Genomic DNA, 57,671 nt, shown 5'->3' on the forward strand with positions numbered 1-57,671 from the left:
CTCCGCATTTTTTACCCAGGGATCCTGATCTACCAGGGCTTCCAGTTGTGCGATATTAATTTCGCCGATCTTTTTGCCTACCGGGTTCAGGTTTTTATCTTTTGCAATCAGTGATTTGATGTCTTTGGGTTCGATGAAAAAGTTGTCATCTTTTCCTTCAAACTTTACCTGTATGCCTTTACATTTACCAGCATCTTTGTCTTGTATAGCAGCTACCAGCAATACTACAAAGCCTGTCAACGCCAGCCCCCAGAGGAAGAGTGTGCCCAGTCGTTTTAATATGGTGGTAGTTTTAGACAAATGTTTACTGTTTTATGTGGTACTGTTTTTTAGTATCCGGGCAATCGGTTCTTTTAACTGATCTATATCTCCGGCGCCGGCAGTGATTAATAGCGGGGATGGGTGCTTTTCCACATATTCCGCTACCGACTCTTTCGGCAATATCTTTACGGGTACTGTTATTTTCGATGCAATCATTTCGCTGGTCACCCCTTCAATAGGCAGTTCACGTGCCGGGTAGATGGGAAGTAGTATTACTTCATCTGCCAGGGAAAGACTTTCAGCGAAACCATCTGCCAGGTCACGGGTACGGGTAAATAAATGCGGTTGGAAAATAACGGTACATTTTTTACCCGGGAATAATGCTTTGGCGCTGGAAATCAATGCCCGCAGCTCTTCCGGATGGTGTGCATAATCATCGATATACACTTGCTCCGCTGTTTTTACCACATATTCAAACCTGCGTTTGATGCCTTTGAAGCTGGCCATAGCAGCCCGGATTTTACCGGCATCTATGCCCAGCAGGTGTGCTACAGTAATGGCGGCTACTGCGTTTTCCACATTATGCATGCCTCCAATGTGCAGCGAAATATTGTCAATCATCCAATCGCTCTGCATCACATCAAACTCATATCCGCCATTGTGCATGCGGATATTAGCGGCGTAAGCATTGGCTACATCGTTTTGTAAACTGTACAACAACTTGTTGGTAGCGTTGAGCTCATTATTCCGATGCAGGCCGAACCTAGCAATCAGCGTGCCATTGGGCTTAATATTGTGTGTATACTGGATAAATGCATCTTCCATAGCTGCCGGAGTACCGTAAATATCCAGGTGATCTGCATCCATGGCAGTCAATACGGCGATGTCCGGACTTAATTTCAGGAAAGAGCGGTCATACTCATCTGCTTCAATAACGGCTACCTGCTTGCTGCTACTCCAGAAATTTTTATCATAGTTTACGCTGATACCGCCCAAAAATGCATTACAACCGTAGCCGCTGTCAGTAAGCAGGTGAGCAATCATGGTAGAAACGGTGGTTTTACCGTGGGTACCTGCTACGGTAATGGCAAACAGGGAGCGGGTAATTTCCTGCAATACATCGCTACGTTTCACTACTTCATAACCATGTTCACGAAACCATTGTAGTTCAGTATGTGCAGCCGGAATAGCCGGTGTATATACTACCAGGTTGGCCTGTTTATCCGCCAGGTTGATATCGTCTGTATAATGGATTTGCATACCTTCTGCTTCCAGTTGCCTGGTAAGCGCCGTTGCAGTACGGTCATAACCGCTTACCTGCACGCCTTTTTCGTTAAAAAAGCGGGCAATGGCGCTCATGCCAATACCACCGATACCGATGAAATAAACCCTTTGTATGTTGTTCAAATCCATATATACTGCTAAATCTCTCTAAATAATTTCTAATACTTGTTTCGCAATCACCATATCTGCATTAGGATTTCCCAGTTTGCCGATATTGTTTTCCAGTTGCTCCATCAGTGCTCTGTTTTGCAGTAAACTGAATAATATACTTTCCAGTTGACTGGTTACATCGCTGTCCTTAATGATTAGCCCGGCATGTTTGTTAACCAGGTTCATGGCATTGGATGTTTGATGGTCTTCCGCTGCAAAGGGATAGGGCACGAAGATCACGGGTTTCTTCACTACACATAATTCTGCAATGGCCAATGCCCCTGCTCTTGATAGTACTACATCTGCTGCTTTATAGGCAAAGTCCATTACGTTGATGAAATCATATACTTTGATATGTGATCCATACGGTGCTGCCGCTGCTTTGGCAGTTTCATAATAAGGCTTCCCTGTTTGCCAGATGAGCTGTATATCTTTATCTGCAATGGTTTTCAGCAAAGGTTGTAATCCTTCATTAATGGATTTAGCCCCCAAGCTGCCACCTACTGCAAAGATGGTTTGTTTCAAAGGACTCAGGCCGAAATGCTGCAAGGCATCTTCCCGGGTTACGGCCGACTGGGAGATGTTGTTTCTTACCGGGTTGCCGGTGAGGACCAGTTTTTCTGCCGGGAAAAATTTATCCATACCATCGTATGCTACACAAATTTTCCTGGCTTTTTTGCCCAATATTTTGTTGGTTTTTCCGGCAAAGGAATTTTGTTCCTGGATCAGGGTGGGAATACCATCTTTCTGTGCCCTGTTGAGCATGGGGAAGCTGGCGTATCCACCCACGCCTACCACTACATCCGGCTGAAAGTTGCGGAGGATGGCTTTTGCACGGCGCAGGCTTTTCCATATTTTAAAAGGAAGTAGTATGTTTTTGAAGATATTACTGCGATTGAGCCCCGCGATTTCCAATCCTTCGATCGGATAACCTGCCTGCGGCACTTTTTCCATTTCCATTTTTCCGGCAGCACCTACAAATAAAATGTTGGTATCTGGTTGAATTTTTTTCAACGCATTCGCGATCGCTATCGCGGGGAAGATATGTCCCCCTGTACCGCCGCCTGCTATGATCACTTTGCGTTGCATGTGTTTTATTACTTACGATTGATATTGTTATAAATACGTATTAAGCTACCGCAGCGTTTTCTGCATTCGCCATAACTTTTTCCAAACGTTCTTTTTCTGCCTGTTTCCCTTCCATTTCTTCCACGTTCCTGGATACACTGAGGATAATACCGATGGCCATGCTGGTAAATAAAACCGAGGATCCCCCCATACTTACCAGCGGAAGGGTAACCCCTGTAACTGGGAAAAGGTGTACGTTTACCGCCATATTGGTCAACGCCTGTATCACCAGTGTTACACTGAGTCCTACTGCCAGGAATGCACCAAAGGCATACGGACATCTTTTATAGATCCTGATACTTCTCAACAGCAGTATCATGTAAGCTGCCAGGATCAGGAAGGCGCCAGCCATGCCATATTCTTCGATGATCGTTGCATAGATATAGTCAGAATAGGCATGTGGTAAAAAGTTACGCTGGGTACTATTACCTGGACCTTTACCTAAAATGCCTCCACCTGCAATGGCGATGTTGGCCTGTTGTACCTGGTAAGGAGCTTCTGTATGATCGCCATGTAAGAAGTTATCGATACGTTTTTCCCATGTTTTAGTACGCATTTCCACGCCGGTTACCTTTGCTATTCCAAAAAGCAATACGATGCCTATTGCTCCTGCCGCCACCATAGAGGCGAGGAATCTTACCGGGACCCGGCCGATGAAACAGAGCAACATACAGCTGGCGCCGAGTAAGAGCGCTGTACTCATATTGGCCGGCATAATCAGTGCGCAGATGATAGCCACCGGTGTAATGATGGGCAAAAAGCCTTTCTTAAAATCATTGATCAGGTTCTGACGCCTGGATAGCTGCCTGCTTACATACATGAAGATGGCTAGTTTTGCCACATCCGATGTTTGGAAGGTTAGGTTAATGATCGGTAAGCTGATCCATCTGCTGGCATCATTGAGGTGCCGCCCGAAGGCCAGTGTATAGATCAGCAGGGGGATGGAGATCAGGAAGCCTATCTGTGCCACGCGGGAATAAACGGTATAATTTACCCGGTGCGCAAAATAGATGATAGCCAATCCCATCACCAATACGATCAGTTGTTTCAGCAGATAATACTCAGTGTGGCCGCCTCTTTCGCGGTAGGCGAGCGATCCGGTAGCGCTATATACGGCCAACAGGCTCACCAGCGATAGAAAAATTACTATCGTCCAGATTACCTTATCGCCTTTTGTTCTATAGAGCGCTCCTGCCATTTTTCACTTTTATATATTATAATCCTTTTACCTCTTCTTTAAATTTCCGGCCTCTGTCTTCGTAATTCTTAAACAGGTCGAAGCTGGCGCAGGCGGGAGATAGTAATACGATATCTCCTTTAGCTGCCTGGTTAAAAGCTTCCCGGACGGCATCGTGCATGCTGGTAGTGTTGATCATTACCGGTGTATCGTTAGATAACGCCGCAAAGATGGGGGTATTGTCTACGCCCATACAGATGATGGCCTTTACTTTTTCTTTCACCAGGTCACGGATGGCGTCATAATCGTTGCCTTTATCTACACCGCCCATAATGAGCACGATGGGTTTGTCAAAGCTTTCCAGTGCAAACCATACAGAGTTAACATTGGTTGCTTTGCTATCGTTAATAAAATCTACTCCTCTCACGGTGGCTACATATTCCATGCGATGTTCGAGGCTTTCAAATGACGTGAGGCTCTCACGGATTTTTTCGTTCCTTATATCCATGGTTCTGCCTGCAATTGCTGCTGCCATTGAATTATATAGATTATGTTTTCCCTTTAGTGACAGGTCATACATAGACATGATAACCGGATCTCCGTTGACATCAACGTGCAACTGGTCGTTGGCAATAAAGCCGCCTTCTTTCAGTGGTTTCATGATGGTAAAAGGTATTGATGCTGAATAAATGGGTTGCTGCGCTAAATGTCGCATGATCTCAGGATCGTCCATGCAGTAGATGAAGTAGTCTTCCGCTGTTTGGTTCATGGCAATTCTGAATTTGGAGGCTACGTAATTTTCCATTTTGTAGTCGTAGCGATCCAGGTGATCAGGCGTAATGTTCAACAGAATGGCCACATTGGGTTTGAAGTCCTTAATGTCATCCAGCTGGAAGCTGCTGATTTCAATCACATAATACTCCGCGGGTGCGGTTGCCACCTGCCTGGCATAGCTGATACCAATGTTACCTACCATAGCCACATCCAGTCCTGCGTTTTTAAAGATGTGGTAGGTGAGGGCTGTAGTGGTGCTCTTGCCGTTGCTACCAGTGATGGCAATAATCTTTTTACCTGTCGAGAAACGGTAGGCCAGCTCTATTTCAGAGATAACAGGTATGCCTTTCTCGCGTACCTTTTTCATCAGTTCCGATTTTTCAGGAATACCAGGACTTTTCACGATTTCATTTGCGTCCAGTATAATATCCCAGGAATGATGTCCTTCTTCAAAAGAGATCTGGTTTACCGCCAGTTCCTGTTTATAGTTATCTTTTATAGTGCCGCCGTCAGAAACAAATACCTCATACCCCTGCTGTTTTCCCAGCAAGGCTGCACCTATTCCGCTTTCACCAGCTCCTAATATGACGAGTTTGTACTTCATTTCGTTTATACTGCGTTGTTAGTCGTTTAAAAATTATCTCATTTTCAATGTTGCAATTGCTACTACCACACACATAATGGTAACGATCCAGAAGCGAACAGAAATTTTACTTTCATGATACCCTATTTTCTGGTAGTGGTGGTGGAGAGGCGACATCTTCAGGATGCGTCTGCCTTCACCATACTTTTTCTTGGTGTATTTGAAATAGGACACCTGCATCATTACCGACAGGGATTCTACCAGGAATACGCCACAGAAGATGGGTACCAGTAATTCCTTTCTTACAATAATAGCGAGGGAGGCAATGATACCACCCAATGCCAGGCTACCGGTATCACCCATAAACACCTGTGCCGGGTAAGCGTTGTACCAGAGAAATCCTACGCATCCGCCTACGAAAGCTGCAATGAATATGGATAACTCACCCAGGTTAGGGATATACATGATATTCAGGTATTCAGCAAACTGTATGTTACCGGATACATAGGCGAAGATTCCCAATCCCACACCAATAATACCTGAAACGCCTGTTGCCAGCCCATCTAGCCCATCTGTCAGATTAGCGCCGTTGGAAACAGCGGTAATAATGATGATCACACTCAGAATGTAGATGACGAACGTATATTTTTCTCCTCCCGGAATCCAGGAAATTAATTTGGCGTAATTGAACTCATGATTTTTTACGAAAGGAATGGTGGTAATAGGTGTTTTAACATCTACAAACCTTTGTCCTTCGCGTGTTACACGTTCCGGGTGATTGGTGATTTGTCTTTCATAAGGAGCCAGTTTGCGGGCGCCTACTACTTCACGGGATACTACCACATCGTTATTGAAATACAGGGTACAGCCTACAATCAGTCCCAGGCCTATTTGTCCCATGACCTTAAATTTACCGGCGAGCCCCTCTTTATTCTTTTTAAATACTTTGATATAATCATCCAGGAAACCAATCAATCCCAGCCAAATGGTAGAGAGCAGGATGAGCCAGATATATACATTGGCGATCTGTGCAAACAATAAAGTAGGTATTACGATGGCGGAAAGGATGATCAATCCACCCATGGTTGGTGTTCCTTTTTTCGTGTTTTCGCCCTGGAGGCCTAATTCACGGATAGTTTCACCAATTTGTTTTCTCTGTAAAAACTTAATAATCCTTTTACCAAACAGCAAAGAAATCACAAGCGACAGCAGTAAAGCCATCGTTACACGGAAGGTGATATACTGGAACATACCACCACCAATGATGCTGATCTTAAATTCTGTTTTCAGGTAATTTAAAAAATAATATAACATATGTTTTAGTCGTAACCCGTCCGCAACCTAGGCAGACAGGCTTTTAAGTCATTGGATTATTAAGTATTATTCGTTCTTCTTCAAAAATTATTTGTCCATCAGCTTCATCATCTCCACCAGCACTTCTTTATCATCGAAGTGATGTTTCACGCCTTTGATTTCCTGGTATTTTTCGTGTCCTTTACCTGCCACCAGGATAATATCTTCTCGGTTGGCGAGGGAAAGTGCCGTTTTAATGGCTTCTTTCCGGTCGGTAATGGAGAGTACTTTCTTCTTCAGGTGCACGGGTATTCCTGTTTCCATTTCGTGGATAATCGCTGCCGGGTCTTCCGAGCGGGGATTATCGGAGGTAAGGATTACCTTATCGCTGCTTTCCACAGCCACTTCTCCCATAATAGGACGTTTGGTGGTATCCCGGTCACCACCGCAGCCTACTACGGTGATGACCTGTTCATTGCCTTTGCGTAGGTTTTTGATAGTCGCCAGTACATTTTTCAGTGCATCCGGCGTATGTGCATAGTCTACGATGGCAATGATCTGTTCCTTATCAGAAATGATATAATCGAACCGGCCTTCAGCGCCGGGCGTGTCGCTAAGGGCCTGCAGTACTTTTGCTTTGTCAATGCCCAGTAATACAGCGGCGCCATATACCGCCAGCAGGTTATAGGCATTAAACTCACCGATGAGGCGGAAATGTACTTCCGTATCTCCTACCAGCATTACCAGGCCGGTGAGGTTATTTTCCAGGATTTTACCTTTGAAATCTGCCAGGGTACGCAGGCTGTAGGTAGCTTTCCTGGCTTTGGTATTCTGTAGCATTACCATGCCTCTTTTATCGTCCAGGTTGGTGAGGGCAAAAGCGCCTACCGGGAGATGATCGAAGAATGATTTTTTTACCCGGATATACTCCTCGAAAGTTTTGTGGTAATCGAGGTGGTCGTGGGTGATGTTACTGAAGATACCGCCGGCGAATTTCAGTCCTGCGATGCGTTGCTGGTGTATGGCATGGGAGCTTACTTCCATAAACACATACAAGCACCCGTCTTCCACCATTTTTGCGAGCAATGCGTTGAGATTGATCGGATCGGGGGTGGTATGGGTAGCTGGTATAACGGTGTCGCCTATCTGGTTTTGCACCGTAGACAATAGCCCGCAATGATAGCCTAGTTTAGTAAACAGGCGGAAGAGGAGCGTAGCGATGGTAGTTTTACCATTGGTACCTGTTACGCCCACCAGTTGTATTTTATGAGATGGATTATCATAAAAATTGCCTGCCATCATGCCGCTGCTGGTAGCGCTGTTGGCTACCTGTACATAGCATATATTTTCGGCCAGTTGTTCCGGTAATGTTTCACAGATAATGGCCGCGGCGCCCTGGGCAATTGCTTTTTCTATGTACCCGTGTCCATCCACGTGTACTCCCTTCACCGCAATGAAAGCATCGCCGGAGCCGATGGCCCTGGAGTCGATGGCGAGCGAGTTGATGGTAATATCGGTATTACCATGCACCGCCTGGATGCTTACATTGTACAATATGTCGCGCAGCGTTTTCATTTAGCTCAGTTCTATGACGATCGTTTGTTCGTTTCCAATTTTAGTTCCGCCGGGGAGTGATTGCGTTTTCACTTTGCCGGCGCCTTTCACCACTACGCGAAGTCCTGCATTTTCGAGCAGGTACAGTGCGTCTTTGAGTCCCATTCCTGTAACATCCGGTACAGCGCCTTTCAGTTGCGTTACCTGCTGGAAGGCAATTTTCCGGTCCGTTACTTTAGCGCTTACCCAGCTGTTATTAGCCGGGGTGCTGCTGAGGGGGAGTTGCAGGGTACCGAGAATTTCTTTCCATTCGCTGCCTCTTCCGTTTTTCAGTGCCAGCAGGGTATCCAATTGCATGGTAGCCTGCATGGGTTTTTGTCTTTCAACGGCGATGGCATACAGTTTATCTGCCACTTCCCTAAACACGGGACCCGCAACGTTTGCTCCGTAAAAGCGCAAAGCGTGCGGTTTATTTTTAATTACTACCACACAGGTATACTGTGGGTCCTTTGCTGGAAAATAGCCGGCAAAGGACGACTGGTAGATTTTGTCTGCATATCCATGGCTGCCATTGGCCACGAGTGCGGTGCCTGTTTTGCCGGCGAAGTCGTAATAGGGGGTACGCAATTTTTTTGCGGTACCATCTATAGGAACGCCTTCGAGCATGGCCTGTACCTGTTTAAGCGTGTTTTGAGAACAGATGCTATCCAGCAGTACAGTAGGCTCAAATTGTTTAGCTACCTGGCCATACTCCTGTATAGAGTTGACGAGGTAGGGTTTCATCATTTTACCGTTGTTAGCAACTGCATTGTACAGCATGCAGGTTTGCAACGGGCTGATGAGCACTTCATATCCGAATGCCATCCAGGGTAGGGAGGTGTTGCTCCAGCTTTTGGAAGCGGTGGATTTTACCACTGGTCTCCCTTCGCCTACGAGGTCTATACCGGTACTTTGATCAAGCCGCAGTTTCCTGAGGTGGGCGACAAAGTTATTAGGTTGACGGTTATAGAATTGGTAGGCCAGTTTAGCCATTCCCACATTGGAGCTCAGTTCGAATGCGTGTTTCACGGTTACGTTCTGGGGGCCGGGATGAGGTTCCGAGTCGTACACGGTTCTGCGTCCCACCTGCCAGTGTCCACCATCCATGTTGACCATGGTGTTCATGGTCGCGAATTTATCTTCCAGCACAGCGATAACGGTAGCCAGTTTAAAAGTGGAACCGGGTTCCGCTACCTGCAGTGCATAGTTCATATCTTCCCAGTAGTTGCCATCGGGTTGCCGGCCCAGGTTGGCAATGGCTTTGATTTTGCCGGTTTTCACTTCCATGAGGATGCAGGTGCCGTGTTCGGCTTCATTGCTTACCATCATGTTCATGAGGGCTGTTTCCACGATATCCTGCATATTCACGTCGATGGTGGTAACTACATCGCGGCCGTTTTCCGGTTCAATGTCATATCCATCAACGGGTACATAGGTACCACCTGCGATGCGGCGCATCAGTCTTTTACCGGTTACCCCTTTCAGGTAATCGTTGTAGGTTCTTTCCAGTCCTACGCTCTGTGAGTTTTCGCGGGCCAGTCCGATGGTTCTGTTGGCGAGCAATTTAAAGGGGTTGATGCGCTTACTTTTGGATTCTGCGATCATGCCGCCTTTATTTTTGCCGAGGCGAAACATCGGGAAGGTGCGTAGCTCCTGGTATTGGTTAAAGGGCACATCTCTTTTCAGCAGAAAATAGCGGTCCTTTGATTTGTATCCTTCCTGCAGCATGGTTCTATAGGCTGCTTTGCTGCGGTCGCCGAAGGTATTTGCCAGGCGATCGGCGAGTGAGTCGAGGTTTTCCTTGAACACTTTGCCATTTTTATCGCGGAGGCCATCGGCGGCGAAGTCGATACGGATATCGAAGTACGGGATGGAGGTCGACAGCATTCTGCCTTCTTCTGAGTAGATGGTACCTCTTTCTGCGTCGAGTGCTACGTAGCCGGTGTGCAGACTATCGGCCATATTGCGCCAATATTGGCCCTGAACATTCTGGATGTAGAATACCTTTACCAGTATGGCCACGCCAAACAGCGCCATACCTATAAGGCACAGATACACTCTCCACAATATGTCCTTTTTTACATCCACGTATTTGTTTTAGCGATTAGCTTTTTACTGTTGGCTTTTAGCATGAATGCCCTCAGCGTTGGGCTAAGGGCTATCGTTAAGAGCAGACAGCTTATTAAGAAGATACCTGACACTGGCTGCATTTGTATTTGAGATGCTTGCCATTGATTTGATTTACCAGCATCCCCGACCTGATTGATGGGTCAGGCGGGCAGCGTCAGGCATCAGTATTAAAATCATTTTTCTGATTCCTTTTTCAGCACGATCTTTTGTGGAGGGGAGCTGAGTTGTTTAAGTCCCAGCGGCTCTACAGATTTGCTGACTTCACTCATCTTGCTTCGAAACATGAGCTCACTTTTCACATTGATATACTCCCACTTGAGCTCTTTTATTTCTTTGCCCAGTTTGTTTATGCGTCTTATTTTTTTTTCTGCGAGGTGACTGTTAGCGATGTAGATGAGGGCCAAACAGGCCAGGAAACCGATGAAGGGCATGTTTTGCACCAACGCTCGGTAGTTGATGCGCAAACGCCATTCTTTTTTTTGTTCATCCGGCGGGGTCGTGATGTTAACTTCCTCCGGAGCTTCCTGGATTGTCTCGATAGTTTCTACTTCCTGCAACACGCGCTATGTCTTTTTAAAAATTGACAATATAAACCTGAACGCAAATCAAACAGATGTGTACTAGGATAGGGTAGGATAATAAAGGCGGTTTTTCAATCCGCGTCATGTTGTTTTTTCGGCTACCCGCAGTTTTGCACTTCTGGATCTTCCATTGGCTTTCAACTCTGCATCGCTGGCGGTAACCGGTTTTTTTGTGATTAATTTGAACAATTTAGGGGGTGTTTCTTTCGCAAACGGATCTTCGGGTACTTCATCAAAACGGCCAGTCTTCATAAAATTTTTCACCATCCTGTCTTCCAGCGAGTGGAAAGTAATGATGGCCAGTCTGCCTCCCGGTTTCAGTACGTTGGTAGCTTGCTCCAGTAAATCTTTCAGTGCGCCCAGTTCATCGTTAACGGCAATACGCAGTGCCTGGAAGACTTGTGCCAGGTATTTTTGCGGGTTGCCTTTTACGATGGGCTGGATAACGGATTTGAATTCCGCGATAGTGCGCATGGGGTGTGTTTTGCGTTGTTTGACAATTGTTTGTGCCAGGGTTTTGGCGTTGGTCACTTCTCCATATTCCTGGAAAATCAGTTGTAACCTTGCTTCTCCCCATGTGGCCAGCAATTGGGCGGCGGTAAATTCCGTTCTCTGATCCATCCGCATATCCAGGTCGCCATCGAAGCGAATACTGAATCCTCTTTCTGCTGTATCAAACTGGTGCGATGATACGCCCAGATCTGCCAGTACCCCATCTACCTGTTCAGCTTTGTGCAATTTCAGAAAGCGTTGCAGATGACGGAAATTTTGTTGTACAAAAGTTACGCGATCGTCTATAATCCTGTTGCGGTAAGCATCTTCATCCTGATCAAACACTATCAGTCGTCCGTTTTTGCCCAGTTTTTCCAATATGGCTCTTGAATGTCCTCCGCCTCCAAACGTTGCATCCACATATATCCCTTCCGGGTTAATCTGTAACAGCTCCGTCGTCTCCTGCAGCAGAACGGGTAAATGATATTGTTGTTCGCCCATATGCTCCCCTCTTTAAATTGAAATGTTGTTATCTCCTCCTCCCATTACCTGTTGTGCCAGATCACTGAACGCTCCTGGTGAGAAATTTTCAAAGAACTCCTGGTATTTAGCTTTATCCCAGATCTCGATTTTATTGGTTGCTGCTGCCAGCACAATATCTTTTTCCAGATTGGCGTAAGACAGCAGGTTTTTTGGTACCAGCAGTCTTCCTGCACTGTCTAACTCCAGAATGGTGGCCCCGTTTAGAAAGTACCGCCTGAATTCCCTTACTTTTGGGTCAAAGTCGTTCAACTTGCTGATACGTTCGAAAATAGGCTGCCATTCGTTCATGGGATACAGGGACAAGCATTTTTCAAACCCTCGGTTAATCACAAACTGTCCTCCGGCCCCGTCTGATAACTGCTTTTTAAATCCAGCAGGTAACAGAAAGCGTCCTTTTGCGTCCAGCGTCGATTCATATTCACCGAGAAATCCTGTCATACCATGGGGCAAAGTCCTTGAAAATCCATTTTCTAACACAAAATAACACTTTTTCCCACTTTTTAACGAAAAAATACTTTATAAATTTTTTCCACAGGTAGTCCGGCGGCTATAGTAGCCCTTTCGACCTCATTTTGCACCTGTTAATGTGTGTTTTTTCATAATACATGTTGATAACATGTTTGTAAGTGTGATTTAAATGTGCATATCGTGTTAGTTACCTATCCTGCGGGACACAGGAGAAAAACAAGAAAGTGGGAAAATATAAAAATAACAGCGACCGCTGCCGAGGTGAAAAACAGCGGTTTGGCCGATTTAATTCCCTCTTTTGCAAAATTTTAACAGCAATGAAAATCTCTCTGCCTTACATTTACATTTAATTCTTAATTTTGCCACTCTTTTATGCAGAAATTTTTATTGTACATCAGTGTTATTGCGCTTATCATCACCACCTCCTGTAATAACCAGTTACGGAGAATAGAGAAAAGCAACAACTTTGAGAAGAAGCTGGAATATGCCAACCAGTTATTCCAGAAGAAGAAATACAATACAGCAATTACACTCTATACGGACCTGGTACAAGTGTATAAGGGGACCGATAAGTTTGAGCCGATGTATTATAATTTCGCATACTGCTCTTATTATGTAAAGGATTATATTCAGGCAGCTTTCCAGTTTAAAAACTACCTGGACCTGTTCCCCAACAGCCCAAGAGCCGTGGAAATAGATTATATGCAGGCCTATTGCTATTATAAGCAGTCGCCCAAGGTATCCCTGGATCAAACCAATACCATGAAGGCCATTGCCGCTATGCAAACCTTCATCAATAATTATCCCACTGCGGAAAAAGTGGCCGAAGCCAATCTCGTGATCGAATTGTGCCGCCGCAAGCTGGAAAAGAAAGAATTTAACAGCGCCGAATTATATTATAACCTCGGCTTTTTCAAAGCAGCCGGTATTGCCTTCAAAAACCTGATGCGCAACTACCCCGACTCTGATAAAAGCGATGGATACAAAGTAATGGCTATCAGGGCTTATTACAATTATGCTAAGAACAGTATTCCGGAAAAACAGAAGGAACGCTATGCAACCGTGTTGGACGAATACCTGGACTTCGCGGATCACTACCCGAACAGCAAATTGAAGCCAGATGCCGAAAAATTTTATACCTTAGCACAAAACAACATAAAATCACTGGATAATGAGCAAATTAAAGCGAAGTCTAACCAGTAGCCTTAATCCCTGGGTAGAAACCAAAAATACTACCGACATTAAGAACAGAACTGGTAATTTATATGAGTCTATTGCCGTGATAGCCAAACGCGCCAATCAGATCAATATTTCCGTGAAAGAGGAGCTCCATTCCAAACTGGAAGAGTTTGCCAGCCATACGGACAACCTCGAGGAAGTGCACGAGAACAAAGAGCAGATCGAAATTTCCCGTTTTTACGAAAGATTGGCTAATCCGGCTATTCAGGCTACGCAGGAATTCCTGGACAACAAAATTTATTTCCGCAAGAACGATGACGATTTGTTCAGCTAATCCGCCACACATTATTTTGTGAGGTGCGCGATTGCGAAAAAGAAAAATATTAATTTCATGGCGGCAGAATGATTTCTGCCGCTTTTCGTTTTTGTATATGTCCATGGACGCTATTAACATGCTACAAGGAAAGAAAATCCTGCTGGGAGTGTCCGGCAGCATCGCTGCCTATAAGGCGGCTACCCTTACCCGGTTGCTGGTAAAGGAAGGCGCTATTGTAAAGGTGGTGATGACGCCCGCCGCTGCCGACTTTATCACCCCGCTTACCCTGGCTACCCTTTCCAAAAACGAGGTGCCCATAAATATCAGCGACCATAGCAGCTGGAATAACCATGTAACGCTGGGCCGCTGGGCGGATATAATGGTCGTAGCCCCCGCTTCCGCCAACACCATCGCTAAAATGGCTTCCGGCTTTTGTGATAACCTCTTACTGGCTGTATACCTCTCCGCTACCTGCCCGGTAATGTTTGCCCCTGCGATGGACGAGGACATGTGGCATCACCCGGCTACCCGCCGCAATGTGGATAAACTCGTCTCCTACGGAAATCAACAGATACCGGTCGCCGCCGGGGAACTGGCCAGTGGGCTCTTTGGAGAAGGCCGCATGGCCGAACCTGAACAGATAGTGGCCTGCCTGCAACAGCATTTTCAACAAAAAGTAACTGTAAATAAACCACTTGGCGGAAAAACAGCGATTGTTACCGCCGGTCCCACGATAGAACATATTGACCCGGTACGGTATATCAGCAACCATTCGAGCGGAAAAATGGGTATCGCTATTGCCGAAGCCCTGGCTGATGCCGGCGCCAACGTGCAACTGGTACTGGGGCCTACGCCCCAGCAAACCAACCACCCCGGTATTACCACTACCCGCATTCAAACAGCCCAGGAAATGTTTGAAGCTGTAACGGCCCGCTTTTCCCAGGCCGATATCGTAGTGGCCGCGGCAGCCGTGGCAGATTACCGCCCAGCTAACATAGCCGATAAAAAAATTAAGAAAGGAGAGGCGCAGTTGCATATTGACCTGGAAAAAACGCCCGACATCCTCCGTTCACTGGGAGATACCAAAACGCAACAGCTGCTGGTAGGCTTTTCACTGGAAACCAACAACGAAAAGGAGTATGCCCTCAAAAAACTCCGGGAAAAACACCTGGATATGATCGTGATGAACTCACTGGCCGATGCTGGTGCAGGCTTTAACTATGATACCAACAAAATAACCCTGTTTGATAAAAATGGCCGGGAACAAAGCTTTCCATTGAAATCTAAACAGGTCGTGGCGCAGGATATTGTTTCCGCTATAATAGAATTGCAACATGCATAAACGTTTCCCGTTACTTCTGCTGCTGGCTGGCGCATTGATCCTATACTGCCGCCGCCCCGCCCAGGCCCAGGAAATCAGGGCCAACGTATCTGTGGTAGCCGCCCAGGTACAAGGCGTAGACAAGAAAATATTTACTACCCTGCAAAATTCCATCAGGGAATTTCTCAACAACCGTCACTGGGCCAACGACGCATTTACCCCGGCCGAACGGATTGAATGCAATTTCCTGCTGAATGTAACCGGCACTATAGGCTCCGACACTTATAAGGCCAGTCTCACCATACAGGCCACCCGGCCCGTATACAATGCCAGTTACGTGACCAGTTTGATGAACATCCAGGACAACAGCGTTGTATTCCGGTACGTAGAGTTTCAACAGCTGGAGTTCAGCGATACCCGGATTGTAGGCAATGATCCGCTGTCATCAAATCTCACCGCTATCCTGGCCTATTATGTGAATATTATACTGGGACTGGATTATGACTCATTTTCTCCCCGTGGCGGTGACCCGTATTTTAAAAAGGCGCTGAATATTGTGAATAATGCGCCAGATGGGAAGGAAATCAGCGGCTGGAAAGCCTTTGAAGGGAATCGTAATCGTTACTGGCTGCAGGACAACCTGCTGAATGCCAAGTTCCTCCAGTTCCACGATGTGATGTACCAATACCACCGTCAGGGATTGGATGTAATGTACGATGATGTAGCCAAGGGACGTGCAGCGATACTGAATTGCCTGAATATGTTATATTCCATTCACCAGGATATTCCCAATTCTATGCTGATGCAGGTATTTTTTGCTGCAAAAGGGGAAGAATTACAGAAATTATTTGCGAAAGCAATGCCACAGGAAAGAAGCCGTGCAGCGGAGTTACTGTCCCAGATGGATGTACCCAATGCACAACGGTATCAACAGATGAAATAATGGCGGAAGGAAGCATATCTGCCTGCTAAAAGTGAAATGCGATAATGAAGAATATAATAAAATATATCCCCCTGGCTTTATTGGTGCTGTTTATATTTGCCTGCGGAGAGGGGGACAAAGTACCGGGTAAATATCTTTCGAAAGATAAAATGAGCAGCATTATGACAGATATGTCTATTGCAGATGCTTATAGTAATGAGCTGCAGGTACAGCAAAATACAACCTATTCTCCCAACTACGATTCTGTGAGACAGGAAAAGGTGAAGATCTATTATAAGCAGATACTTGATTTGCATAAAGTGACAGTGCATGAATTTATGGATAGTTACCGCTATTATGAATCGCATCCCAGCAGGTTGAAAGAGGTATTGGAGATGGTGCAGAATAATATTTCCAACAAGAAGCAAAAGCTGGGTAACCCGATAGAAGAAAATGCGCCGGTCCGCTATCGTTTGAAGAGTATTTTTCCTTATGCCGACAGTGTGATATTAGTTCCCAGGATGGACACGATGCGGCCCTTTGTTAAGCGGCAGCAATAATCTATAAAACACCAAAACATGAAGAAAGTAGTAGCTAATGCCGATGAAGCGATACAGGATATCCAGGATGGCGCAGTGCTGATGCTGGGAGGATTTGGTTTGTGTGGTATTCCGGAAAACTGTATTACTGCGTTGGTAAAGAAAGCCGTAAAAGGATTGACCTGTATTTCCAACAATGCAGGTGTTGATGACTTTGGCCTGGGGCTGTTATTGAAAACACGGCAAATCCGGAAAATGATGTCGTCTTATGTAGGCGAAAATGCAGAATTTGAGCGGCAGTTACTGGCCGGAGAGCTAGAAGTAGACCTGATTCCCCAGGGTACCCTGGCCACCCGGATCCAGATGGCAGGTATGGGTATTCCAGCCTTCTTTACACCTGCCGGTTATGGTACCGAAGTGGCGGAAGGTAAAGAAGTAAGGGTATTTAACGGAAAACCCCATTTGATGGAGCTGGCCCTGCATGCTGATTTCGCTATTGTGAAGGCCTGGAAGGGCGATACAATGGGTAACCTGGTATTCCGTAAAACTACGAGGAATTTCAGTTCCTCTATGGCCAGAGCCGGACAAATTACGATTGCAGAGGTAGAACACCTGGTACAGCCGGGAGAGCTGGACCCGGACAACATCCACGTACCGGGTATTTATGTGCACCGCATCTTCCGGGGCGGTAACTATGAAAAACGGATTGAACGCAGAACCGTTAAGATCTAGTTCATCAAATTTTCCACTCTTCAAATCTGAAATTTTATGTCGCTCGATAAATATGGTATCGCCAAAAGAATAGCGCAGGAGCTGCGGGACGGTATGTATGTTAACCTGGGTATTGGTATCCCAACACTCGTATCCAATTACATTCCGGCAGGAGTGTCTATTATGCTGCAATCAGAAAACGGCATACTGGGCATGGGGCCTTACCCGGCAGCAGAAGATATAGATGCAGACCTGATCAATGCCGGTAAGGAAACTGTTACCTTATTGCCGGGTGGAAGTTTTTTTGATTCTTCCGAGAGCTTCGGCATGATCCGCGCGGGGAAAGTAGACCTCACCGTACTAGGTGCAATGGAAGTTGCTGATAACGGTGATATTGCCAACTGGAAAATCCCGGGAAAGATGGTAAAGGGAATGGGGGGCGCCATGGACCTGGTAGCATCGGCACGTAATATTATCGTAGCCATGATGCATACCAATCCTAAGGGAGAAAGTAAATTACTGCCCCAGTGTACGCTGCCATTAACCGGTGTGAACTGTGTAAAGAAGGTTGTAACAGAGCTAGCTGTACTGGATGTTACTCCTGACGGCTTTAAGCTGCTGGAGCGTGCACCTGGTGTGAGTGTGGACGAAATTCGTGCTAAAACAGCCGGCAGATTAATTATAACAGGTGAAATTCCCGAGATGAAAATCTGACAGGAGAATTGCGTATATACGTTACCGTGCCCCTGCGCCTTTATAGGAAGCAGGGGCACTTTATTTTACGAAGTGGCCATTTTTATACTAAATGTTAAATATGAATGTTTGTGGCTTTATATATCTAAAAGATCGATATAATTTAATTCTTCATGCCGGATAAACCGGATAAAGATGTTGGGAAAGAAATGTATGGTACTGTTTGTATCAGATATTTTGTATCTCCATACATATTTTCCTGAAATAAAATCCGGAAATCTCAAAGTTCAAAAATCGCCAAATTAGTGGTAACTTTCACCTTGCTAAAATAGTTCGAGGTGCAAGTTGGATTTCTTTGTTATAATGGTAAATATATTCCTGCGGCAGACCCGATTTTTACTGCGGACAATCGTTCCTTCAGATATGGGGATGGTTTCTTTGAAACGCTGAAAGTATACCAGGGCCATGTATTACTGGCCGATCTCCATTTTGAACGACTGCTCGCCAGTTTACACTTGTTACACTTCGACATTCCTGCTAATTTTACCAAGGCATTTTTTGTTAAGCAGATCACTGACCTCTGCGCTAAAAACAACGTGTCGCACCTGGCACGCGTACGGCTAGCTATATTCCGCTCTGACGGCGGTTTATACGACCCCGTCAATAATTTGCCCAACTATATTATCCAATGCTGGGAACTAAGTAAATCAGTATTGGAGTTAAATCAAAATGGCCTGGTAATAGACATTTTCCCGGATGTGAAAAAGAGTTGCGACAAGCTCTCTTCCATCAAATCTAACAACTGCCTGCCTTATGTAATGGCGGCTATGTACGCCAAACAACACCGGCTGAATGAAGCGATCCTGCTGAACCAGTATGGCCGTGTGGCAGACAGCACCATCGCCAATGTATTCATTGTTCGGAACAAAGTGTTGTATACACCGCCTACTTCTGAAGGAGGCGTATGTGGCGTCATGCGTAAATACCTGTTGCAAACAGAATTGCCCTTTAAAGTGGAAGAGCGCGCATTGGATATTGATGACCTGGAAATGGCAGACGAAATCTTCCTGACCAATGCCATTTATGGCATTCGATGGGTAGGCGTTTTCCGCGACAGCAGCTATGGCAACGCCACCGCTGCTATCTTACATGAAGTACTGCATGAAGGAATGTTGTAGCTAAATCACCTGTTTGCATGAAGCCTGAAGTAAGTTTATGCTGGTTCCGCCGTGACCTGCGGCTGGATGACCAGGCCGCATTTTATTATGCATTACGCTCCGGAAAACCGGTGGTGCCTGTATTCATATTTGATACGAATATATTGGATGACCTGGAATACAAACAGGATCAGCGCTTACAGTTTATTTACCAGGCATTGGAAGATATGCAACGGAAACTGGTACCCAATGGCGCCTCCCTGGATATCTTTTACGGTACGCCCGCCGCTGCTTTTGCGCACTGGACCCATCGGTATAATGTAACCGCAGTATATACCAATCATGACTACGAACCTTACGCGAAAGAGCGCGACGCCTTGGTGGCAAAGGAGCTCCGCGAAAAAGGCATCTCCTTTCATAGCTATAAAGACCAGGTGATCCTCGACCGGAATGAGGTATTGAAAGATAACGGGGAGCCATATACGATATTTACGCCGTACAGCCGGAAGTGGCACGATACGTTAACTGCCTTTCATTTGAAGCCTTATCCCTGCCACCGTTATATCAGGCAATTATACCAGCAACCGGCGTTGCGGTTTCCTTCCCTGGAGGAAATGGGTTTTGTGGCAGGAGACACACATTTCCCAGCAAACGTATTGCCGGAAGCGCTGATCCGCGGGTACGACAAAACGCGCGACTTTCCTGCTGTGGCGGGCACTTCCAGGATAGGTGTTCATTTGCGTTTTGGAACTGTTAGCATCCGTGCGCTGATGCACCTGGCTTTACAACTCAACGATACTTTTGCCAAAGAGCTGATATGGCGGGAGTTTTATCAGATGATACTCTGGCATTTTCCGCATGTTGTAGGGCATTCGTTTAAGAAGGAATACGATAAGATTCATTGGCGTAATAATGAACAGGAATTTGAGCGCTGGTGTAAAGGCGAAACAGGCTATCCTATTGTGGATGCAGGTATGCGTGAACTCAATGCTACCGGTTACATGCACAACCGTGTACGCATGATTACCGCGAGTTTTTTAACGAAGCATTTATTGATAGACTGGCGCTGGGGAGAAGCATATTTTGCGGCTAAATTATTAGACTACGATTTAGCCGCCAACAATGGAGGCTGGCAATGGGCGGCTGGTTCAGGCTGCGATGCCGCTCCTTATTTCAGGGTATTTAATCCCACTTTACAAACGCAAAAATTTGATAAAGACCTGCAATATATACGTAAGTGGGTGCCGGAATTTGAAGCACTTACTTATGTGAAGCCGATCGTATCACATGAGGTAGCAAGGAAGCGGGCATTGGAAGTATACGGGAAAGCGCTGAAACCCTAGAAAGCAAAGCGGAGATCGATGATCCCCGCTTGCTGTAGATGGTTGTTATTATAGTAACACTGATTTGAATTTTATTGAAAAAGGCTGGTTTAAGAACGGATTTTTTCCGCTGCCTGCATCAGTGCAGTCACGGCTGCCTTCCCCTCCTGGCCTAAGTCCAGGCTAAAGTCATTTACATACAGATCGATATGCTGACGCATTACCTGTTCATCCATCTCCTGGGCATGTGATTTTACATAGTCGGAGAGCTGTGGATAAGTGGTGTAGCTATTTTGCAAACTTTGGTGAATAAGTTGATCGAGTTGGTGGCGGATCGCTTCCGGCACATCTTTCCGGATAAAGATGCCACCCAGCGGGATAGGATTGCCGGTAGTCTGCTCCCAGAATTCGCCCATGTCCATAAGTTTTACCAGGCCTTTCAGTTGGTAGGTAAAGCGGTTTTCGTGGATGATTACGCCGGCATCTACATCGCCATTTAATACGGCATTTTCGATTTCGGAGAATACCATGATCTTTTTATTTTTCGCCTCGGGGAATGCGATGGAGAACAGGAGATTAGCGGTAGTATTTTCCCCCGGAATGGCAATGCGCAGGTTTTTGATCTCTTCTCTCGGGATGTCGTTCCTGGCAATGAGTAAAGGGCCGCAACCGCGTCCCAGTGCACTACCGCTGTTGAGCAGATCGTATTGATCTTTTACTTTAAGGTATACAGCAAAGCTCAGTTTCGTAATGGCTAGTTTACCCTGTAAAGCCCAGTTGTTGAGTGTTTCCACATCTTCGAGGTGGGTGTCGAAGGTAAAATCTTTTGTATCTATTTTTTTATTCACCAATGCGTCAAAGATGAAGGTATCATTTGGGCAGGGTGAAAATCCTAGCGATAAATGCATATGCTCCAAAATTTTATTTGCTTGTTATTGAATGCCGGCCAGTGTTTTCACAGTTTGCACGAGCTCTTCGTTTAATGTTTTCACGGCCAGCGGTATTTTCCATTTGCTTTTATCCCGGATTGCTACCTGGTTGGAAATGCTCCGCAGCTGCAGGAAAGGTACGTTTTCCATCAGGCAGGCATAGTGGAAGGCGGCGCCTTCCATGCTTTCTATGTCTGGCGAATAGCGTTGTTCCAGTCGCTGTATAGTGGGTAGGCTACCGCTGACCAGGTTGACTGTAACGCCGGTAGCGGTGGGCAGGTTGGGCTTCCAGGGGAGCCCGGAAAAGGTATTGACCAGGCCGGTGCCGGTAAAGGGCGCCTGGGAGGGCTGCCAGAGTTGTATATCAAATAAATCTTTAAACTGATCATTATCTTCTGCGCCCAGGTCGGCCAGGTATTCCTGACGGATGAGCACTACCTGTCCTAATTGCCAGTGGGGGCCAAAAGCACCGCCAATGCCTGCCTGGAGGGCGATATCGGGTTTGTGATTGGCCAGGTGCCTGCCGAGGTGGAAAGCGGTGTGCATCATGCCAATGCCGGCGATGAGTACGTCGACTTCACAATGAGCGGCAGATAAAGTTGGGCGGTGTTGGTCCAGGAACTGTAAAAATGGCTGTATTTCCAGTGTGGTAGCCGCTGTTACCAGTAATTTCATGGGGTAAAAGTACGGCAAAAATGAGAGCTTCCCATGTAAAACAATTGACAGGAATTAGGATAAATTGGCCTTACTCACTTAATAGTGGTATTTTTGCAAAAATTTTTTGCAATAATGATTTATTTAACGCGCGTAGAGAACTTCAATGCAGCGCATAAGTTATCTAACCCGGGCTGGAGCAAAGAGAAGAACGAGGAAGTTTTTGGTAAATGTGCCAACGAAAACTGGCATGGTCATAATTACGAATTACACGTCACTATAAAAGGTAATCCAGACCCGGACACCGGGTTTGTATTTAATGCCAAGACTTTAGGAGTAATTATCCGGGATGCTGTTATTGAGAAGATTGATCATCGGAATCTCAACATGGATGTAGATTTTATGGCAGGTAAATTTACTTCCGCCGAAAACCTGTCTATTGCTATCTGGGATCAGTTGGCCAAACATCTGCCGGCAGAAGTGCAATTACATTGTATCAAGTTGTATGAGACCCCTCGCATATACGTAGAATACTACGGAGGAAAATAGTGGAAACGGATACGTATATGCCGCCTTGGAATTTATTAAAATCATATAAGAATGGCGTATAATAAGATTGAAACTTACGATGATAAGATCACGTCCGGTCTTGTAGAGAATTATAGGGAATGCCTGCAGTTATTGGGAGAAGATCCTGATCGGGAAGGCTTGCAAAAAACACCGGAGCGCATGGCTAAGGCGATGCAGGTGCTTACACAGGGGTATCAGTTAGATGCCAAAGCAATATTGGAAGGCGCCCGGTTTACCGAAGCATATAGTGAAATGGTGATTGTAAAGGATATAGAATTGTATTCTATGTGTGAACACCACATGTTGCCTTTTTTCGGAAAGGCGCATGTAGCCTATATTCCCAACGGATATATTACCGGCCTGAGTAAAATAGCCAGGGTCGTGGACGTATTTGCCCGCCGCCTGCAGGTACAGGAGCGCTTAACACACCAGATCCTGGATGCTATCCAGGAAACACTGGAGCCACAAGGCGTGGCTGTAGTAATCGAAGCCCAGCATCTCTGTATGATGATGCGGGGGGTACAAAAGCAAAACTCTGTTACCACTACTTCCGCCTTCAGCGGACAATTTGAGAACGGTACTACCAGGGCCGAATTCCTCAAGCTGATAGGCAGATAAGAAAGCATTATACCTATTTTAGGGACGCTCAGATTTTATTTTTGGGATAGCGCTGCTACGCAGTGCTACCAGGAAAGATGAAATTTGAGGGTCCCTAAATAATTTATAATTCTTTTACTTGTATATTTGGAAAATTTTAATTTGATAAGCTAAAACTATAATATCTCCACATGAAGCATGCTTACGTATTTCCCGGACAAGGTTCCCAGTTTCCGGGCATGGGCAAAAACCTGTATGACACCAATGCAAAAGCAAAAGAACTTTTTGAGCAGGCCAATAGCATCTTAGGATTCCGCATTTCTGATATCATGTTTACCGGTACAGAAGAAGATCTGAAACAAACCAATGTTACCCAGCCTGCTGTATTCCTGCATGCAGTAATTGCCTTTTTGTGCACCGAACATTCACAGCCCGAAATGGTGGCCGGCCACTCCCTCGGCGAGTTTTCCGCACTCGTAGCCAATGGCGTATTGTCGTTTGAAGCAGCCCTGAAACTGGTAGCTATCCGCGCCAATGCCATGCAGAAAGCATGTGAACTGCAACCTTCCACCATGGCTGCCGTACTGGCCCTGGCAGATGAAAAAGTAGAAGAGATTTGTGCTGCTGTTACCGCCGAAACCGGCGAAATAGTAGTGCCAGCCAATTATAACTGTCCCGGACAACTAGTTATTTCAGGCAGCCTCAAAGGCGTAGAAATTGCCTGTGAAAGAATGAAGGCTGCCGGCGCTAAGAGAGCGTTGATTTTACCGGTAGGTGGCGCATTCCACTCCCCGCTGATGGCGCCCGCCAAAGAAGAGCTGAAAGCAGCCATCGAAACTACTGCCTTTAACACGCCTTCCTGCCCCGTATATCAGAACGTGGCTGCAGCAGCAGTAACTGATCCGGCACAGATCAAACAAAACCTCATTGATCAGCTGACCGGCGCGGTAAAATGGACACAGTCTGTACAGGCCATGGTAGCGGATGGTGCGAAAGAGTTTACGGAAGTTGGTCCTGGTAAAGTATTACAGGGATTGATCCAGAAGATTAACAAAGACACCGTGGTAAACGGTATTAACTAAGCTGAAAGCATAAAGCGAAAAGCAAAAAGCTATTGTGAAGATTGCACTAAGCGAATTTTAAATACTCGCCAGTTCTTCTTCACAATAGCTTTTTGCTTTTCGGTTTATGCTTTTAGCTTCAATACCATTTCATATTGCGACAGGTATTGTTCCAGGCCTGCACGTTCCAGGAATAGCCGTATTTCCGGGAAGTTTTCATCAATATTAATGATGGTAAAGGGGCCGTCGAGACTGGCGGCTGCATATTGAAGCAGGGTACTGCCCACGCCCTGTCGGCGAAAGTGGGGATGTACCGCTATATTACGGATCCGGCGCGTATCACGGTGAACACTGATATAGCCAACTGTTTCTCCGCTTATCGCCGCTTCCCAGGTGGTGGTAAACGGTGCTTCCCTGAGCAGGGTACTCACGGAATTAGACCAGGTGGGTTCCATATCCATAAATGTTGTCAGCAGTGACCAGTCGGGAGTTTTATTTTCTTTTACAGAGATGCCTGCCGGGATTTTACCGATGCGGATATTACCCTTATAGGCATTGATCGTTCTTATTTTCTCAAAGCCGGTACTGCTATAGGCTTTGATAGCCGGGATATTACTGCTGATCACTTCCAGTATAATTTTCTCAATACCCTGTTGTTGGTAACGGGGTAGGAAATGATCATACATTTGCTGCACAAGACGTTGCCCGCGATAAGCGGGAATAACCCCCGTACCGCCATTATACAGCATAGTAGGATGCAGGTGGTTGTCTGGTGCATGTAAAATAAATCCTCCCAGCTCATGGCCGGCAAAGGCGCCTATGGAATAATCCATATGCAGGTTTTCGCCCTGTATTTTTTGTTCCATGATGGAAGGAGTAAGATGCAGGGGGACTATATAATCGCTGAATGCAGTATTGAAGGTGTCGCAAAGCGCAGGGGTAGTGACTTGTTGTAATGTTCTGAAATTAATCGTCATAACAGAGTGGGTATATCCTCAATATTAGCAAGGATGGAGGATATACCCTTATAGAATTATATGAGCGGAAAAATTATCGCAATTCGATGGCTACATTTATCCATTCCGGGTCGAATTTGTTCGTGTAATTCTTATAGAAATTGATAGCGGGTGTATTCCATTCCAGCACCTGGAAGGTAATGCCACTGAATTGTTTTTCCTGCGCTTCCAATATCAGCTGGTCAAAGAGTAATTTGCCCAATCCCTTGCCACGCCATTCGCGGGTAACAATAATATCTTCCAGGTACATACGGCATCCTTTCCAGGTTGAATAGCGGATATAGTATAACGCCATGCCATGGATCACTTCCCGGCCTTCGACTATCGAGGTGGCCACAAATGCTTTCCATACGGGATGGGCCCCAAAGCCCGATTCTTCAAAATGGACCATGCTGACAGTGACTTCTTCCGATGCTTTTTCATATTCCGCCAGTTCGCGGATTAGCTCCATCAGGCGAGGGCAATCTTCTTTTCGTGCAACCCTTAACGTTATATCTTCCATAGCTGTAAAATATTATGCCGGTGAACCAGCGCTTTGTTTTAATATACCGGGTGCAAAATAATCAAAAAAATTGTGGAGATCCCCTGGCTTCCACTATAGGCATTGCGTGAATTACCTGACCCTTTGCCGGGCGGCAGGAAGCTTGGCAAAATATCATATACTAAAATGACAAACAATATTGTAATTTGGAAGGTGTTTACCTGGGCGTGACTATTAATCTCTTTTAACATGAAAAATTTGCTTGTGCATTTGGCTGCGTATAATCATTGGGCTAATCAGCAGCTGGTGAAGGGATTAGGGAAGCTAACAACGGAGCAATTGGACCGGGAGCTGGGAGGACGTTTTTCTACCCTGCGGAAAGCAGTTTACCACTTATGGTCAGAGGAAAGTTGCTGGTACCAGCGTTTACAGCTGGTAGAAAAGACCACTGATCCTACAACCGGCTTTGAGGGCTCTTTTGCAGCGGCCTGCGCGGCCTGGCTAAAGCAATCAGCATTACTGGAGGAGTGGGTAACAAAAGCGCCCCAGGTGCGATTGAACCATACGATTGCCTATACGCTCAAAAAGAGTGAGCATTACAAGATAGCCGTGGAGGATGCCATTGTCCAGGTATGTACCAATAGTACCTTTTACCGTGGTCAACTCGTATATATGTTAGCGCAGTTGGGTATTCACCGGTTACCGGCTGTGGAATACAGCCGTTTTAAGCCTAAAAAGTAGGCTGTTTTATTATTTTTACCGATCTTTTGCTTTTAAAGTTCCATTATGAATGCTGCCTCCTTTTATGCGAAGGCTCCCAGGCACCTGGTAGCAGTAGATTGTATCATCTTCGGCTTTGATGAAGGCCGGTTGAAATTGCTGATCATGCAACGTAAAGTAGCCCCTATGGCGGGTGAATGGTCGTTGGTGGGTGGTTTTGTGCAGGAAGAAGAGAGCACGGATGATGCAGCAGCACGTGTATTGGAGCATACTACCGGACTTAATGACATTTATATGAACCAGCTGCATTGCTATGGCGATGTAGCCCGTGATACCGGTGCCCGGGTAATTTCAGTGGCCTATTATGCCCTGATTCGCATTACGAATCACGATAAACCGCTGGCCAGGGAGCATGGCGCCCACTGGCTGGAATTACATGAAATCCCCGACCTGATTTTTGATCATGGAAAGATGATCGAAGATGCGCTGACAGCACTGCGTAATAATGCCCAGTTCCATCCTATTGGCTTTGAACTGCTGCCGGAAAAATTTACCCTCTCCCAGCTCAGGTGCCTGTATGAAGAAATTTACCGGAAAACGCTGGATAAGCGCAATTTCCGCAAGAAAATCCTCTCCCTGGATGTAATGGAAAAACTGGATGAAAAAGACAAAACCTCTTCCAAGAAAGGAGCACACCTGTATCGCTTTGATCCTGAAAAATATGAAGCGCTGAAACGTAAAGGACTGGTCTTTGAGATCTAGTTTGTAAAATGAACAAAATGGATGGCAGCAGGCACCGTAAATACCGCTATTTTACGGGCAGTTGACTTCCTGATATGTCCCGTTTGCGTTACATGGCGCTTTCCTGCCTGTTACTGATTACCGGGGGATTGTACGCCCAGCAGAATGAAATTATAAACATTAAGCATGCGTTACCAACAATAACGGATAGCATGAAGTATGTAGACGCGCTAAACCGCTTGTCTGCCTGCTACATTCCTTGTCAGCTCGACAGTAGTGGGGTATACGCCACTGCCGCCAATACCATCGCTGCCAGTATTGGTTATGAGAAAGGCCGGCGTAATGCTTTAAGGGGCCTTGGCCGTTATTACTCCCTCCGGCCTCACCGGTATCTATCCTTTTTATTTTATGGAAAAGCATTGGAAGCCAGCCGCACTGCCGGCGACTCTGCCGGCGTAGTAGCCGCCCTGATGAATATTGGCAATTATTATCAATACCAGGGTAACCATCCAGCTGCACAGTATTATGTAAGCAAAGCGTTGAAAGTAGCCTGGGATCAACATCTCGACTCCCTCCGGGCCTGGGTGTTAATCAATTATTATATGATTAATGCGGGGGATACCAGCATGTTGCCAGTGGCACAGAAAGCCCTGCAACAGGCGGTAGCACTGACTTCACAGTATAACGACCACCTGGGTAGGTTATACGTAAAGCTATTTCTGGCACATGAAACGCTACGGGCAGGAAATGCTCCCGCAGCAGAAGCGCAGCTGAAAGGTGTGATAGCCGCCGCCGATCACCTGGGCCTGAATTATATCGCCATGTACGCTTGTACCCAACTGGCCGGATACCTCACCTGGCAGAGAAGGACGGATTCCTTACAATATCAGCAACAATCGCTTAATTATGCAGTGGCAGGAGGATATACCGGCTTGATGCTGCCGGTCATTACTACGTTGTTCAACTGGTATCAGCAGCAGCGGGATTCGCTGCGGGCTGCCAGTTATAGTCAGCTGGCCTTGCAGGTAATGCAGCAACAGCAAGAAGATATACAAGGAGGGGAGGCAGATTACCTGTCCTATGTTTTTGGCGATGAGCTGATGGATTCTTTACGTACGCAATACCAGCTGCAACATGCTAGGCTACAGCAAGGTAAAAGCAACAATTATTTCTGGTATTACCAGGTGATCATTATCACCGCTATTGCTATATTATTGGCTGTTTTACTGCTGTATTTTGTGCGTGCATACCGTTTTTCGCGCATGAATGCAGCCAGTATGGCTGTTTTGCGGGAAGAAATCCGTAAAGGCAATAAGGCGCTGCAGGAAAGCGATGATTTTAAGAATAAGCTGATTTCCATGATTGCGCATGATTTCAGAACACCTCTGCATAACATTGTTAATATCACCGGATTTATAGAAGAAAAAGCGCTGACTGTAACAGACGCTGCCGATATGATCCTGCAAGTAGAAACCAGCGCGGCTGCCACGCTTTCCGTATTTGAAGAAATACTGGCCTGGATACGTACGCAGTTGTCAGGTTTTGTATACCGCCCCGGAATTTTCCTGCTGTCAGATATGATCGATACAACCGTCAGCAACCTACATCATTTGCTGGCAGAAAAAAATATCCAGGTACAGAAAGAAATCCCGGATGCGATTACGGTGAACGCAGATTATGAAATGCTGCAGTTTATTCACCGTAATTTTTTGCATAATGCAATTAAGTTTTCGCCACAGCATAGTATTATAACTGTTACGGCTATACGTGAAAATGAATGGCTGCAGGTATCCTTCAAAGATGCCGGTACCGGCATAGATACTACGGTGTTATCCCGGTTGTTTAGCTGGAACAGCCAGGCGGAGCAACAGGAGCGACCTGGAAAAGGCGCAGGCGTTGCGCTGATTATCTGTAAAGACTTTATTGAAAAAATGGGCGGAATTATCAGCGCCAATAATAACCAGGATAAAGGAAGCACTTTTTATTACCGGTTGCCGGAAGCAAAGAAAATGGTATTGAGGAAGTAATGATAAGTATACTTACAAGGTTCAGGAACCTGGTGTTTGTTATGGGCATTACGATGCTTTGGATATGCCGGGTAGATCATGTAGCCGCACAAGGCCCGCAATTGCCGGTCTTGTTGCAGGAATTGCATGGGCTGCAGGACAGTGCGGCGTATGTGAATACCTTGGGTAAAATTGGGACCCTGTACATGATGATTAATATCGACAGTAGTTTCCGGTATGCTATCAGGGAGCTGGAGATCGCCGAACGCCTGAAATATCCTCACGGGATTGCAGACGCCTTTGATGTGATCAGTTACCGTTATGCGCTGAAGACAGATTTCAGCATTGCCGCGATATATGCCTATAGGGCCCTTCAATTGCATAAGTCGTTGTCGGATAGCATGCGTATCTGCAATACCCTGAATAATCTTTATATCTATTACCTCAACATGGGAAGGAAGGACGATGCAGGGAATTATTTTTACGAGGCTTTCCAGATGGCCAGCCGTCTTCCGGCTACAAAGGATTCGCTTTACAGTATGCTACTGGTTAATTATGTGATGCGTTTTTACCAGGACAGCACCCGCAGGGATTCCCTGCAATGGGCACTACGCAAGGCAAAGCAGTTGGCAGGCAAATATCCCCAGAGCAGGTTTTCGTTATACATTGATGCTTTTGCGGCCGATTCCCTGGTCAGGCAGGGGAGGGGGAAAGAGGGAGAGGCAGTGATCAATAAGCTGGCTACTGTTGCATTATATCGGGGGCTCCCCTATGTGGCGATGGAGATTTACAGTCACCTGGAAGATTATCCTGCCATGGGATACCCCATTAACATGACCTATTACCGGGAGCTTTCATACGATCTGGCAAAGAAAGCAGGTTGCGCAGAGTTGAATCTGCCTGCGCTGGCCGGACTGTTCAAACAATACCGAGCAACAGGCGACAAAGGCAAAACAGCTTACTATAGCCAGGAGATAATGCGCCTGGCAGCAGCGCGAACGGACGTACAAAGCAGGGAAGAGATCAACTATATCGATTATTTCGTGAAACAGGAAGCACTGCGGCAGCAGGCCGACCGCAATCAACAGCTACAGGCAGCATTGGAGGAAGTGACCATGAGGCGGAGAAGTACGCAGATGGTGATCGCCGGGGTATTCACCATCGTTTTACTGTTGATGGTACTACTGTATTTCAGATACCAGGAATACCGGTTAGCGGGGAAACAGGAAGAAATGGTGGCGGAGAGTTACGCCAGTATATCCTTGAAGCATATAGCGTTGCGTGCAAACGATGAGTTTAAAAATAAGCTGATCACCATTCTTGCCAATGATTTCAGGACACCCCTGCATTATATTTCTGAAGTAGCCAGCCGTTTAAAGGAGCCGGGTGTGGATCCGGTTACCATGGTGGCGTTGATCCGGAAGGTAGCAGTTGTATCGGGCGATACGCTGGCCGTGTTTGATAATATCCTGAAATGGATACGATTGCAATTATCAGGGTTTACGTATCAGCCGGTGGATTGCCATGCTTACGATCTACTGCTGACGGCTTTACACCAGGTAGAGGGCACAGTTGTGGAAAAAAAGCTGGAGATAGTGAACCAGTTAACCGCCAATTGTATGGTAAAGGCCGACCCTGAAATGCTCCGGATGGTGTTCCTGCATATATTGCAATTGTCCGTATATTATTCACAACCGGGTCGCCCACTGGTAATAACTAGCTGGACAATTGCACCCGTGGTATATATCCGCTTTATCGTAGATACGGGTATTGGGGCAGCAGGTGTTATAACGTCTTTATCTAATTGGCAGGACAATACGCATGCTCTGAATTATGCTATTACCAGGGATTTTTTAGAGAAGATGAATGGCGTAATGGAAGTTACTGATAGTGAAGATCGCTATGTGGTGATCACTGTTTCGCTAAGGGCGTGAAAGTAGTATACAGGCAAAGTATAAAGCAGGAAGCTATTGTGGAGATTAACTAAAGCGATTTAATATTCGCTAAGATCATTCTCCACAATAGCTTCTTGCTTTATACTGTGTGTGCTTTGTATCTTCCGCTATTTACCAACTTTATCTCCGTCGTATGCCCACTTGATGTAGCTGGCACCCCAGGTGAATCCACCTCCAAAGGCAGCCATGATGACGTTATCGCCTTTTTTGAGGTATTTTTCATAGTCCCACAAGCATAAAGGAATAGTACCGGCGGTGGTATTACCGTAGCGGTGAATATTCATCATTACTTTTTCATCCGGAACATTGATGTATTGGGAAGTAGCCGCAATGATACGTTTATTGGCCTGGTGAGGTACCAGCCATGCGATATCGTCAGCAGTGAGGTTATTGCGTTCCATCAGATCTTTGGCTGCGCCTGCCATGTTCGACACGGCGTATTTGAATACCATCTTACCTTCCTGGTAAACATAGTGTTCGCGGTTGGTTACCGTTTCAATAGTAGCAGGTTTTACAGAGCCACCGGCTTTCATGTGCAGGTATTCCCGTCCATGACCATCACTTTTCAGGATGCTGTCTATTAAGCCGTATCCTTCGGTATTAGGCTCCAGCAGTACTCCACCGCCGCCATCACCAAAAATAATACAGGTAGTTCTGTCGGTATAGTCGATGATAGAGCTCATTTTATCGGCTCCAATTACCATTACTTTTTTGTAACGGCCACTTTCAATGAAGCGGGCGCCTGTATCCAGTGCATATAAAAAACCAGAGCAGGCCGCACTGATATCAAAGCCGAAGGCATTTTTTGCGCCGATTTTGTCGGTTACTACGTTGGCAGTAGACGGAAAAGTCATATCCGGGGTAACGGTGGCTACAATCAACAGGTCAATTTCCTCGGGGGAAATACCTCTTTTTTTGCAAATTTCAAGCGCTACCGGAACACACAAATCAGAGGTGCCTTTCCCTTCTCCCTTCAGTATCCTTCTCTCCGAAATGCCCGTCCGGGTTATTATCCAGTCGTTCGTCGTATCAACTAATTTTTCTAATTCCTGGTTGGTAAGCACGTAATCGGGAACATAGCCACCCACCGCTGTAATAGCGGCCGTTATTTTATTCATATAAACTAAATATGTGTTTAAAACGAGGCGTAAAAATACGATATAAACGTATATTTCCTAAAAAAGTCGCATATGAGGAACTTAAAGGATTGACAATCCATTAAAAGTTAGCATCTTTGCCCCGATTTACCCAAAAAGGACATTATTAATCAATTTCCAAAAGTTTAATTAAATTACTGAACCTTTACCTGGTATGATAGCTTATCTGAATGGAAAATTAGCCTATAAGTCACCCGCTTTGGTTCATATGGATGTGAATGGAATCGGTTATGAAGTACAGATCAGCCTCAATACCTATTCCCGGATTCAGGGAATGGAAAGCTGTAAACTGTTAACCTTCCTGCAGATTAAAGAAGACGCACATACCCTGTATGGCTTTTTTGAAGAGGCAGAAAGAAGCCTGTTTCTGTTGCTGATCAGTGTTTCAGGTGTAGGAGCCAGTACTGCCCGTATGATGTTATCTTCCCTGCAACCAGAAGATATACAAAGGGCTATCATGATGGAAAATGAGCGGATGCTGGAAAGTGTGAAAGGAATCGGTGCAAAAACAGCCAAAAGAATTATCCTGGAATTAAAGGATAAGATCGCGAAACACAAAGACGCCGGCGTACATTTATCTGTTGGCGTAAACAATACAATGCAGGAAGATGCGTTAAATGCTCTGATAACTCTGGGAATAGCCCGGGGCATGGCCGAATCGGCAATTCAGAAAGTGATGAAGAATGAGCCACTATTGCAAAACTTGGAAGAGCTAATCAAGAAAGCCCTGAAAAGTTTATAATTTATAAATGAAATCCTCTATAAAACCTATTTTTCTTGGCAAGAAAAACATTCTATGGTGCTTTTGCCGTAATAGCAATTGTATCCTTTATCATTGTTGATACTGCCGCTAGGGATCGTTCTGGGAATCTGAAATTATCGAGAAAGAGCTGGAAGCCGGATACCACCATTACAGGTCAAACCAAAATCGATACTACCGGAAAGAGAGATACCTTGAAATACCCCCTTCAGGACAGACGAGGCCCCAACATAACGGATCAGGGGTCAAGGAACGCTATTGACCTGAAAGATCCCGCTAACATCAACAAAACGGTAGAATACGACCCGGTTACCAAACAGTATACTGTTACCGAAAAAGTAGGTAGCCAATACTATCGTAACCCTACCTACATGAGTTTCGACGAATTCTATAAGCTGCAGGCTAAACAAAGCGAACAGGATTACTGGCAGAAGAGAGCCAGCGCCCTGGGTAACCTGAACCAACGCAGCAATGGACCTGCCCTGTATAATGGCAACAACCTCTTTGACCGCATCTTTGGTGGCAGTAAAGTGGATATCCGCCCCCAGGGAAGCCTGGACCTTACCTTCGGCTACCAGGGACAAAATATCAAAAACCCCGTACTGGTTGAACAAGCCCGGAAAAACGGCGGATTCAATTTTGATATGGGTATCAATATGAACGTGGTAGGTAAAATAGGCGATAAGCTCAAATTGATTACCAACTACAATACCCAGTCGCAGTTCGACTTTGAAAACCAGGTAAAGCTCGAATACACCGGTTATAACGATGAAATCATCAAGAAAATAGAAGCGGGTAACGTAAGCTTCCCCCTTCGCAGTACCCTCATTTCCGGCATCCAATCGCTGTTTGGGGTGAAAACCCAATTACAGTTCGGACGGTTAACGGTAACGAGCGTGCTCTCTAACCAGAAGTCGCAGAAACAAAACCTGATGCTCAAAGGCGGCACCCAGGTACAGGATTATAACCTGAGAGCCGATGAGTACGAAGATAACCGCCACTTCCTTTTAGCACAGTTCTTCCGGGATACCTTTAACTATGCAATGTCCAACCTGCCGGTAATACGGTCGCTGACCAACATTACCCGCCTGGAAGTTTGGGTAACCAACAAAACCGGGGCTACCACTCAAACCCGTGATGTGGTGGGCTTGATGGACCTGGCAGAGTATAATCCATATAACAAAACAGCCGTCAAACCCCTGACTTCTTCTAAATTGCCAGACAGGGGAACCAACGACCTGTACGCTAACCTGATCAGAGACCCGGCCAGTCGCAATACAGGAACGGTTGTTAGCCGGTTACTGGCCCTGGGGCTGCAACCCGTATCAGAATTTGAAAAAACATTTGCCCGAAAACTCGATTCTACTGAATACACCTATAACAAACAACTGGGTTTCATCTCCCTTAATCAGCAATTATTGCCAGATGAAATACTGGCGGTGGCCTACCAATATACCTACAACGGACGGGTATACCAGGTGGGTGAGTTTTCACAGGATGTACCCCCGGATCAGAACAATAGCGCCAACCAGCCGATATTGTTCCTCAAATTGCTGAAAGCTACTTCCGCCCGGCCCACCCTGCCTATCTGGGACCTGATGATGAAAAATATCTACGCGACCGGCGCCTTCCAGGTAAATAAGGAAGACTTCCGCATGGACGTATATTATAAAGACCCAGGTGCAGAAGGCCGTCCGCCCAGCGATAAACGATATATTCCCGATGCCAAAGGTGATTTTGCCGGCGCACCTATCATTACCATCCTCGGACTCGACCGCCTCAACAACCAGCTGGATCCACAGCCCGACGGAGTGTTCGATTACGTGGAAGGATATACGATTAATTCCCTGAATGGGAAGATCATGTTCCCCACGCTGGAACCCTTTGCCGGTGGATTGAAAAAAGCCTTCGGCGGAGACGCCAGCCTGGAAAAGCAATACCTGTATAATGTACTCTACGACTCCATCAAGGTGGTGGCGCAACAGTTCCCGCAATTAAACCGGTATGTGATCCGGGGATCCTATAAATCGGCTTCCTCTTCGGAAATCAACCTGGGCGCCGGGACTACCATCCCGCCGGGTTCCGTTACGGTAACCGCTGGCGGCCAGCAACTCCGGGAGAACGTGGATTATATTATCGACTATAACCTGGGCAGGCTTAAAATCATCAACGGCGGTATCCTCAACTCCGGCGTACCTATCAATGTACAGTTTGAAAACAATGCCTTGTTTGGGCAGCAGGTCCGAAACTATTTCGGTACCCGGCTCGATTATATGGTGAATGATAAGTTAAGCATAGGTGGTACGGTAGTAAGGATGAGCGAAAGACCCTATTACCAAAAGGTAAACTATGGGGAAGACCCAATCAAAAACACCATGGTAGGCCTGGATGCGAACTACGCCTCTGAATGGAAAGGGCTGAACCGCTTCCTGGATAAGCTACCCAATTATAAGAGCACCACCCCATCCAACATCTTATTCACCGGTGAGGTAGCCCGACTGTTTCCCGGGCATAGCAAGTTAATTAATGCACCCGGTAGCAAGCAGGGTACTGCTTACATAGACGATTTTGAAGGAGTGAAAAGTGGCTACGACCTGAAGTTCCCTGCTACCAGCTGGGCACTGGCATCCACACCGAAAGGCGCTACCGATGCCTCCGGCCGCGAAATGTTCCCGGAAGCAGCATTAAATAATGTGCTGGAATATGGAAAAAACAGGGCAAAACTGGCCTGGTATATTATAGAACCTACTCTCCAGTTGCCTAAATCACCTAACCTCCCCCCCGGTATTACGATTGATGGCCAATCCGATCCACGGGTTAGGTTGGTATACCAGAAGGAAGTATTTAAGAACAGGTCTACCGACTTTGGCCAAAGCCAGTTAAGTACCCTCGACCTGGCCTATTATCCTACAGAAAGAGGCCCGTACAACTTTACCAGCAACCCGGTGATGATGAACCGCGATGGATTTCTGGCAAGACCACAAACCAGGTGGGGCGGTATCATGAGAGCCATTGACAACAGCGACTTTGAAACAGCGAATATAGAATACATCGAATTCTGGATACAGGATCCGTTTATCAAACAGCCTAACAGCACCGGTGGCTCCTTGTACTTCAACCTGGGCAACGTATCGGAAGATATCCTCAAAGATTCCAAGAAATTCTTTGAGAACGGGATGCCTAACCCCAATACGGATCCTAACAAGATCGATTCGTCGAACTGGGGCCGGTTGCCTAAGTTCCAGCAACAGATCACCCAGGCATTCGACAATGATCCAAATGTCCGCGCCTACCAGGACGTCGGATATGATGGTTTGAAATCACAGGATGAAGCAGCCTTTTATAAAGGCTATATGGATACCATGAGAATGAACTATGGAGGAAGCCCGGTATATAACCAGGCCCTGAAAGATCCTGCCAATGACGACTATAAACATTATCGCGATCCATCTTATAATGGTATGCCTATCCTCGAACGCTATAAAGCATATAGCAACCCGGAAGGCAACTCCCCGGTATCCGATCCGAAAAATACTTTTTCTTCTGCTGCCACCAATATTCCTGAATCAGAAGACCTGAATAAGGATAATACCATGAATGAAACAGAGGAATATTTCCAGTATCGGGTAGATCTGAAACCTAATATGCAGGTGGGTACCAACTATGTTGTGGATAAGATTGAGGCAGATGTAACATTGCCCAATAACCAAAAAACAACAGAAACCTGGTACCAGTTTAAAGTGCCACTGAATCAGTTCAACGCCAAAGTGGGTAATATTCCCGATTTTAAATCCATCCGCTTCATGCGTATGTTCCTCACCGGCTTTACCGATTCGGTGGTAGTACGCTTTGCCAAACTGGAACTGGTAAGGAACCAATGGCGCCGTTATATGTATGAGTTGCGCCCGGGAGATCCTATTCCATTAGATAATGCTACCACGTTTAATACTTCCGCGGTGAATATTGAAGAAAACTCTTCCCGCACACCTATTCCATATGTGCTGCCACCGGGAGTAGTAAGACAGAATACCATCAGTACCAACAATACCACCCTGCAACTGAATGAGCAGTCATTATCCGTACAGGTAGCTAACCTGAAAGACGGTGAAACCCGCGCACTGTATAAAACCCTGAATATGGATCTGCGTCAGTATAAAAAGATGGAGATGTATATCCATGCTGAGGCAGTTGGTGCTGCTACCGCCTTGAAGGATGGACAGCTGCAGGCTGTAATCCGTATAGGTAGCGACTTTGTAAGTAACTACTATGAATACCGTATTCCGCTGAAAGTAACTGACTGGAGTGCGAAAACAGCTGTGGATATCTGGCCGGACCGTAATAATGTGGAGCTGGTCATGTCGCAGCTCAGCGCCCTGAAACAAAAACGGAACATGTGCGACTCCTGTTCGCCGCTATTGCCGTATCCGCAAACCCCCGTAGCTGACCAGTACGGCAACTTTATGCAGGTAGTGGGTAACCCAAGCCTGGGAGATGCCCGCACTATGATGATAGGTATCCAGAACCCTAAAGATGACGGACAACCTCATGGAGGCGAAATCTGGCTGGATGAGCTACGCCTTTCTGACTTTGACGAAAAAGGTGGTTATGCGGCATTGGCAAGGGTAGATGTACAGCTATCCGACCTGGGTACTATTTCGGTATCCGGTAATATGCACACCGCCGGTTTTGGAAATATCGACCAACGCGTCAATGAACGTTTCAGGGATAACTTCCTGCAATATGATGCAGCAGCCAACCTGGACCTGGGTAAATTGTTACCGAAGAAAATGGGTATTTCTATACCGGTATATGCAGGTTACTCCCAATCTGCCAGCAACCCTGAATATGACCCTTACGATCTGGATATAAAATTGAAAGATAAGCTGGCCCTGGCAAGGAACCGGGCGGAGAAGGATTCTATCCGGCGTGATGCGCAGGACTTTACCTCCATTAAGAGTCTGAACTTTACCAACGTCCGGAAGCTAAACCTCGGAGGCGGTGGTAAACGGCACCTGTGGGATATAGAAAACTTCGATATCAGCTATTCCTTCTCGCAGATACTTCGGCATAACCCGCTGATCAAAAATGACCTGCTTACCAAACATCGCGGAGGATTGGGATACAACTTTGCCGGTCAGCCACATTACCTGGAGCCGTTTAAAAAATTGATCAAAAGTAAATCACATTGGCTGGACCTGATCCGCGATTTCAATATCAACTATGTACCGGCAATACTGAGCTTCAGGGCCGATATTTCCCGGCAGTTTGGCGCTACCCGTGTCCGTAACGTAGGCGGAGATGTGAAGTATCAACTCCCCGAAACGTATAATAAGTACTTTACGTTTGACCGCTACTATACAGTGAAATGGGACATTACACGTAGTATCAACTTCGAGTTCAATGCGGTGAACAATGCGCGTATAGATGAGCCAAACGGCCGTCTCGACAATGCAGCGAAGAAAGATACCGTGCGTAGAAACTTCTTCAAAGGAGGGCGTAATACCAACTATATGCACAACGCCAACTTCACCTATACATTGCCTACTTCCAAATTCCCGGCCCTCAGCTGGACGAACATCGCATTTGGATACAGCACAGAATATAGATGGACAGGCGCTTCCCAGCTGGCATTGTACCTGGGTAATGCTATCGAAAACTCCCAGCAGAAAACACTGACAGCCGAATTCAAATTCGTAGAGTTATATAATAAGTCCAAGTTCCTGCGGAAGATAAATGCAAGGAATCCACAAAGCAATAGTAACAGCAACAATAACCAGAATAAGAATAACAACAACCAGCAACAGCAAAGCCAGAACCAGACTGCTTCCAATGAGATATCTCCATGGGTGAAAGGCATACTGAAACCACTGATGATGCTGAAGCGGGTTGGATTTAACTATAACGAAAATGCCGGTACACGTTTACCAGGATATATAGACAGTACCAAGATAATAGGTATGAACTGGGCTACTATGGCGCCGGGACTCAATTTCGTATTTGGTTATCAGCCTGATAGGAAGTGGTTGGATAATTTTGCGAAAAAAGGATTGATCACACCCGATACCCTGTTTAATATTCAGGCACAGCAACAGTTTACCCAACGTTGGGACCTGCAGGCCCAGCTGGAGCCGGTCAACGATCTGCGTATCGACCTTAATATGACCAAGTCGTTTACCAAAACGCATACGGAATTATTCAAGAACCTGACCGATCCGTCCAACTTCCAGCACCTGAGTCCTTACGATGCCGGTGGTTTTGAAATTACCTACATCGCCATTAAAACGATGTTTGGGCACATTAACGCCTCAGATGGCGTATCACAAACTTTCCGCAATTTTGAAGCTTATCGTAATACGATTTCAAAAAGACTGGGTGCTATCAACCCATACAATAAAGATCCGGGCATACCGGCTGGCGATCCTAAAGATCCTACCTATGCCTACGGTTATACCCGGTATGCACAGGATGTGTTGATACCAGCATTCCTGGCGGCTTACACCGGTACTACGCCCGACAAGGTATCCCTGCTCAAACAGGGTAACGATAACGTGAAAAGTAATCCTTTCAGTAACTATATACCCAAACCAAACTGGAATGTTACTTACAACGGATTAACCAAGCTGGAACCTTTCCGTTCCTTCCTGACCAACTTCACGTTAAGACATGCTTATACCGGAACGCTCAGTATGAATTCCTATAATACTTCCATGTATTTTGAAGATCCAAGACTGGCAGGGTTCCCGGCATTCCGCGACACCGTATCTGGTAACTACTATCCTTATTTCCTGGTGCCTAACCTCACCATCACAGAGGCGTTTGCACCATTGCTGGGAATAGATCTCACTTTTGTAAATAGCTTTAACGCCAGGGTAGAATACAGGAAAAGCCGCTCCCTCAGCCTTAGTCTCATTGATTATCAGCTGACAGAAGTAAGATCCAGCGAAATTATTATCGGTGCCGGCTACCGGGTCAGAGGGGTACAGCTGCCATTCTCTTTCAGTAAGAATGGTGGCAAGAAAGCGCAGAATGATATGAACTTCCGGTTGGACTTGAGCTTCAGGGATGATAAAACAGCTAATAACAGGCTGGATGCTGACTTGTCGATACCCACCAGTGGCCAGAAGGTCATTGGCATTTCGCCATCGATCGACTATGTGGTGAACAACAGGCTCAACCTGCGGTTCTTCTATGACCGGCGACAAACGATCCCGGTTATCTCCACGGCCTACCCAATTACCAGCACCAGCGGCGGCTTAACCTTCCGGTTTATTTTATCCCAATAGGAAATACAAATACTTACACATAACGGATTTATAGATAGATAATAATGCACGATTATCTAACTATAAATCCGTTATAATGAATGCCCGATTGGTAATTATTTACTAGGTTTGCGGCGTGAAATGGTTCCCGATGATATGCATTTTCCTGGGGCTGTTGCTGCAAAATTTCAGCAAGAGCCTTATCGTAGTGCAGTTCCAGGTGAACCAGGCTTTTATCGCAAAAGAGCTGTGCGAAAACAGGAATAAACCCCAAATGCATTGTAATGGGCGCTGTCATCTGAAAAAAGAACTGGACAGAGACGCCCAGCAGGAAAAGAATAATAATACCGGGAAAGATAAATATGAAGTGATGTTTGTAGAAACCATTCATGCCTTCGCTCCCTCCACCCCTAAGAACGATATTACTTTTGCTCCTTTTTATAAAGACCCCTACCTCGATACCTTCGCTATTTCCATCTTCCATCCGCCACAGTCAGTAGTAGCCTGATATTCCTTTATACTACCTGACTAACCCTGTTCGCCTATGGCGAACAGTCAACGATTTATACATGAAACAATGTTGTTTACTCATCATTGCGTGTATAGCTGCCTATAGCAGTTATGCACAGCAATTGCATGGACGTGTGGCCGATGCCCAAACCAAAGAAGCACTGCCCGGCGTGAATATAAGATGGCTGCATGCAGCAGCAGGATGCAGTACTAATGCTGCAGGTAAATTTGAAATCACCGTGGCCGGCATTGATTCTGTAGAAATATCTTACACAGGTTATCTCTCCCGGAAAATAGCCGCAAAAGAGATAGCGGCAATGCCGGTTATTTACCTGCAACAGGGCGCTACCAACCTGAACGAGATTATCGTATCTTCTTCCCGCGATAAGCAACGGCGTACAGAAGCGCCGGTGGCCATCAGCACCCTTTCTCCGCAAACACTAAATGAAACCAAAGCAGTTACCATAGACCAGGTGCTGAATAAAGTAAGTGGCGTGTATATGGTAGACCTGGGCAACGAACAGCACACCATGGCTATCCGCCAGCCTATTGGTTATAAGAGCCTTTTTCTGTACCTGGAAGATGGAATTCCCATCAGAACCATCGGTGATTTTAACCACAATGCCCTGATCGAAATCAATATGGCCGCTGTGAAAAATATTGAAGTGATCCGTGGGCCAGCATCCTCTTTATATGGGAGCGAAGCTGTAGGCGGCGCTGTCAATTTTATTACCGCTTCTCCCACGCTGGTGCCTACTGCTAAAGTACAATTGGAAGGCAGTAACTGGGGCTATAAGCGAACCGATTTCAGTGTATCCAATACCGTTAAAAAAATTGGCTTTTCAGTGAGCGGTTACTACGCCAATCAAACCAATGGTTATATGGATCACAGCGATTTTCACAAGTTGTCGCTGACCGCAAAAGTAGATTACCAAATCAATGAAAAGAATAAATGGACCAATGCTGCTACCCTGATCAACTATAAAACAGATCAAACCGGCGGGCTTGACAGTGCCCACTTCTTTGCCAAAGACTATCGTAATTTCCAGACTTTTACATACCGGGAAGTAAAAGCCCTACGGGTACGCAGTACTTTGGAGCATGAATGGAACAGCAGCAGTCATACCAATTTTACTGTCTTCTTCAGAAATAATACCATCGGGCAAAACCCATTTTATGCCATTAAAGATATCCGTGGTACCCTCAAGGCCAATGGACAAATTAACAGTGATGGGTTTAACAGCTATGGACTGATTGTACAACATAAGAAGCAATTTGCCTGGAAAGACGCCGCCCTGATTGCTGGTGTGAGTGCGGATTACAGCCCTGCCACTTACCTGGCCAGTTACATAGATATTACTAAAGACGCGGCTGGTTATTATGCCAGTTACCGCGCCACCGATTCCGTTTTAACAGATTACCATGTAGGGTTACTGAACAGCGCTGTATATACACAGTTTGAGTTTTCGCCGATGGAGCGGATGCGCATAGTAGCCGCCCTGCGTTACGACCGGATGGATTATAATTTTGAAAATCACCTTACACCTTCTGCTTATACAGGCGCTCCCAGTGAGCGGAATAATTTCAATGCTTTCACGCCAAAGGTAGGACTCACTTACAATCTGGGCCATCAACGTGGATTGTATGCCAACTACAGCGTGGGATTTGCACCGCCTAATATTTCAGAGCTCTATACTGGCGTAAAGGTTCCGGTGCTGAAACCGGCTACTTATCAGAACTATGAAGCCGGTGGTTGGTTAGGGTTTGCGCAGCAAAAGGGATATGCAGACCTCAGCGTTTACCGGATGAATGGCACCAACGAAATTGTGAGCGTGAGAAATGCGGATGGCGTGTACGAAAACCGTAATACCGGCGCCACTACGCATAGTGGCATAGAATGGAATGTAAAGTATACACCGTTGCCCAGCCTGTTTATCAGGAGCAGCGGTACTTATGCCGTGCATATTTTCAAAGCATATAGCGACGGCAGCAAGATATACACCAACAACCAAATGAATGGTGCACCCAAATGGATCACGAATACAGAAATTACCTGGAAGCCTGCCTTGATAAAAGGTTTCAGGATAGGCGCCGAATGGCAGCATATCAGTAAGTATTATATGGATGCTGCCAATACATCGGTATATAACGGGTACGATTTATTCAATGCACGTATGGGCTATGCCTTTAAAAGATTTGAATGTTGGCTCAATTGCATGAATATAGGCGATCAGTTATATGCTACCACAGCGGAAAAATCGGCTTATGGTAAAACTTATCGGATAGGGCCGCGTCAGACATTTACGTTTGGAGTTGCTTATACATTTACCGGAAAATAATAGTAAGATGAAAAAAGTTGCAGCTGGATTGATAATAGGGTTGATGTTTTCCTGCCACCAGGGGCAGGTGGAGCCGGATCATACGCTGGTATTGTCACATGCAGGAAAGGCAGCTTCGTGCCCGTTTATTACACAGGATGGAAATGGACATCCGGTGGTGAGTTGGGTAGAGAAAGATGACAGCACTGAAAACGGCCTGATGTTTTATGCTGTTTCTAACGATAACGGTTATACGTTTTCTGCGCCGGTGGCAGTTACTGCGAGTGCGGGCGTATTCCCGCATGATGAAAATTTACCAAAGATATTGTTTAAGCCCGATGGTACCGTGATGGCGCTCTTTGGTGTAGAAGCCAATGATCCGCGTAATAAATATGCAGGTAAAGTGATGTATACCCAGTCATTCGATGGCGGTAAGCATTGGCAACCTGCCGTGCCGCTGGTTACTGATACGGCGGGGTATGATCAACGCTATTTTGATATGGCCTTATTGCCTGGTGGCGAGGCGGCTGCTATCTGGTTGGATAACCGTAAACAGACTAACGCAGAAGGCTCTACGCTTTACTTTGCGGTTACCCATGGATATAGCGGGTTTGGGCAGGCAAAACCGATCGCGGCTACGGTATGCCAGTGCTGCCGAACTAAGTTGTATGTAGCCGGCAATGGCCATGTACATGTGGCGTACCGCGACATTATCAACGATTCTATCCGGGACATGGTACACCAGGTATCCACGGATGGCGGGCAGTCTTTTTCTGCCCCTGTGCGCATTAGTGCAGATAACTGGGTAGTGAATGGGTGTCCGCATACCGGCCCTACACTAACTGCCAACAGCCAGGGATTGCATTTTGCCTGGTTTACCATGGGAGGGGGACAAGGCGCCTTTTATTGCCGTTCCTTAGATAACGGCAATACCTATACGCAAAAGGAGCCGCTGAGCAAAGCGCCCATGGCCAAGCATCCTCAAATGACTACGGTAAACGACGATATCCTGGTGGTATGGGATGAACCGGTGAAATGGAAAAACGATTTCAATAGCCGGGTAGGATTTCAATATAAAGCGGCGGATGGAAAAACAATGTTGGCAGGCATGTTAACAACCGACAGCAGTTATGCCAATTTCCCGGTGGTGGGCGCGGTAAAAGACCATAAAGCCCTGGTAGCGTATAAAAGAAGAGAAGTGCATGGAAGCCAGGTGGTGGTGACCCGGCTGAACATAGATTGAGGCTACCATGGTAGCTAAAAACGCAAATGGGATATAGTTACGTCATAACTATATCCCATTTGCAAAAAATGTTCTCAGTTGTACCCCAAAGAAAAGCCTTGTTGTCCAGGCCATTCTTTATGAGAAGCTGCCCATCGGCCGTAATTGCCCTTCCTCGTGTTGCCAAAGTAAAAACGCCATCCTTCTTTCCATCTCGGATAGTACAGGCGTAGCAAGTACATAGTAATAAATGTAAGCATAGGGATATGGTTTCAAGTTTAGGATAGTTCAGTTAGTTTAGTCGCATCAGCATAGATTTTTTGTCACATGGATAGTGTATGAACAAAAAATATATAAATGTTTCCAAATATAAAAACTATCTCTATGTATTGAAATCACATCTATGTGTTATTTTTTATCGATGTAGTAAGCGTTGGCTTGTTGTAATGGCGTCACTACCAGGTCGTTAATACAAACATGCGGAGGAAGCGATGTGCAATAAAATACCACGTCTGCCACATCCTGGGCGCTGAGCGGAATAAATCCTTTGTATACATCTTTCGCCTTTTCTTCATCTCCTTTAAATCTTACCAGGGAAAACTCGGTTTCTGCCGCACCAGGATGAACAGCGGTCACCTTTATACGATAGGGCAGGAGGTCGATACGCATACCCTGGGAAATAGCATCTACTGCCGCTTTGGTGGCGCAATACACATTGCCCCTGGCATATACCAGCTTGGCTGCCGTAGAACCAATGTTGATAATATGGCCGGTGGTACGGGCGCGCATCCAGGGAATTACAGCCCTGGATACATACAGCAATCCTTTTACGTTGGTATCTATCATGGCATCCCAGTCGGAAGTACTGCCTTCGTCAATGGTATTTAAGCCTGCGGCGAGGCCTGCATTATTCACCAGGATATCTATTTTCCTCCATTCTTCCGGGATATTTCCCAGCACTTCATTTACCTCCTGTTCCACCCTCACATCAAAATTCAGGGCCAGCACATTCACGCCAAATTCCTGTGTCAACTGTGTCTTAAATGCTTCCAGTCTCTCTTTACGGCGACCCGTAATAATTACATCATAGCCTTTAGCAGCATACGTAGTAGCACATGCCTGGCCAAAACCAGCAGTAGCGCCGGTGATAAGAACAATACCCATGAGACGTCAGTTTTTTGTGCAATTTACTAAGGATCAGCGGATCAGCGTCACCGTTCCTTTTTTCTGTATCACTTTACCGGTGTAGTCGGTACCCTGTAATATCCAGATATAAGTGTCTACAGGAGCCGGCATGCCTTTGTAAGTACCATCCCATCCGGCGCGGAAATCAGTGGAGGAATAAATTTCCACCCCCCAGCGGTTGTAAATACGGAAGAATTTATATTCGGTGATCCCCACGGGGATAAAGCGAAAACGGTCGTTCTGCCCATCTCCATTGGGCGTAAAGGCATTTGGGATATATATTTCGGGACCGGTATAATATTTTACACTTACGGTAGCGTAGCCGAAACATCCCTGTTCATTGGAAACACGCAGCTTAAACACAATGTCGCGGTTGTAATTGAGTACCGGCCGGGCAATGAGCGGATCGCTTAAGCCGTCGGAGGGGCTCCAGGAATAGAAGTCGCCCCCGCTGCCCTGCATTTCCAAAGGCTGCCCCCTGGCCAGGATGGTATCATGTCCTGCAAAGGGATTTACCTCGTATATACGCAGGTTTTTGGTCACCGTTTTCTGGCAGTTTTTATCCGTCAGCAACGTCAACGAAATCGTATACACGTCACCTTTAGTAAAGGTATGCGTAAGGGATCGTTGGCTGCCAGGAGTAACGCTGCTGTCCGACACGCCAAAATCCCAGATGTGGCTGGTAATATGGCCATAGCGGTAGGAAGACGTATCATTAAATGCAATAGGGTCGCCCCGGCATAAACCGGTACTCGTAAATCCCGCTACCAGCCCGGGATAATTGTTTACTTCGCCCTGCATGCTATCGGTACACGCCAACCCTGGGTTCACCACCAGCTTTACCTTGTATACGCCTGTATCAGGGTATTGATGATAGAACATGGTTTTGCTGTCGGTGAGGGTATCTGTTCCATCCCCAAAAGTCCAGTAGTAGGTAGAGGTAAAACCGGCATTACTGGAATTGCTGATAGGTACGTGTAACGCAGGATCTTCTGTACAGTTATTTAACACCGGTGGAAAGCTGGCAATAATTTTTGTCTGACAGTCAAACACGGTCAATAGTATATCCTTGCTATGCGTGCCCAGGAATTGTTTGGTGATCCGGTCATATTCATTTACGCATACCGTTACTACATATTTTCCCGGCAGATTGGGCGTGCAGGTAATCAATCCTCCGGAAGATATGGAAATTCCCGGGCTCCCTCCCATCGGGTTACTACCCGAATAGGGAGGTATATAACGAACAGTGGTATTGTAAGGAGGTGGTGTGGTAGAATTACTTTCGTTGGTACTGGAGCCATCTGTTAATGCGTTACAAAGATTATAGGTCAGGCTGTCGCCGTCTTCATCATAAGCCGCATAATCCAACGAAAAAGGGAGCGCGTTACAGATAACGATGGAAGTATCTTTATTGAAATAGGCGCTGTTGTTGTTAGGCCTGGATTCTGTACCGGGAATAGTGGTGTAGTAAGTGGAACCTTCATGTTCTGAATCATAGATGTTGCTGAGTTTTTCACCGCGGCAGCAACGCTGGGAAGCTACGTAATAGCCACCCGCAACAGGCGCCAGTTCAATTTCCGCCGTATAAAAAGCCACTTCCAGGTGTTGGGCCTGTGGCGCCAGGCAGGGGTTTTTCAGCGTATCTATCAGTGGTCGGGTATGTTCAATGTAAAGATATACGGAAGATAAAACTTTGGAACCGTTGTAAGTAAATACGTTAGCAGTGACGGGGTTTTCAAATCTGTCGATACAACCTTGTCGGTCGCCGCAGGTAAAATCTGCGTCGCGATACAACTTCAGAGTGATGAGATAACGGTAGCGCGTTTTATCTCCGTTCAGTCCTAATGTTTTATAATAAATTTCGCCACCGATGATATGATATCCAGCTGCGAGAATAGGGAACAAACAGCAGCTCAATACCAGGAAAAATGCTCTCTTCATGATGGTGGATACTGCTCTCTGAATTTAACAAAAAAAGAGCAGATCCTGTTCAATCCGGGCAACTTTATCTTACCAGTGTAACGGTGCCTTTGCGCTGTACGGTGTTGTTGTTAACATCCTTTCCCTGTATCACCCATACGTAGGTGCCTATACCGGCTTTCTGGCCATTTACCGTACCGTCCCAACCTTTCATGTAGGTGGTAGTGGTGTACATTAGTTTGCCCCAGCGGTCAAATACCCGGAAGAATTCTATTTCTACAATCCCTACTGGTAAAGGGCGGAAGATATCGTTTAAACCATCACCATTGGGAGAGAAGGCATTAGGTATATAAATATCCGGCCCTTTGATAAAGCGCACGAAGATATTGTCGCTACCCGAGCAGCCTTCCTGCGTATAGGCGGTAACGGTATAGGTAATATCATGGTTGTAGGTAGTTACGGGGTTGTAAATATTAGGATTGTTGAGCCCATCCGGAGGCGTCCAGGCGTAGCGCACCCCGCCACTGGCGTTGAGTTGGAACGGCGTATTCAGCATTATAATGGTATCATTTCCGGCAAACGCCTGTACCTTAGGTACTACGTTTACCTGCACGGCAGCTGTCACCTCTTTTGGGCATCCCAGTGTGTCCGTTACCGTTACCGTAAACCACGTAGTATCAACGGGATGTGCCAATGTAACCTGGGAGCTGGGCTTATCCACATAGTAAGCCGGAGCCCATTTATAATAGGCGCCGCCGCCAGCCCGCAGTGTTAGCGGAATGCCAAAGCAAACGGTAGTGTCGGGAGCGGCGGTAGCCTGCGGTGGATCTACCACTTTCAGACTCACGGTATCGGCTGTATGACATTTACCTAACGATACCATTACCTCGTATTTGTGCCGCGGAGGCGTGGGGGTAACCAGGGCATCGGAGTTGGTAGACACCACCTGCCGCGTGGCCAGGTCGGTCCAGCGGAAAGCATAAGGCCCATCCGCCACTGCCGTCAAATGCACTTCGTCGTTGGTACATACGGTGCTATCGGTAGTGGTGTGTAACCGCAGGGTATCTTTCACTTCTACCAGTATATCTTTGTCATTTACACATCCTTGTGTATCCGTAAAAGTGACCTTGTAGGTGTAGGTGCGGGGCGGAAATACAATGGGGTTGGGCGTATTGGGCCGGAGAATAAAGTAATTATCCGGTGTCCAGGCAAACTGGCCAGCCACACTGCTGGTAGCCCACATATGCAGGCTGTCTTTTGCACAAAGCAGGGTGTCGGCGGTGGCATTGAATGGCGGTTTGTCGTATATCGTAATGGTATCTTTAATAGTTTGTTCGCATCCCTTTTCGTTACGCGCATATAATTTAATCTCGTAGTCGCCGGGAGTTTTATAGAGATAGGAAGGATTGGGCAGATTCGACGTGTCTCCATTGCCAAACTCCCACTTATAGTAACTGATCTTTCCTGCATCGGACCGGGTGGCGCTGGAATTGAACTTCGTTTCTTTATTGGTACAAAGACCGGCAACGGAAAACTGTGGCTTAAATACCGGGTAGGCATATACGATAGCAGTGGCGCTATCGCCGCAGTTACTGGTTTTATCCACATACAGTTTTACGGTATACACACCTTCTTTGGCATAGGTATGTGTAAAAGGATCGGCGCTGGTGGTATTCAGCGTGGTGCCATCTCCAAAATCCCAGGAATAAGGCTTCCCCAGGGTACTGTTGTTGAGAAAGGTAACCGTGAGGCTGGAGCAATCAGCATATTTTTCCGGCATGGCCGCCGTTACCTGCTTCACGCAAGTGGTAACGTTGATATGAAAGTCTTTACGGAGAGTACCGATCTTAATACCGTTACGGTATTCATGTACGCATACAGTCACTACATATTTTCCGGCGGCAGGAGCAATACCTGAAATGATACCGGTTTTGGAATTGATGGTTACATTAGGCCCCAGGGGGCTGCTGCCGCTATAGGGAGATATATAGGATACAAAGGAATAAGGGGGAGCGGCCGCTGCGGGAGGAATATTATCTTCACCGGTCAGCTTACCGCCTTTATAAGCATCACAAAACTCGTATACGAGAGAATCTTTGTCTATGTCAGACGCGGAGAAATCGTAAGTGAATTTTTTCTCGGAACATACCAGCGTGGCTTCTTCTTTATTAAAGGTGGGACTCGAATTATTGATGGCGCCTGTAATGCTGCCAGGAATTTCCGTATAGTAAGTAGCGCCGGTACCTACATCCGGGCTGTTGGGGATAGGTTCTGCCACAATATTCTGCATAAACGGATCACGGCAACAGCTTTGGAACGACACAATATATCCCTGTGTATTTACAGGTACAGTGATGGAGGTAGTGTAAGTACCTATCTGGTAACAAATGACGGGCGGGTTTACAATACAGGGATCTATTTGTCCCAGTGTTTTTTCTTCAAAGGCAGTGCGTTTGATCAGGTTGTCTGATACCCAGCCATTGTTACCTTTATCGAAGACGCTGAGGTATACGGCATCGGGCATTTTAGCGATCCGTGGCCCCGTGGTACATACCCTGTATAATTTCAGCGTAACAGAGTAAGTAACCTGGTTGCCACTCTGCGATACAAACTTATAGTATACCTGTCCCCCTATAATATGGCTGGCTTGCGCCATCAAGGCGCCCGCCATGCATAGCAGGAAGACAAATAGCTTTTTCACAACCAGGGATTTATATGATTATAGTTGACAAAAGGCAATAAATTGTTCCAATATCACATTGCTTTCGGCGGCCACTTCCCACATACCCATATGGCCTACGTGTTCAAAGATATGTATGCTGCTGAGATGAGGTAAAGTAATCTGCGGCAACACGTTCTCTAAGGGCACTGCGTTATCGTCTTTACCGATGATGAACAGCACGGGCGCGGTTATTTGTTGTAATACGGCTGTTCTGTCGGGCCGTAGCGCCATGGCCTCGTAGTAAGCCACTAATGCCGGTAATTCACAGCTCATTCCCATTTTAACGTAGGCATCCACCCATTCAGGATGTGCGCTTTTGGTAGTGGGACTGAACATATTCGGAAGGGTTTGCCGTATAAATGTTTCAGCGCCGTACTGTTCCATCAGTTTAATGGATTTGCGCCGCCCTTCTTTTTTCTCTTCACTATCAGCTTTGGCGGTAGAGTGAAATAGGCCCAGTCCTTTCAGCATCCGGGGGTGTTTCTCTGCCAGTGCCAATGCCACGTAGCCTCCCATAGAGTGGCCAATGACTACCGCTTCCCGGATATTTTCGGCTAACAGGATGGCATACACGTAATCAGCCATCGACTCCATGGTCAGTGGCGTTGTGACAGGTGATGCTGCTGTTCCTGGCAAGTCAGGAATAATAACCCGGTATTTATTTTTGAGCTGCTCAGTTTGAGCAGACCAAATCTCCGCATTTTCTGAAAATCCGTGTAAAAGCACTACCGTTGCACCTTCGCCCTCATCAAGCCAGGTGATGTTTCCGTTATTGATTGCCTTCCGCATGTCTTAAACCGGGAATAAATCGTGAAATAAAAGCATGTACAAGTAACAAGATACAAAATATTAATGCGGCATTCGACACCAGGTCTCCATTTTTTACATAGAACGTAGTTACCGTCTCTGGTGTTACAGTAGCCTTAAAAACACTTTCCTGCCAGTAGGACTGTGGCTGATGAATATTGCCCGCCGGATCTACTACGGCAGAGATACCGGTGTTGGCGCAGCGCGCAATCCAGCGCCGGGTTTCAATAGCCCGGATCCTGGCATATTGCAGATGCTGGCGATGCCCCTCTGTATTGCCCCACCATCCGTCGTTGGTGATAATGACTAACAGATTAGCACCGGGTTTAATATGGGTGGCCATATAATTGCTGAATACAGACTCATAACAGATGACCGGGAAAACGTTGATGCTGTCTGCCGGGTTGGTAAACATTTCCACGCCCGGCATACGGCCATAACTACCGGTAATACCGCCGAAATCGAGCGCCACGCTTTGCATAAAGGAGAGGTAGCCCACGTAAGGCACCAGTTCGGCGCCAGGTACCAGCTCATATTTATGATAGATCTGTACAAACCTGGAGGTATCTACCTGCAGTGCGCTGTTATAGGCATCCCAGCGGCTCCCATCATTTAATGTTCTGGCAGTGGAGGGTATTTCCTCCGTGCTGTTGTAACGTTTCAGTGTAGCGGCGCCACTGATCAGCTTCGCTTTGGGGTATTGATGCAGCATTTCCCGGATAGCCTGAATCTCAGGCTGATAGTTCAGGTCGTGCTCCCAGGCTCCCTGCGGAAATAGGGCTGTTTCCGGCCAGATGATATAACGGGTATTGCTATCCGCTTTTTCCTTGCTGAGGCGGATTAATTTTTCCAGTTGCTCCATCGCCGATCCGGAGCTGAACTTTTCATCATAGGGGTCTATATTGGGCTGCACCACCACTACATCGGTTTTCCTGGCAGGATTATCTGTTGGAGGCTGGATAAAGGCCGACAGCACTAACGGAATGCCGATGATCAGTGCCGGCTTCCAGCTTTCATTGCGTAATACCTGTTTCCAGGAAAAGTCGTATAGGCGCATACGTTTCCATATATTGTAAATCACGATGTTAGCCAGCATCACCCATAAAGTACCACCACTGGTGCCGGTATATTCATACCATTGTATCCATCCCGGGCGCAGTGCAAAAGCGTGACCCAATACTAGCCAGGGCCAGCTGAACTCCCAGGTTTGGTGAATATATTCGAAGGTTAACCAATAGGTAATCAGCGCGAAGTAAGCCACCCGTTCGGGCAATCTCTTCCGGGAATTTTTAAAAGCCAGCCAGGGAACACTCATCAATAATGCGTTGAAGCAGTTGGCAAATACACCGCTCATGGGGAGGGTAGTATTGCCCACCCACCACGTAGTAGCCACATTCCACACCAGGAAAGCCAGGTAAACCAGGCCGAAATATTTCCAGCGGTGCTGCACCTTTTCACTGATATACAACAAAGGAGTAAATGCAATGAAAATAAGTGGCGTAAGCGGCATGGTTGGCCAGGATAGCCATAGGATGATACCACTTAAAATGCTTAACAGCAGGAAAGGCTTCTTCATTTATTATAAGAATTGTGAATGTCGATTGAGAACGAAGATAAGCGGGGAATTATGGAAAACAAAAACGCCCCGCATGAAAGTGCGGGGCGTATATTTCAATGTGCTTTATTATCTGCTGTAGTTCGGTGCTTCCTTGGTAATCACCACATCATGCGGGTGGTTTTCCTTAACGGTAGCAGCCGTGATTTTTACAAACTGTGCCCCCTGCAGCGCTTTGATGTCTTTGGAACCGGTAAGCCCCATACCAGCACGTAAACCACCTACAAACTGCTGTACTATTTCAGACAGCATGCCTTTGTAAGGAACACGGCCCACAATACCTTCTGGTACCAGTTTCTTGATATCATCTTCATCCTGGAAGTAACGATCTTTACTACCTTCCTGCATCGCCTCAATAGAACCCATACCACGATATGATTTGAACTTACGTCCTTCGTAGATGATCGTTTCTCCAGGGCTTTCTTCTACACCTGCAAAGATAGATCCCGCCATGATAGTGGAGGCGCCTGCTGCCAGGGCTTTTACCATATCACCGGTATAACGGATACCACCGTCGGCAATTACCGGAATGCCCAGTTTTTTCAGTGCGTCGGCAGCTTCCATTACGGCAGACAGTTGTGGAAAACCAGCACCGGTTACGATACGGGTAGTACAGATTGATCCGGGTCCTACACCCACTTTCACGGCGTCGGCGCCTGCCTGTGCCAGTGCCAGCGCACCTTCTGCGGTAGCTACGTTACCGGCAATTACCTGCAGTTTAGGAAACGTTTTCTTTAATTTCTTCAGGTTGTTTAATACGGCAATCGAGTGGCCATGCGAACTATCCAGACAAACTACATCCACACCTACGTTAATCAGTGCCTGTGCACGATCCAGCAGGTCGGCGGTAATACCCAGCGCAGCTCCTACCAGCAAGCGGCCAAACTCGTCTTTTACGGCGTTAGGATAACTGGTCAACTGTAAGATGTCACGGTAAGTGATCAGTCCTGCCAGTTTACCCTGCTTGTTAACAACCGGTAATTTTTCAATTTTATATTGCTGGAGAATTTTTTCCGCCTTCTTCAGGTCAGTGCCTTCCGGAGCAGTGATCAGGTTTTCACTGGTCATTACATCCTTTACCAGGCGCTTTTTATTTTTTTCAAAACGTAAGTCCCTGTTAGTTAGGATACCTACCAGTTTGTTGTTGTCATCTACAATAGGAATACCACCGATGCCGTTTTCCTTCATGAGCCGTAATGCTTCACCAATGGTAGCATCGCTTTTGAGTGTAACGGGATCCATGATCATACCGCTTTCACTGCGTTTAACGCGTCTTACCATTTCAGCCTGGCGTTCAATGCTCATGTTTTTGTGGAGAATACCTATTCCACCTTCTCTAGCCAACGCAATAGCCAGAGTGGCTTCTGTAACAGTATCCATCGCTGCAGATACCATAGGTATATTCAGACGTATGTTTTTTGTTAATTGCGTAGAGAGATTTACTTCTTTAGGCAGAACTTCAGAGTAGGCCGGAACCAGGAGCACATCATCAAATGTAAGTCCGTCAGCTACAAATTTGGGTTTAGATTTTCCCGCAGGCATGATGCAACTATTAATCAGTTAAAAAATAATTGCACGCAAATGTACACCTTATTACGCAATAAATAAAATAATCGCAGTGTCAACCAGCCCCGGGTTGTTAATAAATCATTAACAAACGAACGAAAACCCGTACTACACTCGTTCATAGCGTTGTCCAGGTAAACTTCTCAGTAAATTTTGCATTTCCAGGTTGAATACTGCCACCGCTACCTGGCTACCCGATAGCCGGGTTTGAAGGTATAGTTCTTCCAGGTGCCGCTGCGGCTTTTCCCGGAACAAGGCCATAATAGCCTGTTCTGCTTCGGTTAGCGCCGGGAATAAGCTGGGTTGTATCGCCGGCGGGGCTTCCGGCCTCGCTTTTTCCTCCCAGCCCATGAGCGCCAGTACATCGCCGGCATCTCTCAGTAAAACGGCCTTATTCTGCTGGATAAGGTGATTACAGCCGGCCGATTGGATATCCTGTATCCTGCCCGGTACACACAAAACTTCCCGGTTGTAGCCATTGGCCAGGTCGGCGGTGATAAGAGAGCCTCCCCGGATACCACTCTCTATTACGATGGTGGCATCGCAAATCCCCGCTACGATACGGTTACGCTTCGGAAAGTTTTGCCGGTCCGGCAGGGTTTGGCTGCTGAAGTCGGTCAGCAATCCGCCCTGCTCCAGCATATCGGTGGCAATTTGCTTATGGGCAGCAGGATAAATCCGGTCCAGCCCATGCGCCAACACACCAATAGTAGGTATCCCGGTTTTTAAAGCCGCTTTATGAGCTATGATATCAATACCGTAAGCCAGCCCGCTCACAATCGTAATACCCGCCGACGCCAGGTCCTGTACCAGCGCTTCACACACGCTGCGGCCATAAGCTGATGGATGCCGCGTACCTACTATGCTCACCATACGCGGCGGATTCAGCGAAGCAGGACCTTTGTAATACAGCATTGCAGGACTGTCATAACAATGCAACAACCGTTGGGGATAGCCCGGCTCCTGGAAAAACAAAGGCTGTATCCTGTATTTCTCCAGGAATGCCATCTCAGCCTCGACTGCCTCAAAATCGCGGAAATTCAGCAGCGCTGCCGCACGAACGGCGCCAACCGTTTCGATTCTTTCCAGCGCATATCTTTTAGCTTTAAATATTTCCCCGGCAGAGCCAAAGTGTTCAAGCAGCTTTTTAATGATCACATCTCCAATCAGGGGGATCCGGGTTAATGCTATCTGGTACATTAATTCCTGGGGCATAACAAACAAATATTTCCGCATAATTTACAATTTTCTGCCGGCACTTATTGTGCGCCACATGAATTATTTTTGCAGCGACTAACGGATATTTTATGAAGATGAAATGGATATTACCTGGAGCTCTGTTAATGGCTTTGTTAGCATGTAAAACTACCCGTCCCGTGACAGAAAAAACAGCTGCTACCACCCTGGTGCCTGGAGGCCCAGCCTGGGCTGCCCTGTGGCAACAACAGTCGGGCGAATACAAGGCCCTATGCCTGCAAGCCTATCAGCTGGCGACATTGAGACTGGATCAGTATCTTGCCACGAAAGGAAATAAACCGCTGGCAGTAGTAACAGATATTGATGAAACGGTGCTTGATAATAGCCCCTATTCGGTTCATCAGGCCCTGGCAGGTAAAGGATACGACGACAAAAGCTGGATGGAATGGACAGCCAAAGCCGCAGCAGATACAGTGCCCGGCGCCCCTGCCTTCTTTAAATATGCCGCTTCCAAAGGAGTAAAAGTGTTTTATATTACCAACCGTGCGGAAAGCGAAAGGGCGGTTACCCTTCGCAACCTGCAGCAATACCAGTTTCCCGATGCCGACGATCAGCACCTGATGCTGAAAACAACTGCCTCTGGTAAGGAACCCCGCCGTCAGCATGTGTTACAACAATATGATATCGTAATGTTATTTGGAGATAACCTGAGCGATTTTTCTGCCATCTTCGACAAAAAACCTTTTGATGAAAGAAATGCAGCTGCACTACAATCGGCCGCCAGCTTCGGTAGCCGGTTCATCGTACTCCCTAATCCTATGTATGGCGATTGGGAAGGCGCCCTTTATAACTATCAATATAAACTGAGTACTCCCCAGAAAGATTCAGTGATGAAAAGCCGGTTGAGAAATTACTAAAGCAGAAAGCGCAAAGCATAAAGCAAAAAGCTATTGTGAAGGATAACCAAAGCGATTTAAAAATATCCGCTAAAATCATTTTCCACAATAGCTTTTTGCTTTCTGCTCGTTACAAACTAATGATCCGGAACACAGTACGCCTGTTAGCCGCTTTCCCTTCTTCGGTATCGTTGGTAGCAATCGGATCTTTTTCGCCATAGCCTTTTGCAGTAAGGCGACCGGCCGTAATTCCCTTCTCTGTTAAATAATGTACTACTGCCCTGGCGCGGTTTTCAGACAATACCTGGTTATCCTTATCGGTACCTACATTGTCAGTATATCCGGCAATTTCAATGGTCAGCGTAGGATTATCCTGTAATAATTTTACCAGCTTGTTAAGTTCTGTTACCGATTCCGGTTTTAAACTGTACTGTTTCGTATCAAAGAAAATATTGTGCAGTACAATGCTTGCATTGGCCGCCAGTGGTTGTAATGGGATATTTTTTTCGAAGGGTACGCCAGGGTTATGATCTTTCAGCGAAAAGTTATCTGAGTAAAACAGGTATCCTTTACGGTTTACATGCAGCGCATAGTCTTTACCTACCGGTAGCGGCGCCAGGTAATCGCCATTATCATTGGTTTTCACCGTAGCTATGTTATATCCGCCCTGCAGGTCTATTACATCGATACTGGTGGCTAACCGGGCATGAGTGAGTGTGTCGTACACATAGCCTTTAACATATAAGGTTTGCAGCGGACGGGCCTCCGGGTATAGTTCAAAACTATAGATATCCAATGCGCCGTGGCTATCCGACCTGTCAGAGGCAAAGTAGGCTGTTTTGCCATCGGCTTCCACTACGAGGGACGCGTCTTCATCAATGGTATTGATGGGATAGCCCAGGTTGGTAGCGGGGCCCCAGCTGCCATCCGGCTGGCGCCGGGAATAAAAGATATCTAGTCCGCCATAACCAGGATGCCCATCGGAAGCGAAATAAAGCGTTTGCCCGTCTGCGTGAATGAAAGGAGTAGTTTCCCTGCCATTGGTGTTGATATTGGGACCCAGCCGCTGAGGTACGCTCCATTGGCCGTTTGCCTGTTGGCTGCTTACAAATATATCTGCACCATGATCTGGTGTTTCACGTGCAAAATAAAGCGTTTGTTTGTCGGCGCTGAGGCAGGGCTGCGAT

Annotated in this window: 46 protein-coding genes (2 of these 46 cut by a window edge); 22 read left to right on the plus strand and 24 right to left on the minus strand. The window is 46.5% G+C overall.

Annotated features, from left to right (window positions below):
* From HGH90_RS13130 to mraZ, 11 genes are all read right to left on the minus strand, one after another.
* Window positions 1–300, minus strand: partial view of a cell division protein FtsQ/DivIB gene (locus tag HGH90_RS13130; RefSeq protein ID WP_168761870.1) — the beginning only. 801 nt of this gene lie to the left of the window's left edge; the window shows 300 of its 1,101 coding nt (coding positions 1–300); the start codon lies at window positions 298–300; its stop codon lies beyond the left edge, outside the window.
* A gap of 12 nt (window positions 301–312) precedes the next feature.
* Window positions 313–1,674 (minus strand): UDP-N-acetylmuramate--L-alanine ligase, encoded by a 1,362-nt coding sequence (gene murC / locus HGH90_RS13135; protein WP_168761871.1) that lies wholly within the window; start codon window positions 1,672–1,674, stop codon window positions 313–315.
* 18 nt (window positions 1,675–1,692) lie between these two features.
* Window positions 1,693–2,784, minus strand: a complete 1,092-nt coding sequence (gene murG / locus HGH90_RS13140; RefSeq protein WP_168761872.1) for an undecaprenyldiphospho-muramoylpentapeptide beta-N-acetylglucosaminyltransferase — start codon at window positions 2,782–2,784, stop codon at window positions 1,693–1,695.
* 40 nt (window positions 2,785–2,824) lie between these two features.
* Complete coding sequence (locus HGH90_RS13145) at window positions 2,825–4,021, minus strand: FtsW/RodA/SpoVE family cell cycle protein (RefSeq protein ID WP_168761873.1); 1,197 nt, start codon at window positions 4,019–4,021, stop codon at window positions 2,825–2,827.
* 16 nt (window positions 4,022–4,037) lie between these two features.
* A complete protein-coding gene (murD, locus tag HGH90_RS13150) occupies window positions 4,038–5,378 on the minus strand; it encodes a UDP-N-acetylmuramoyl-L-alanine--D-glutamate ligase (protein ID WP_168761874.1) in 1,341 nt (446 codons plus the stop codon).
* 33 nt (window positions 5,379–5,411) lie between these two features.
* The gene (mraY, locus tag HGH90_RS13155) at window positions 5,412–6,671 is read right to left on the minus strand and encodes a phospho-N-acetylmuramoyl-pentapeptide-transferase (RefSeq protein ID WP_168761875.1); all 1,260 of its coding nucleotides are present in this window, start codon (window positions 6,669–6,671) and stop codon (window positions 5,412–5,414) included.
* A gap of 87 nt (window positions 6,672–6,758) precedes the next feature.
* A complete protein-coding gene (locus HGH90_RS13160; RefSeq protein WP_169191289.1) occupies window positions 6,759–8,225 on the minus strand; it encodes a UDP-N-acetylmuramoyl-L-alanyl-D-glutamate--2,6-diaminopimelate ligase in 1,467 nt (488 codons plus the stop codon).
* Complete coding sequence (locus HGH90_RS13165; protein WP_169191290.1) at window positions 8,226–10,331, minus strand: penicillin-binding protein; 2,106 nt, start codon at window positions 10,329–10,331, stop codon at window positions 8,226–8,228.
* Window positions 10,332–10,546: 215 nt separating this feature from the next.
* Window positions 10,547–10,933, minus strand: a complete 387-nt coding sequence (locus HGH90_RS13170) for an FtsL-like putative cell division protein (RefSeq protein ID WP_168761878.1) — start codon at window positions 10,931–10,933, stop codon at window positions 10,547–10,549.
* A gap of 102 nt (window positions 10,934–11,035) precedes the next feature.
* A complete protein-coding gene (gene rsmH / locus HGH90_RS13175; protein WP_168742915.1) occupies window positions 11,036–11,947 on the minus strand; it encodes a 16S rRNA (cytosine(1402)-N(4))-methyltransferase RsmH in 912 nt (303 codons plus the stop codon).
* A gap of 12 nt (window positions 11,948–11,959) precedes the next feature.
* Complete coding sequence (gene mraZ / locus HGH90_RS13180; protein WP_145664618.1) at window positions 11,960–12,427, minus strand: division/cell wall cluster transcriptional repressor MraZ; 468 nt, start codon at window positions 12,425–12,427, stop codon at window positions 11,960–11,962.
* 402 nt (window positions 12,428–12,829) lie between these two features.
* Here mraZ and HGH90_RS13185 point away from each other — a divergent pair, with 402 nt between their 5' ends.
* From HGH90_RS13185 to HGH90_RS13225, 9 genes are all read left to right on the plus strand, one after another.
* Entirely contained in the window at window positions 12,830–13,660 is an 831-nt protein-coding gene (locus HGH90_RS13185) for an outer membrane protein assembly factor BamD (protein ID WP_168761879.1), read from the plus strand.
* The gene (locus HGH90_RS13190; RefSeq protein WP_142683742.1) at window positions 13,629–13,970 is read left to right on the plus strand and encodes a DNA-directed RNA polymerase subunit omega; all 342 of its coding nucleotides are present in this window, start codon (window positions 13,629–13,631) and stop codon (window positions 13,968–13,970) included. The genes HGH90_RS13185 and HGH90_RS13190 overlap by 32 nt, the downstream gene beginning before the upstream one ends.
* A 103-nt stretch (window positions 13,971–14,073) precedes the next feature.
* Complete coding sequence (gene coaBC, locus HGH90_RS13195) at window positions 14,074–15,294, plus strand: bifunctional phosphopantothenoylcysteine decarboxylase/phosphopantothenate--cysteine ligase CoaBC (RefSeq protein WP_248277004.1); 1,221 nt, start codon at window positions 14,074–14,076, stop codon at window positions 15,292–15,294.
* Entirely contained in the window at window positions 15,287–16,216 is a 930-nt protein-coding gene (locus HGH90_RS13200; RefSeq protein ID WP_169191291.1) for a DUF4835 family protein, read from the plus strand. Before coaBC ends, HGH90_RS13200 begins: the two co-directional genes overlap by 8 nt.
* A gap of 44 nt (window positions 16,217–16,260) precedes the next feature.
* A complete protein-coding gene (locus tag HGH90_RS13205) occupies window positions 16,261–16,755 on the plus strand; it encodes a DUF4296 domain-containing protein (protein ID WP_169191292.1) in 495 nt (164 codons plus the stop codon).
* Window positions 16,756–16,773: 18 nt separating this feature from the next.
* Complete coding sequence (locus HGH90_RS13210) at window positions 16,774–17,466, plus strand: CoA transferase subunit A (RefSeq protein WP_169191293.1); 693 nt, start codon at window positions 16,774–16,776, stop codon at window positions 17,464–17,466.
* 36 nt (window positions 17,467–17,502) lie between these two features.
* Window positions 17,503–18,159 carry a 3-oxoacid CoA-transferase subunit B gene (locus HGH90_RS13215; RefSeq protein WP_168761883.1) on the plus strand — a complete coding sequence of 219 codons (657 nt, stop codon included), beginning with the start codon at window positions 17,503–17,505 and terminating at the stop codon, window positions 18,157–18,159.
* Window positions 18,160–18,476: 317 nt separating this feature from the next.
* Window positions 18,477–19,316 (plus strand): aminotransferase class IV, encoded by an 840-nt coding sequence (locus HGH90_RS13220; protein WP_169191294.1) that lies wholly within the window; start codon window positions 18,477–18,479, stop codon window positions 19,314–19,316.
* Window positions 19,317–19,333: 17 nt separating this feature from the next.
* Window positions 19,334–20,638 carry a cryptochrome/photolyase family protein gene (locus HGH90_RS13225; protein ID WP_169191295.1) on the plus strand — a complete coding sequence of 435 codons (1,305 nt, stop codon included), beginning with the start codon at window positions 19,334–19,336 and terminating at the stop codon, window positions 20,636–20,638.
* Between the two features lie 89 nt (window positions 20,639–20,727).
* Here the strand turns inward: HGH90_RS13225 and HGH90_RS13230 are convergent, their stop codons facing one another.
* Both HGH90_RS13230 and mqnB read right to left on the minus strand, forming a co-directional pair.
* Complete coding sequence (locus HGH90_RS13230) at window positions 20,728–21,525, minus strand: 1,4-dihydroxy-6-naphthoate synthase (RefSeq protein ID WP_168761886.1); 798 nt, start codon at window positions 21,523–21,525, stop codon at window positions 20,728–20,730.
* Between the two features lie 24 nt (window positions 21,526–21,549).
* A complete protein-coding gene (gene mqnB, locus HGH90_RS13235; protein WP_168761887.1) occupies window positions 21,550–22,221 on the minus strand; it encodes a futalosine hydrolase in 672 nt (223 codons plus the stop codon).
* Between the two features lie 114 nt (window positions 22,222–22,335).
* Between mqnB and HGH90_RS13240 the strand changes: the two genes are divergently transcribed.
* The 3 genes from HGH90_RS13240 to fabD all read left to right on the plus strand — a co-directional run bounded on the left by HGH90_RS13240 (window position 22,336) and on the right by fabD (window position 24,449).
* Window positions 22,336–22,749, plus strand: coding sequence for a 6-pyruvoyl trahydropterin synthase family protein (locus HGH90_RS13240; protein ID WP_145664653.1), 414 nt, complete (start codon window positions 22,336–22,338; stop codon window positions 22,747–22,749).
* 51 nt (window positions 22,750–22,800) lie between these two features.
* Window positions 22,801–23,388: a GTP cyclohydrolase I FolE gene (folE, locus tag HGH90_RS13245; protein WP_168761889.1), complete on the plus strand. Its 588-nt coding sequence runs from the start codon at window positions 22,801–22,803 to the stop codon at window positions 23,386–23,388.
* 170 nt (window positions 23,389–23,558) lie between these two features.
* Window positions 23,559–24,449 carry an ACP S-malonyltransferase gene (fabD, locus tag HGH90_RS13250; RefSeq protein ID WP_168761890.1) on the plus strand — a complete coding sequence of 297 codons (891 nt, stop codon included), beginning with the start codon at window positions 23,559–23,561 and terminating at the stop codon, window positions 24,447–24,449.
* A gap of 104 nt (window positions 24,450–24,553) precedes the next feature.
* On the opposite strand, the gene HGH90_RS13255 is transcribed toward fabD, so the two are convergent.
* Together HGH90_RS13255 and HGH90_RS13260 are read right to left on the minus strand one after the other, a co-directional pair.
* The gene (locus HGH90_RS13255) at window positions 24,554–25,405 is read right to left on the minus strand and encodes a GNAT family N-acetyltransferase (RefSeq protein WP_168761891.1); all 852 of its coding nucleotides are present in this window, start codon (window positions 25,403–25,405) and stop codon (window positions 24,554–24,556) included.
* Window positions 25,406–25,478: 73 nt separating this feature from the next.
* On the minus strand, window positions 25,479–25,946 hold the full coding sequence (locus HGH90_RS13260; protein ID WP_168761892.1) for a GNAT family N-acetyltransferase: 468 nt from the start codon (window positions 25,944–25,946) through the stop codon (window positions 25,479–25,481).
* A 228-nt stretch (window positions 25,947–26,174) separates the two neighbouring features.
* On the opposite strand from HGH90_RS13260, the gene HGH90_RS13265 reads away from it, so the two are divergent.
* From HGH90_RS13265 to HGH90_RS13280, 4 genes are all read left to right on the plus strand, one after another.
* A complete protein-coding gene (locus HGH90_RS13265) occupies window positions 26,175–26,666 on the plus strand; it encodes a DinB family protein (RefSeq protein ID WP_168761893.1) in 492 nt (163 codons plus the stop codon).
* Window positions 26,667–26,711: 45 nt separating this feature from the next.
* Window positions 26,712–27,407 (plus strand): NUDIX hydrolase, encoded by a 696-nt coding sequence (locus tag HGH90_RS13270; RefSeq protein ID WP_168761894.1) that lies wholly within the window; start codon window positions 26,712–26,714, stop codon window positions 27,405–27,407.
* A gap of 74 nt (window positions 27,408–27,481) precedes the next feature.
* On the plus strand, window positions 27,482–29,413 hold the full coding sequence (locus HGH90_RS13275; RefSeq protein WP_168761895.1) for an ATP-binding protein: 1,932 nt from the start codon (window positions 27,482–27,484) through the stop codon (window positions 29,411–29,413).
* Complete coding sequence (locus HGH90_RS13280; protein ID WP_168761896.1) at window positions 29,413–31,326, plus strand: sensor histidine kinase; 1,914 nt, start codon at window positions 29,413–29,415, stop codon at window positions 31,324–31,326. Before HGH90_RS13275 ends, HGH90_RS13280 begins: the two co-directional genes overlap by 1 nt.
* 128 nt (window positions 31,327–31,454) lie before the next feature.
* On the opposite strand, the gene HGH90_RS13285 is transcribed toward HGH90_RS13280, so the two are convergent.
* Complete coding sequence (locus tag HGH90_RS13285) at window positions 31,455–32,465, minus strand: beta-ketoacyl-ACP synthase III (protein ID WP_168761897.1); 1,011 nt, start codon at window positions 32,463–32,465, stop codon at window positions 31,455–31,457.
* Between the two features lie 193 nt (window positions 32,466–32,658).
* Here HGH90_RS13285 and ruvA point away from each other — a divergent pair, with 193 nt between their 5' ends.
* The 5 genes from ruvA (at window position 32,659) to HGH90_RS13310 (ending at window position 44,597) form a co-directional block, all read left to right on the plus strand.
* Window positions 32,659–33,246 carry a Holliday junction branch migration protein RuvA gene (gene ruvA, locus HGH90_RS13290; RefSeq protein WP_145664681.1) on the plus strand — a complete coding sequence of 196 codons (588 nt, stop codon included), beginning with the start codon at window positions 32,659–32,661 and terminating at the stop codon, window positions 33,244–33,246.
* Window positions 33,247–33,281: 35 nt separating this feature from the next.
* Window positions 33,282–40,547, plus strand: a complete 7,266-nt coding sequence (sprA, locus tag HGH90_RS13295; protein ID WP_169191296.1) for a cell surface protein SprA — start codon at window positions 33,282–33,284, stop codon at window positions 40,545–40,547.
* 130 nt (window positions 40,548–40,677) lie between these two features.
* Window positions 40,678–41,034 carry a hypothetical protein gene (locus HGH90_RS13300; RefSeq protein WP_169191297.1) on the plus strand — a complete coding sequence of 119 codons (357 nt, stop codon included), beginning with the start codon at window positions 40,678–40,680 and terminating at the stop codon, window positions 41,032–41,034.
* A 61-nt stretch (window positions 41,035–41,095) separates the two neighbouring features.
* Window positions 41,096–43,375, plus strand: coding sequence for a TonB-dependent receptor (locus HGH90_RS13305; protein WP_169191298.1), 2,280 nt, complete (start codon window positions 41,096–41,098; stop codon window positions 43,373–43,375).
* A 7-nt stretch (window positions 43,376–43,382) separates the two neighbouring features.
* The gene (locus HGH90_RS13310) at window positions 43,383–44,597 is read left to right on the plus strand and encodes a sialidase family protein (protein ID WP_169191299.1); all 1,215 of its coding nucleotides are present in this window, start codon (window positions 43,383–43,385) and stop codon (window positions 44,595–44,597) included.
* Between the two features lie 387 nt (window positions 44,598–44,984).
* On the opposite strand, the gene HGH90_RS13315 is transcribed toward HGH90_RS13310, so the two are convergent.
* The 7 genes from HGH90_RS13315 to dprA form a co-directional block, all read right to left on the minus strand.
* Window positions 44,985–45,740: an SDR family NAD(P)-dependent oxidoreductase gene (locus HGH90_RS13315; RefSeq protein WP_168761902.1), complete on the minus strand. Its 756-nt coding sequence runs from the start codon at window positions 45,738–45,740 to the stop codon at window positions 44,985–44,987.
* 33 nt (window positions 45,741–45,773) lie between these two features.
* Window positions 45,774–47,702, minus strand: coding sequence for a gliding motility-associated C-terminal domain-containing protein (locus HGH90_RS13320; RefSeq protein WP_169191300.1), 1,929 nt, complete (start codon window positions 47,700–47,702; stop codon window positions 45,774–45,776).
* Between the two features lie 64 nt (window positions 47,703–47,766).
* The gene (locus HGH90_RS32115; RefSeq protein ID WP_169191301.1) at window positions 47,767–50,382 is read right to left on the minus strand and encodes a gliding motility-associated C-terminal domain-containing protein; all 2,616 of its coding nucleotides are present in this window, start codon (window positions 50,380–50,382) and stop codon (window positions 47,767–47,769) included.
* A gap of 18 nt (window positions 50,383–50,400) precedes the next feature.
* The gene (locus tag HGH90_RS13330; protein WP_169191302.1) at window positions 50,401–51,192 is read right to left on the minus strand and encodes an alpha/beta fold hydrolase; all 792 of its coding nucleotides are present in this window, start codon (window positions 51,190–51,192) and stop codon (window positions 50,401–50,403) included.
* On the minus strand, window positions 51,173–52,786 hold the full coding sequence (lnt, locus tag HGH90_RS13335; protein WP_169191303.1) for an apolipoprotein N-acyltransferase: 1,614 nt from the start codon (window positions 52,784–52,786) through the stop codon (window positions 51,173–51,175). The genes HGH90_RS13330 and lnt overlap by 20 nt, the downstream gene beginning before the upstream one ends.
* Window positions 52,787–52,894: 108 nt before the next feature.
* Window positions 52,895–54,367: an IMP dehydrogenase gene (gene guaB / locus HGH90_RS13340; RefSeq protein WP_168761907.1), complete on the minus strand. Its 1,473-nt coding sequence runs from the start codon at window positions 54,365–54,367 to the stop codon at window positions 52,895–52,897.
* Between the two features lie 132 nt (window positions 54,368–54,499).
* Window positions 54,500–55,606, minus strand: a complete 1,107-nt coding sequence (gene dprA, locus HGH90_RS13345; RefSeq protein WP_168761908.1) for a DNA-processing protein DprA — start codon at window positions 55,604–55,606, stop codon at window positions 54,500–54,502.
* A gap of 98 nt (window positions 55,607–55,704) precedes the next feature.
* Here dprA and HGH90_RS13350 point away from each other — a divergent pair, with 98 nt between their 5' ends.
* Entirely contained in the window at window positions 55,705–56,505 is an 801-nt protein-coding gene (locus tag HGH90_RS13350; RefSeq protein WP_262888586.1) for a 5'-nucleotidase, lipoprotein e(P4) family, read from the plus strand.
* 109 nt (window positions 56,506–56,614) lie between these two features.
* Here the strand turns inward: HGH90_RS13350 and HGH90_RS13355 are convergent, their stop codons facing one another.
* Window positions 56,615–57,671: the 3' portion of an OmpA family protein gene (locus tag HGH90_RS13355; protein ID WP_169191305.1), read on the minus strand. The gene runs 836 nt beyond the window's last position; only the last 1,057 of its 1,893 coding nucleotides appear in the window; its start codon lies off the right edge, out of view — the gene reads right to left on this strand; the stop codon is at window positions 56,615–56,617.

It is taken from the genome of Chitinophaga sp. Ak27, from assembly GCF_012726295.1.
Lineage (GTDB): Bacteria > Bacteroidota > Bacteroidia > Chitinophagales > Chitinophagaceae > Chitinophaga.

Bases quoted from the DNA above. Each gene is read 5' to 3' on its own strand.
- mqnB (WP_168761887.1), bottom strand. From the start codon at position 22,221: ATGAAATTACTGGTAACAGCGGCTACCACACTGGAAATACAGCCATTT.
- HGH90_RS13305 (WP_169191298.1), top strand. From the start codon at position 41,096: ATGAAACAATGTTGTTTACTCATCATTGCGTGTATAGCTGCCTATAGC.
- HGH90_RS13200 (WP_169191291.1), top strand. From the start codon at position 15,287: ATGCATAAACGTTTCCCGTTACTTCTGCTGCTGGCTGGCGCATTGATC.
- mraZ (WP_145664618.1), bottom strand. From the start codon at position 12,427: ATGACAGGATTTCTCGGTGAATATGAATCGACGCTGGACGCAAAAGGA.
- ruvA (WP_145664681.1), top strand. From the start codon at position 32,659: ATGATAGCTTATCTGAATGGAAAATTAGCCTATAAGTCACCCGCTTTG.
- HGH90_RS13315 (WP_168761902.1), bottom strand. From the start codon at position 45,740: ATGGGTATTGTTCTTATCACCGGCGCTACTGCTGGTTTTGGCCAGGCA.
- HGH90_RS13255 (WP_168761891.1), bottom strand. From the start codon at position 25,405: ATGACGATTAATTTCAGAACATTACAACAAGTCACTACCCCTGCGCTT.
- HGH90_RS13160 (WP_169191289.1), bottom strand. From the start codon at position 8,225: ATGAAAACGCTGCGCGACATATTGTACAATGTAAGCATCCAGGCGGTG.
- folE (WP_168761889.1), top strand. From the start codon at position 22,801: ATGGCGTATAATAAGATTGAAACTTACGATGATAAGATCACGTCCGGT.
- fabD (WP_168761890.1), top strand. From the start codon at position 23,559: ATGAAGCATGCTTACGTATTTCCCGGACAAGGTTCCCAGTTTCCGGGC.
- HGH90_RS13280 (WP_168761896.1), top strand. From the start codon at position 29,413: ATGATAAGTATACTTACAAGGTTCAGGAACCTGGTGTTTGTTATGGGC.
- HGH90_RS13265 (WP_168761893.1), top strand. From the start codon at position 26,175: ATGAAAAATTTGCTTGTGCATTTGGCTGCGTATAATCATTGGGCTAAT.
- HGH90_RS13185 (WP_168761879.1), top strand. From the start codon at position 12,830: ATGCAGAAATTTTTATTGTACATCAGTGTTATTGCGCTTATCATCACC.
- HGH90_RS13320 (WP_169191300.1), bottom strand. From the start codon at position 47,702: ATGAAGAGAGCATTTTTCCTGGTATTGAGCTGCTGTTTGTTCCCTATT.
- murC (WP_168761871.1), bottom strand. From the start codon at position 1,674: ATGGATTTGAACAACATACAAAGGGTTTATTTCATCGGTATCGGTGGT.
- HGH90_RS13210 (WP_169191293.1), top strand. From the start codon at position 16,774: ATGAAGAAAGTAGTAGCTAATGCCGATGAAGCGATACAGGATATCCAG.
- HGH90_RS13225 (WP_169191295.1), top strand. From the start codon at position 19,334: ATGAAGCCTGAAGTAAGTTTATGCTGGTTCCGCCGTGACCTGCGGCTG.
- HGH90_RS13350 (WP_262888586.1), top strand. From the start codon at position 55,705: ATGAAATGGATATTACCTGGAGCTCTGTTAATGGCTTTGTTAGCATGT.
- HGH90_RS13285 (WP_168761897.1), bottom strand. From the start codon at position 32,465: ATGAATAAAATAACGGCCGCTATTACAGCGGTGGGTGGCTATGTTCCC.
- rsmH (WP_168742915.1), bottom strand. From the start codon at position 11,947: ATGGGCGAACAACAATATCATTTACCCGTTCTGCTGCAGGAGACGACG.
- HGH90_RS13260 (WP_168761892.1), bottom strand. From the start codon at position 25,946: ATGGAAGATATAACGTTAAGGGTTGCACGAAAAGAAGATTGCCCTCGC.
- coaBC (WP_248277004.1), top strand. From the start codon at position 14,074: ATGGACGCTATTAACATGCTACAAGGAAAGAAAATCCTGCTGGGAGTG.
- HGH90_RS13310 (WP_169191299.1), top strand. From the start codon at position 43,383: ATGAAAAAAGTTGCAGCTGGATTGATAATAGGGTTGATGTTTTCCTGC.
- HGH90_RS13190 (WP_142683742.1), top strand. From the start codon at position 13,629: ATGAGCAAATTAAAGCGAAGTCTAACCAGTAGCCTTAATCCCTGGGTA.
- murG (WP_168761872.1), bottom strand. From the start codon at position 2,784: ATGCAACGCAAAGTGATCATAGCAGGCGGCGGTACAGGGGGACATATC.
- HGH90_RS13240 (WP_145664653.1), top strand. From the start codon at position 22,336: ATGATTTATTTAACGCGCGTAGAGAACTTCAATGCAGCGCATAAGTTA.
- mraY (WP_168761875.1), bottom strand. From the start codon at position 6,671: ATGTTATATTATTTTTTAAATTACCTGAAAACAGAATTTAAGATCAGC.
- HGH90_RS13205 (WP_169191292.1), top strand. From the start codon at position 16,261: ATGAAGAATATAATAAAATATATCCCCCTGGCTTTATTGGTGCTGTTT.
- HGH90_RS13300 (WP_169191297.1), top strand. From the start codon at position 40,678: ATGATATGCATTTTCCTGGGGCTGTTGCTGCAAAATTTCAGCAAGAGC.
- HGH90_RS13330 (WP_169191302.1), bottom strand. From the start codon at position 51,192: ATGCGGAAGGCAATCAATAACGGAAACATCACCTGGCTTGATGAGGGC.
- dprA (WP_168761908.1), bottom strand. From the start codon at position 55,606: ATGCCCCAGGAATTAATGTACCAGATAGCATTAACCCGGATCCCCCTG.
- HGH90_RS13270 (WP_168761894.1), top strand. From the start codon at position 26,712: ATGAATGCTGCCTCCTTTTATGCGAAGGCTCCCAGGCACCTGGTAGCA.
- murD (WP_168761874.1), bottom strand. From the start codon at position 5,378: ATGAAGTACAAACTCGTCATATTAGGAGCTGGTGAAAGCGGAATAGGT.
- HGH90_RS13145 (WP_168761873.1), bottom strand. From the start codon at position 4,021: ATGGCAGGAGCGCTCTATAGAACAAAAGGCGATAAGGTAATCTGGACG.
- HGH90_RS13275 (WP_168761895.1), top strand. From the start codon at position 27,482: ATGTCCCGTTTGCGTTACATGGCGCTTTCCTGCCTGTTACTGATTACC.
- guaB (WP_168761907.1), bottom strand. From the start codon at position 54,367: ATGCCTGCGGGAAAATCTAAACCCAAATTTGTAGCTGACGGACTTACA.
- lnt (WP_169191303.1), bottom strand. From the start codon at position 52,786: ATGAAGAAGCCTTTCCTGCTGTTAAGCATTTTAAGTGGTATCATCCTA.
- HGH90_RS13230 (WP_168761886.1), bottom strand. From the start codon at position 21,525: ATGCATTTATCGCTAGGATTTTCACCCTGCCCAAATGATACCTTCATC.
- HGH90_RS13215 (WP_168761883.1), top strand. From the start codon at position 17,503: ATGTCGCTCGATAAATATGGTATCGCCAAAAGAATAGCGCAGGAGCTG.